Here is a 56,571-nt window from a genome sequence, read left to right as displayed (position 1 = left end):
GGGACGAACTCGATCGGCGGCAGTTCGCCGGATATCTGCGTCGATTGAGTAACGAACTCGAACTTTGAGCCGAGTTGTGTTGCGCCCGAACACCGAGCCGTACTCGGCTGCGCCTGATACTGTCGCCAGCGAACACACTGCGCAGGGGGCAGCGCTACCGAAAGAGCACGATGAGAGTTTCCAGAATCTCCGCGACGGCACTGCTGGCCCTGATGGCCACCGTCATCAGTACCAGCGCCACGCACGCGGATCCCGCCACCACCACCCCCGACACCGCACTCGACGTGCATGGGTCCTTCGCCGAAATCGCCTACCAGGTAGCGGCATCCGAGGATCGGCGCGCCGCGGTGACGACGATCCAGGACGGTCACTTCGACCTGATCCACGACGGGCGGGTCGTCACCCTGACCGCTCCCGACGGAAATATCGTCGCCGCCCTGCCGATGGCGCTGCGGGTCGGCGACAAACGGGTGGCACTGAATCCGGTCATCGAGGAGGCGGGCCATCGGCTCACCCTCGCCCCGGACAATATGTCGCAGGCGCCACTGCGCGATGTGGCCAGTCAGGAACGGTTCTTCGCCGAGGTCGAGAAGGCCATGCCGATTGTGCTGGCGGGCGCGGGAATCGGTGCCGGAATCGGCTTCGTGCTCGGCTTCCCGCTCGGGCTCTTCGTCATCGACTTCATCACGGTGCCGATCACCACGGTGCTCGGTGCCGCGATCGGCGCGGCAGCCGGACTCGCGATGGCCGGCGGTCAGCCCGCGATCGACGCGGCGCTCGAATACGTCTCCGGCGCGCCCTGATCCGGGTTGCCCAGCGCGTCTTCGATCGCGGCAGGTAGCCGCCCTGGTCGCCTACCTCGCCGCACCGCTGGCCGCCGCCAGCCACGGGGCCGACTTACCCGATCACCCAGCGGATGAGGGGCGGTGCGCAGGGCTCTCCATCTCGTCGGCCGAATCGAGGGTCTGAGTTCCGATGACGCGCAACAGATCCAGCTTTTCGGCGGCATCCGTGCCGGGGCGCGGTAGGTACACCAGCAGGCGCTGGGCGGCGCTCGGCGTGAGCAATGTTTCGCAGATCGTGTCGATCAGGCCGACCTGAGGGTGCTGGATCCGTTTGGTATCCGAAAGACGTACCGCCACTTCGTGTTCGTCCCATAATTGATCGAAATCCGCACTCACCGAGCGCAACTTGCCGATGAACTCGGCGACGTCCGCATCGCCCGCCCGGCGCGCGGCCGTCGCCCGCAGATCCGCGACGTGCTTGCGGCCCAGGCGATCCCAGTCCTCCACAGGGAAGACCGCGCGCGACTCGATGTCGGTGAACCATCGGTAAGCGTAGAAGCGTTCCCAGCCGCGACGGCTGGCGAGGTCGCCGAGCAGCAACGTGTGCATGCGGTTCTGCACCAGCACCTCGCCGAGGTCGGTGATCACCGTGGCGGCGGTGTCGTCCAGCTTGGCCAGCACATGCATCAGCCCGGGAGCAACGTGTCTGTCGCCGAGTTCGCGTCCCGGCGCCGCGTGGTCGCACAGGTGGTAGAGGTGGTCGCGCTCGTCGCTGCTGAAGCGCAGTGCGCGGGCCAGCGACGCGAGCACCTGGGTGGACGGCCGCGGTCCGCGCGACTGCTCCAGCCGGGTGTAGTAATCCGTAGAGATGCCCGCTAACAGCGCCACCTCGTCCCGGCGCAGGCCGGGCGTGCGCCGCCGGACACCCGGCGGCAAACCTACCTCCGCGGGCGTCAGCGTCTCGCGACGGCGGCGCAGGAAGTCGGCGAGCTCGGTTCTGTCCATACGTCTACTTTCCCCCGGAACGGGCCACTCAGCCAGGGATCGCCGATCCCCCGATAAGCGATCTCTGCCGCGATCCCCGCCTGAGGTTCAGGCTGGTCTCATGACGACATCGAAGATCCCCACAGTTCAGCTCGGCCAGACCGGGCCGACCGTCAGCCGTATCGGGCTCGGCGCGATGGGCATGTCCGGTATGTACGGTGCTGCGGACGACGCCGAATCCACCGCCACCATCCACGCCGCGCTCGATTCCGGCGCGAACCTCATCGACACCGGCGATTTCTATGGTGCCGGACACAACGAGCTACTGATCGGCAAAGCGATCGCCGAGCGGTCGCGCGAAGATGTACTGCTCAGCGTGAAGTTCGGTGCGCTGCGCGGCCCCGGCGGCGCCTGGGGCGGCGTGGACAACCGGCCCGAGGCTCTGCGCAACTTCCTCGTCTACAGCATGCAGCGGCTCGGCGTCGAGTACGTCGACATCTACCGGCCGGCCAGACTCGACCCGAATGTCCCGATCGAGGACACCGTCGGCGCGATCGGCGAGCTGATCGAGGCGGGGTATGTCCGGCACATCGGGCTGTCCGAGGTGGGTCCCGACACCATCCGCCGGGCGGCGGCGGTGCATCCGATCGCCGATCTGCAGATCGAGTACTCGCTGATCTCGCGTGGCATCGAGGCCGAAATCCTGCCGCTGTGCCGCGAGCTCGGCATCGGTGTCACCGCCTACGGCGTGTTGTCCCGCGGGCTGCTCAGCAGCTCGGTGCAGGCCGGAATCACGTTCGCCGCCAACGATTTCCGGGCGCACAGCCCGCGCTTCCAGGGCGAGAACCTCAGCCAGAATCTGAAGCTGGTCGACGCGCTCGCGGAAATCGCTGCGGGCAAGGATGTTTCGGTCGCTCAGCTCGCCATCGCCTGGGTGCTGACCCGTGGCGCGGACATCGTGCCGATCGTCGGCGCGCGGCGGCGCGAGCGGTGGGCCGAAGCCGCAGGCGCACTGGAGGTCTCGCTGACCGAGGACGAGTTGGCCACCATCGAGGCGGCGGTGCCCGCCGATCAGATCGCCGGCGAGCGGTACGCCACCGCGCAGATGGCGATGCTCGACAGCGAGCGCTGAGTGGGCGGGTACGCTCGAGCATCGAGCGCACCCACCTCGATCACTACCTGCGCGGCCGGATGACCGCAGTGAATGCCGCTGCCGCAACAGACTTTCCGGTGTTGTCGGTGATGTTCACCGGCACTTCCAGTTCGATCGGCGTGCGCGCCGCGATATCCGAGCGCACCTGCTGCAGGATGTCGCCGGATATCTCGGACGTCGCAAGATACGGCCCCGCATCACCTTTGGCGCGCGCCCGATATTCGATCCGCCCGTCCCTGGCGACGATGAAGGTCTCCCCCATCAGGTCCACGATGCCCGAGACGGAGGCGCCCATCGCCGCGGTCTCGGCCAGGCCGAACAGCACCGCCGCGTGCAGGTCGCCGTTGTGATTCAGGTGTTCGGGCCGTGGCGCCATCCGGACTACGTTTCGCCCGGCATCGAACTCCACCCCTTCGATCCCGGTGTACTGGATGAACCCCAGCTTCTGGAACCCTGCCATCACCAACTCGCCCATGGCCGCGCTGTCCATCGCATCTCCCACTACAGAACTGAAACGTGTTCTAATTTCATACCGTGTGGGGTGCGTGTTGTCCATGCGGAGCGGTGCTGCCGAGATGCTCGGTGGCGGAAAGCTGAGGTGTCGATCCCCATCTCACTCCCGTGAGACCAGCCGTTTTCGAAACGGTGACGGACGCCGGTCCGCGTAACTTTCCCTGACGCAGAGCACGAGACCTTGATGCGTGACGCAGATCGGAATCGAGAGGAAAAAGGGCCGCTCCGTGCGATTCCCGGATGCGGCCCGTGTGGTTCAGCGATATCGCCGCACTCACAAAACGGGGCGTGCACCCTCGGATCGGTAACCGGATTCCTCAGCCGTCGCGAATTCACACTGTGTCAGCGATGATTCGAGGTGGCCGATCATGTCCGTTACCTTTCGTCGTTCTCGATGAATCGACGGTAACACCGCCGCGCGATCATCGAAACCGATTATTTCCGGCACGCGGTCATGGCCGATGATATGCCTTCGGCAGCTGGTAGCCGCGTTCGGCGAGGATGGTGCGCAGCAGGTCTGGGCGGTTGGTGATGAGGCCGTCCACGCCGAGGTCGATCATCGCGGTCATGGTGGGCCGGTCGTCGACCGTCCACGGAATCACTCGTATTCCGCGCCGATGGGCGGCTTGGACCAGACCTGCCGTGGTGAAAGGTTGATAACCAGGGTCTTCGACGCTGCCGTCCTGCGGGTCGCCATGTACCGGCGATACCGCGTCGGCACCGAAAGATGCTGCGGCGCTGACGAATTTCTCCTGGAGTGAGCCTTGGAAGTCATCGATGTCGATGCCGCCCAACCATGGCGACGCGCCGGGCTGGCCTTCCTGCAGGAATTGCTGTCCGTTGGTCAATGCGACGAGCGGCAATTCCGGTGCGACCTCGCGCATGCGCATGAGGGAGCCCCAGTCGAAACTTTGGATGGTGACCTGATTTTCGAGGTGCGCGCGCCGCACTTCCGCCGCGATCACTTGCACGAATTGCTCGCGGGGCGCGGTTTGTTCCGGCGCTCCCGCTTCGACTTTGGACTCTACGTTCAGCATGACCTCGTCGGCGCGATAGGCGTGCACAAGGTCGAAAACCTCGGACAGCAACGGCATTCGGGCACCCGGTACCGTTCGCTGATCCGGAAAGGCGGCCAATCGCTTCGAGCCGCAGTCGATGGTGCGGACCTGAGCCAATGTCAGGTCTCGAATGAACCTGGTGCCCGGCACATAAGGAAACTTCGGATCGCCGGGGAAGGCCGGGGCGGTGTCGACGCACTTGTCCGGACTCGGATCCCGGTCATGAGTCACCACCGGAAACCCGTCCTCGGTGATCTGTACGTCCAATTCCAGTGTGCGCACACCGAGCTCCAGCGCATTCGTGAACGAGGCCAGCGTGTTCTCCACCACCAGCGCCGCCCCGCCACGATGCGCCTGCAGATCGAACTGCGCAGGCGGCCCACCCGCCGACGCCGCACCCATGTTCAAGACACCGCCCAGCAGGATCGCCGCGACGCCCACCGCACCCGTTCGACGCATGCCTCCATTGTGACGGCCACCGCCGACGTCGCGGTGACACCTGAATGAATCCCAGGAACCATCACGATCCTCGGGTGAACTCAAGGACGGTTCAGGTCACTGTGCTCCGTTTCGGGTTGCCCGGTTCGGTCTTCGCCTCGGTCGCGCAGGGTCATCCCAGGCCGCAAGCACGACGATGCCGATGAGCAGCAGCGCGCCGAGTGCCACCGCGAGTGTGTAGTTCACTGCCCGAGGTCAGGCCAGGCCACCGGGTTTGCCGAGTAGGTCGCTTAGCGCGGCGTCGATGAATTGCGTGTCTTCGGGGTTCTTGCCGTGGCCGGCGAAGTGGCCCCAGATGCCGGGGATCACGCGGAGTTCGGCGTCGGGGATATGCGAGACGGCCCAGGCCTCGTCCTCCGGCGGGAAGTACAGGTCCTTCTCGGCGGGCAGGACCAGGGTGGTCGCCTTGATCGAGGCGAGCGCGGCCTCGGTGTCGCCGTCGAAGCCGGGCGTGCGGCCGACGTCGGCGTGCTGCCAGGTCCACAGCATGGTGAGCAGGTTGTTCGGGTCGCGGCCGTCGAGGAAGAAGCCTTCCCAGAAGCCGATGAGGAAGTCCTCCAGGGAGGTGTAGCCGAGCTTCTCGTACTCTTTCTGCCAGTAGAAGGCTTGGGAGAAGCCCCAGCCCGCGTAAACCCTTGCCAGCGCGCGCAATCCGGTGGTCGGCCAGTTCTCGCCGTACCAGCCGCCCGCGAACGCCGAGTCGGCGGTCAGCGCCGCCTTGACGCCTTCCAGGAAAACCTTGTTGTGCAAGCTCGTTCGCGCGGAACCGCAGAACGGGGCGATCCGCTCGACCATCTCGGGATGACTCACCGCCCACTGATACGTCTGCCCAGCGCCCATGGACCAGCCGGTCACCAACGCGAGCCGCTCGATGCCGAATTTCTCGGTCACCAAACGATATTGGGCCGCCACCTGGTCGTAGACGGTGATGTCGGGGAAGCGCGCGCGATCGTAGGGCTGCAGGGTGTTGCTCGGCGAGCTGGACAGGCCGTTGCCGAGCATGTTCGGCACGATGATGAAATACTCGGCCGGATCGAGCGCCATCCCCGCGCCGATCAACCACTCGTTGTCCCAATGTCGCCCCGAGTACCACGTCGGATAGACGATGGCGTTGCTCTTCTCGGCATTGAGCACACCGTAGGTGGTGTACGCCAGGAAGGCTCCGCGCAGCGTGGCACCATGCTGTGTGGTGAAATCACCGAGATCGAAGATCTGGTGGTACTCGGTCATGAAGCGACTCGCTTTCGCAACGGGCGGACCAGGATTCGGCAGGCCGCAGCCGTGCTCCCGCACCACCCACCAACCAAACCCCTTCAATTGAAAATATTCTTACAGAAAATATTCCCCCAAAAATAAATTTCCCATCACTCTTTCCACCCCCGAACCAGGTGATGTCACCGCAGCGGTGCGGCACTCACCGATCACCATCGTCGGGCAGTCGCGGCTCGTCCTTACCTCGATCGCGCACGTCGTCCCATGCCACCAAGGCGACGATGCCGAGGACCAAAAGCGTTCCGAATGCCACTGCAAGCAGGTAAGCCACAATCCCTCCTCGAACCGTTGCCTGGAGAGCGGCGGGCATGGGCGACAGCTCATGCCCGCCACTCGATGCTCCGGTGCAGGACGTCGGCACCACCTCGGAGCTGACGGAACACCCACGGGCTCCGACTGTTTCGAGCAATTACGGCTACGACGCTACGAGCGATTACAGGACGCCGGAACTCCTGGTAGGACACTTCGCGGGACATTTCAGATGCCCTCAAACGTCCCTAAAATGTCCGCTACGGTGGACGTATGAGCCAGCGCCTTCGATCGGCGATGCTTCGAGCCCAGCTCGATACAGCTGAGTTAGCGACGGCTGTCGCGGTCGATGCGAAGACGGTGAATCGCTGGCTGGCCGGGCGAGTCCCACATCGACGCACTCGACTCGCGGTAGCGACCATACTGGGAGAGTCCGAGGCCAATCTATGGCCACAGGCTCGACCCGACCTCAGCACCGGAACACCCGCTACCGCAGAGGTGATCGGCGCTTACGCCCATCGTGCTGACATCCCACATGAAGTGTGGGTGTCGCTGTTGCACAGCGCGACCGAACAAATCGACGTAGTCGGCTACGCGTACCCGTTCATCCTCGAGCTGCTGCCCGACGCTGCCAACAACCTCGCCGACAAGTGTCGCCGCGGTGTGCGGATGCGCCTGGCCTTCGCCGACCCGGACTGCGTGCACGTCGCCGAACGCGACGTCCTGGAACAAATGGGCGGCACCTTGCCGGGCCGAATCCGGAACGCGCTCAACATGCTCGGTCCTTTGCCACAGACCGCCGGCTGCGCTGTCGGGCTGCACACCACACACCTGTACAACTCGGTCTTCCGATTCGACAAGCAGATGATCGTAACCCCGTACCTCGTCCGAGCCCGCGGCTACCAACACCCCGCGCTACACCTACGGCAGCTATCACCGCACGGGATCTTCGCTTCGTATGCCGACCAGTTCGAACAAATCTGGGAGTCCGTAACTCCATACCCAAGTCAGGAACAGGCATGAGCAACCGGCGGGATTACTACCGAGATTCCAACGCGCCGACGGCGAATAGCCTGGTGCCTGGCGGGTCCGCGCTCATCGTCGACGAGCATGGCGCGATTCTGATGCAGCGCCGGTCCGATTCGGGGAACTGGTCGTTGCCCGGTGGGACGATGGAGATCGGCGAGACGCTGGAGCAGTGCGTGATTCGGGAAACCAAGGAAGAAACTGGCCTCGACATCGAAATCACCGGGCTGCTCGGCATTTACACCGATCCTGAGCACGTCATCGAGTACTCCGACGGAGAGGTGCGGCAGGAGTTCAACATCACCTACTACGGGCAGGTGATCGGGGGCGAATTGACGATCAGCAACGAGTCCACTGCTGTTCGCTATCTCCACCCCAGCGAACTCGACAACCATCCGATCCACGAGACGGTCCGACTCCGCCTACGACACCACACCGAACGGCGGGCGCACCCGTACCTTGGCTGATCAGAGCGCGTCGACCACAACGACCTGGACGAACACCTGGATCAGCAGCGGACCGGTTTCGACCAAATTGTAGAAGACGGTTACGCCGCCGATATCCCATTCGTAGGCATCCGGAATCTCATCACCGCCCGCGCGAAAGGGCCTGGCGCCCTTAGCAAGGGGCATCGGATCATCCAGCAAGTCGAGCATGGCCAAGCGGACCCTGACCCTAAGCAGCTCGGGGAGCTCGTGTATCTGTTGCTCCGCACGGGGAGCGACCTCAATGACTACCTACGGCCGGTCAAAGATGTCTTCTCGCTGCAGATCCTCACGGGTCAAGGTGCGAAAAGACGCTGGGTCGGCGGCGTACTGCGCCATGCCCTCACGGAACTGAGCCGCGATCAGATTTCGGTTCTCCGCCTCCCGAAGGACACGAAGCTCTTCGCGCTCGGCCTTGAGCTGCTGGTACTCGCTCAAGCTCACGATCACCTCGACAGCACCGTCCGGGCCTGTGATCACACGGTGTGGGTCACCGGCGGGTAGTGGGCTCGCGGGAGGCATTGGCCCATGATATGTGATCCGCATGTGCGGCACCGGCGTGACACCGGAATGCCGACGGATGCTGCCACTCCTTGCCTTATCAGCGGTGTCGTTTCGGTGGCAGCAGGGGGTTTGGCTACGGTGGTGTGCTTGAAATCGGTCGGGTGTACGAGGGAGGGAGTGGCTATGACTGGTCCGATGCTTTCTAGTGCGACTGTGCAGGAGATTCAGCTGGAGTTGGTGCGGCGGCGGCGGTTCAACGACTTCGATGGTGGGGTTGTGGTCGCGAGTTTGGAGCGGCATCGGGAGCTGTGGGTGGCGGTGTGTATGGATCGGCTCGGGGTGGCTTTGGCCGAGCATCCTGATTGGCTTGCGCCTATGTCGTTGATCAAGCTGCGCGATCTGCCTGACAACACCTGGAATGTGGACACCCTGTTCGTGCTGACCGAAAGCCTGGACAAGGCGCGAGAACTGGCTCGGGTGGCGGACGAAGAGGGCTGGCTGGCAACCGAAGTGATCGTGCAGGAGAACGCGGAGGAGATGGGTGACGCGCTCGGGAGCTGGCCGTACACCGAAGGTGTGTTGACGGCCTGGTGGGATTGACGGTCGGCGGATAACGCAAACGGCCCCCGCTCCGAAGGGAGCGGGGGCCGGATGGTGTTGCGCGGTACCGGGTTAGCGGTAGTCGCTGAAACCGTAGTCGTCGAGCGGGACTGCGGCGCCGGTGGTTTGGCCGAAGCTGTCCGGGCTGTAGTAGGTGTCGTCGTAGGACGGCACCGCGTACGCGGCGGCACGGGCTTCTTCGGTCGGCTGCACCGTGATGTTCCGGTAGCGGTTGATACCGGTACCGGCCGGGATCAGCTTGCCGATGATCACGTTCTCCTTGAGACCGATGAGCTTGTCGGAGCGGCAGTTGATCGCCGCGTCCGTCAGGACTCGAGTGGTCTCCTGGAAGGACGCCGCCGACAGCCACGAATCCGTCGCGAGCGACGCCTTCGTGATACCCATCAGCACCGGGCGACCCGCCGCGGGCTCATTGCCCTCGGCGACGACGCGACGGTTGGAGGCCTCGAACTCGGAACGCTCGGTGAGCGAACCGGGCAGGAACTCCGTGGCACCCGAATCGATGATCGTCACGCGACGCAGCATCTGGCGCACGATGACCTCGATGTGCTTGTCGTGGATCGACACACCCTGCGAGCGGTAGACCTCCTGGACCTCGTGGACCAGGTGGATCTGCACCTGACGGGGACCCATGATGCGCAGCACCTCGTGCGGATCCGCCGCGCCTTCCAGCAGCTGCTGGCCGACCTCGACGTGGTCACCGTCGGAGAGCAGACGCTCGGTGCCGTCGTCGTGCTTGAAGACACGCAGACGCTGACGCTTCGAGAGCTTGTCGTAGACAACCTCTTCGCCACCGTCATCCGGGATGATGGTGATCTTGTAGAAGCGGTCGTCGTCTTCCATCCGCACCCGGCCACTGACCTCGGCGATCGGAGCCTTGCCCTTCGGCACGCGGGCCTCGAACAGCTCCTGGACACGCGGCAGACCGCCGGTGATGTCATCGCCCGCGACACCACCCTGATGGAAGGTACGCATGGTCAGCTGGGTACCGGGCTCACCGATGGACTGCGCGGCGACAATACCGACAGCCTCACCGATGTCGACCAGCTTGCCGGTGGCCATCGAACGGCCGTAGCAGGTGGCGCAGACACCGGTACCGGTGGTGCAGGTCAGCACGGAGCGCACCCGAACCTCGGTGATGCCCGCCCCGAGCAGCGCGTCGATCGCCGGGTCGCCGAGGTCGGCGCCCTTACCGATGACGAGGTTGCCCTTGGCGTCCACCGCGTCCGAAGCGAGCGTGCGAGCGTACGCGGAGGTCTCCACGTGCGCGTCGCGGATGAGCGAACCATCCGCCTGCTTGTCGGCGATGTGCACGATGATGCCGCGCTCGGTGGCGCAATCGTGCTCGCGCACGATCACGTCCTGCGAGACGTCCACCAGACGACGGGTCAGGTAACCCGAGTCGGCGGTACGCAGCGCGGTATCGGCCAGACCCTTACGAGCACCGTGGGTGTTGATGAAGTACTCGAGCACGGTCAGGCCCTCACGGAACGAGGACTTGATCGGGCGCGGGATGAACTCACCCTTCGGGTTCGTCACCAGACCCTTCATACCGGCGAGGGTACGAGTCTGGGTGAAGTTACCCGTGGCGCCCGACTCGACGATCGTGATGATCGGGTTGTCCGGCGGGTAGTGCGCACGCAGAGCCGTACCGACCTCTTCGGTCGCTTCCTGCCAGATCTTGACCAGGGCGTTGTTGCGCTCCTGGTGATCGAGCGCACCACGCTGGTACTTCTTCTCGATCTGATCGGCAAGCGCCTCGTAGCGCTCCATGATCTCGGTCTTCTCCGGCGGCACGAGCACGTCGGACATGGAGACCGTCACGCCGGAACGGGTGGCCCAGTAGAAGCCCGCGTCCTTCAGCTTGTCGACGGTCTGCGCGACCACGATCATCGGGTAGCGCTCGGCCAGATCGTTGATGATCGTCGCCTGACGCTTCTTCGGCATCTGCTCGTTGATGAACGCGTAGTCCGCCGGGAGCAGCTCGTTGAACAGCACGCGACCAAGGGTGGTCTCGGCGATCCACGCGTCGCCACGGTTCCAGCCCTCCGGGAACAGCTTCGCCTCGATCTCCTTCGGCGGACGCTGGTGGATGAGCCGGACCTTGATCAGCGAACGCACGGTGAGCTCACCACGGTCCACCGCCATCTGCGCCTCGGCGGGCGAGGAGTAGACGCCGAACTCGGCCTTGTCCTTGCCCGCGGCCTTGTACTCACCCTTCGCGCCCTCTTGCAGGCGGGTCAGGTAGTACAGGCCGGTCACCATGTCGAGTCGCGGCATGGCGAGCGGTCGACCGGACGCCGGCGACAGGATGTTGTTCGAGGACAGCATCAGGATGCGGGCCTCGGCCTGCGCCTCCGCGGACAGCGGAAGGTGCACGGCCATCTGGTCACCGTCGAAGTCGGCGTTGAACGCTTCACAGACGAGCGGGTGCAGCTGGATCGCCTTACCCTCGACGAGCTGCGGCTCGAACGCCTGGATGCCCAGACGGTGCAGGGTGGGCGCGCGGTTCAGCAGCACCGGGTGCTCGGCGATGACCTCTTCGAGGACATCCCACACCTGGGGACGCTGACGCTCGACCATCCGCTTGGCGGACTTGATGTTCTGCGCGTGGTTCAGGTCGACCAGACGCTTCATCACGAACGGCTTGAACAGCTCCAGCGCCATCAGCTTGGGCAGACCACACTGGTGCAGCTTGAGCTGCGGGCCGACCACGATGACCGAACGGCCCGAGTAGTCGACGCGCTTGCCGAGCAGGTTCTGACGGAAACGACCCTGCTTGCCCTTGAGCAGATCGCTCAGCGACTTCAGCGGGCGGTTACCCGGTCCGGTGACCGGACGGCCACGACGGCCGTTGTCGAACAGTGCGTCGACGGACTCCTGCAGCATCCGCTTCTCGTTGTTGACGATGATCTCGGGCGCGCCGAGGTCGATCAGTCGCTTGAGGCGGTTGTTGCGGTTGATCACGCGGCGGTACAGGTCGTTCAGGTCGGAGGTGGCGAACCGGCCACCGTCGAGCTGAACCATCGGGCGCAGCTCCGGCGGGATCACCGGAACAGCGTCGAGCACCATGCCCATCGGCGAGTTGCCGTTGGTCTGGAAGGCCGCGACGACCTTGAGCCGCTTGAGCGCGCGCAGCTTCTTCTGGCCCTTACCGCTGCGGATGGTCTCCCGCAGGTTCTCGGCCTCGGCGTCGATGTCGAAGTTCTCCATCAGCTTCTGGATGGACTCCGCACCCATGGCACCGGTGAAGTACTCGCCGTAGCGGTCGATCAGCTCGCGGTAGAGGATCTCGTCCACGATGAGCTGCTTGGTGGCCAGCTTGGTGAAGGTGGTCCAGATCTCGTCGAGCCGGTCCAGCTCACGCTGGGACCGGTCGCGGAGCTGGCGCATCTCCCGCTCGCCGCCGTCCTTGACCTTGCGGCGCACGTCGGACTTGGCACCCTCGGCCTCGAGCTCGGCCAGGTCGGCCTCGAGCTTCTGGGCGCGGGCCTCCAGGTCGGCGTCACGCTGGTCGGCGACGGCCTTCTTCTCGACCTCCATCTCGGCCTCGAGGGTGCTGAGCTCGTTGTGGCGCAGTTCCTCGTCGACACCGACGATGACGTAGGCGGCGAAGTAGATGATCTTTTCCAGATCCTTCGGCGCCAGGTCGAGCAGGTACCCGAGGCGCGAAGGCACGCCCTTGAAGTACCAGATGTGGGTAACCGGTGCGGCCAGCTCGATGTGGCCCATCCGCTCACGACGCACCTTGGCGCGAGTCACCTCGACACCACAGCGCTCACAGATGATGCCCTTGAAGCGGACACGCTTGTACTTACCGCAGTAGCACTCCCAGTCCCGGGTGGGACCGAAGATCTTCTCGCAGAAGAGTCCGTCCTTTTCCGGCTTGAGGGTGCGGTAGTTGATGGTCTCCGGCTTCTTCACCTCGCCGAAAGACCACTGGCGGATGTCGTCGGCGGAGGCAAGGCCGATCCGGAGTTCATCGAAGAAGTTGACGTCTAGCACGTAACTTCCTTTCCCCTATTCGGGTCGAATTCGAGCAAAAAGTTCACTAGTTGGTGGAACGCGGGGCCGAATGTCGTTTGAATCAAACGACATTCGGCCGACCGCCTAGTTCGCCAGATCGTCGACGGTGGCCGCTTCGTTCCTGGACAGGTTGATGCCCAGGTTCGCCGCGGCGCGCTCCAGATCCTCGTCGTCGCCGTCGCGCATCTCGATCGCCGCGCCGTCCGAAGACAGCACCTCGACGTTGAGGCACAGCGACTGGAGTTCCTTGAGGAGCACCTTGAACGACTCCGGAATGCCCGGCTCCGGAATGTTCTCGCCCTTGACGATCGCCTCGTAGACCTTCACGCGGCCGACGACGTCATCGGACTTGATGGTGAGCAGCTCCTGCAGCGTGTAGGCGGCGCCGTAGGCCTGCATGGCCCAGCACTCCATTTCGCCGAAGCGCTGACCACCGAACTGTGCCTTACCACCGAGCGGCTGCTGGGTGATCATCGAGTACGGACCGGTCGAACGGGCGTGGATCTTGTCGTCGACCAAGTGGTGCAGCTTCAGGATGTACATATAGCCGACCGCCACCGGGTACGGGAACGGCTCGCCGGAGCGGCCGTCGAGCAAAGTGGCCTTGCCGTTGTCGTCGACCATGCGATCACCATCACGGTTCGGCAGGGTCGAGGCGAGCAGACCGGTCAGCTCCTCCTCGCGGGCGCCGTCGAACACCGGGGTGGCGATGTTGGAGTCGGACGGTGCCGCCAGCATCTCCTCCGGCAGCGCCTTGGCCCAGTCGGGACGGGTCCCGTCCGCGCCTACGCCGACATCCCAGCCCGCCTTGCCGATCCACCCGAGGTGGGTCTCCAAGATCTGGCCGATGTTCATACGACGCGGCACACCGTGGGTGTTCAGGATGATGTCGACCGGGGTGCCGTCCGGCATGAACGGCATGTCCTCGGTCGGCAGGATCTTGCCGATAACACCCTTGTTGCCGTGGCGACCGGCGAGCTTGTCGCCGTCCTGGATCTTGCGCTTCTGCGCCACGTACACGCGCACCAGCTCGTTGACACCGGGCGGCAGGTCGTCGTCGTCTTCGCGCGAGAACACGCGAATGCCGATGACCTTGCCGGACTCACCGTGCGGCACCTTTAGCGAGGTGTCGCGCACTTCGCGCGCCTTCTCACCGAAGATCGCGCGCAGCAAGCGCTCTTCCGGGGTCAGCTCGGTCTCGCCCTTCGGGGTGACCTTGCCGACCAGGATGTCGCCGTCACGAACCTCGGCACCGATGCGCACGATGCCGCGCTCGTCGAGGTCGGCGAGGACCTCGTCGGAGACGTTCGGGATGTCCCGGGTGATCTCCTCGGCACCGAGCTTGGTGTCGCGGGCGTCGATCTCGTGCTCTTCGATGTGGATCGAGGTGAGGACGTCCTCTTCCACGAGGCGCTGCGACAGGATGATCGCGTCCTCGTAGTTGTGGCCTTCCCACGGCATGATCGCGACGAGCAGGTTCTTGCCGAGCGCCATCTCACCGTTCTCGGTGCACGGGCCGTCGGCCAGCACCTGGCCGACCTCGACCCGCTGGCTCTCGTCCACGATCGGCCGCTGGTTCGCGCAGGTGCCCTGGTTGGAGCGGGCGAACTTGCGCATCCGGTAGCTCTTGCGAGTCCCGTCGTCGGCCATCACGGTGACGTAGTCGGCGGAAACCTCCTCGACCACACCCGCCTTCTCGTTCACCACGACATCGCCGGCGTCGACAGCCGCGCGCAGCTCCATGCCGGTGCCCACGACGGGGGCCTCGGAACGGATCAGCGGAACGGCCTGACGCTGCATGTTCGCACCCATCAGGGCGCGGTTGGCGTCGTCGTGCTCGAGGAACGGGATCATGGCCGTCGCGACCGACACCATCTGGCGCGGCGAGACATCCATGTAGTCGACCTCGTCGGCGGCGACGAGTTCGTTCTCCTCGTTACCGCGGCGGCAGAGCACCCGGTCTTCGAGGAAGCGACCGTCGGCGTCGACCGGCGAGTTGGCCTGGGCACGAACGTGCCTGTCCTCCTCGTCGGCGGTGAGGTACTTGACCTCGTCGGTCACCCGGCCGTCGACCACCTTGCGGTACGGCGTCTCGATGAAGCCGAACGGGTTGACCCGCGCGTACACCGACAGCGAACCGATCAGGCCGATGTTCGGGCCTTCCGGGGTCTCGATCGGGCACATCCGGCCGTAGTGCGAGGTGTGCACGTCGCGGACTTCCAGACCGGCCCGCTCACGGGACAGACCACCCGGGCCAAGTGCCGACAGGCGGCGCTTGTGGGTGAGACCCGACAGCGGGTTGTTCTGGTCCATGAACTGCGACAGCTGCGAAGTTCCGAAGAACTCCTTGATCGCCGCGACCACGGGACGGATGTTGATCAGGGTCTGCGGCGTGATCGCCTCGACGTCCTGAGTCGTCATCCGCTCGCGGACCACGCGCTCCATGCGCGACAGGCCGACCCGGATCTGGTTCTGGATGAGCTCGCCGACGGTACGCAGGCGACGGTTACCGAAGTGGTCGATGTCGTCGACGTCGACCGGCACCTCTTCGCCGCCGGGGGCGGTCATCACCCGGTCACCCGCGTGCAGGCGGACCAGGTACTCGATCGTGGAGACGATGTCTTCCTTGGTGAGCACCGATCCGGTGACCTGCTCGCCGAGGTGGATACCGAGCTTCTTGTTGATCTTGTAGCGACCGACGCGCGCCAGGTCGTAGCGCTTCTCCTTGAAGAACAGGTTCTCCAGCAGGGTCTGCGCGGACTCCTTGGTCGGCGGCTCGCCCGGACGCAGCTTGCGGTAGATGTCCAGCAGCGCCTCGTCCTGACCGGCGGTGTTGTCCTTCTCCAGCGTCGACATCATGATCTCGGAGAAGCCGAAACGGTCGACGATCTCCTCGTTCGTCCAACCGAGCGCCTTCAGCAGCACGGTGACCGGCTGGCGACGCTTGCGGTCGATGCGGACACCAACGGTGTCGCGCTTATCGATGTCGAACTCCAGCCACGCACCACGCGACGGAATGACGCGCACGCTGTGCAGGTCCTTCTCGGTGGTCTTGTCGACGGAGTGGTCGAAGTAGACACCCGGCGAACGAACCAGCTGCGAGACGACGACGCGCTCGGTGCCGTTGATGATGAACGTGCCCTTGTCGGTCATCATCGGGAAATCTCCCATGAAGACCGTCTGGCTCTTGATCTCACCGGTGTTGTTGTTGATGAACTCCGCGGTGACGAACAACGGCGCCGCGTAGGTCATGTCCTTGTCTTTGCACTCGTCGATGGAGGCCTTGACCTCTTCGAACCGAGGGTCAGAGAAAGACAGGGACATCGAGCCGGAGAAGTCCTCGATCGGCGAAAGCTCCTCGAGCACCTCCTCGAGTCCCCCGACTAGCCCGACATCGCCGCGAAGGGCGACCTTTTCACGCCATGACGGCGAACCGATCAACCATGCAAATGAGTCCGTCTGTAGATCGAGAAGTCCGGGCACCTCCAAGGGTTCACGGATCTTCGCGAAAGACACCCGCAATGGGGCTCCGGGGATTCCGGCAACTGCCTTGGTCTGGGTGGAGACTGCCAAGATGCGTCCTTCCAGCACCTCACGCGCGCCGCGTGGTGGTCCGCGACCGTCGCTTGTCTGCTACGAATTCCGCTGGTTACAACCCGAACGAAACCCGAACAGGCAACAACAGAAGTAACACCGGAAGGTGGAACTTACGTGTGCAAATCGAGGTATGGACAGGAGGCAGCCAGCGCAACGTCCAACCGTACACCAACCGTCACGGGGGTGTCAACCTACCACCCGTGCGCACATTCACGTGGCTGGCGCGCCGTGTCCGAATCGCTGGCTGCGTCGGGGACGACGGGGCGTAATGGAGCCACTGTGACAGCTGCCGCTGTTGTGAATAGCGTGACGGCTCCGGCGAAACTCGTCAAGTAGGCGGGCCCGACCAGGGCAGGGTGAGATCCCCTGGGCCACTAGAAGATCACTGGTCGACGATGTCGCTGGCGAGCCAGCGATCGCCCACCTTCTGCATGTGCAGCACGATCGGACCCGCGACACTCTGCTGCGCGGCGCCGTTCTTGGTGGCGCTGACGACCAGGTTGACCAGCAGCTCGGCCCGATCATCGGTGAGCAAGGTCACAGCGATCGGATCTGCCTTGGCATCGGCGCTGGTCTGAGCCTGTTTTACCGCCGAGATGGTGGTGTCGGCGTACTTGTCCAGATCAGCCAGCATCTTGCCGGTGAGCACCTGCTTGGCGGTGTCGCGGTAGCCGTCGATGTTCTTCACGTCGTAGGCGTATACGGTCTTCAGCGCGTGATCGGCGGCCGCCCGCACCTCCTCGGTGGCCTTGTTGTCGACGAACGCCTTGTTCGAATCGTCGACGCCGGGGCGCGACGCGGCGACCGCGGCGAATCCGCCGAGCAGCAGCGCGGCGATCAGCATGGCGGCGACCAGCGACCAGAACGAGCGTCCCGACTTCGAGCTGCCGGGACCGCGGAACGCCTGCTTCCGGCCGCCCACCATCTTCGTCTGCTCGGGACGCTTGTCGTCGCGCGCCGGACGCGTCGCCGCGGGCCTGGTAGTGCCCGTCACTCGCGGCTTGCGGGCCGGCGTAGTGCGCGGCGCGGCGGCACGGGCCTGCTGTTCACCGGCGGGGCGGCGCTTGGAGGTGACCCGGTTGATCGGCTTACGAGACGGCATGACTGGTTCTCCTACGATCCCGGCTTGGGCGCGGCGGGCGGCTGGTCGGCGGGCGGCGCCTGCGGGGACTGGGCCTGGCCACCGCTGAGCAGCACCGGCTGGCTGAGCGACGAGATCTGCTCGGCCTTCCAGACGTCGCCGGTCTTGGTCACGTCGATGTTCCAGGTGTAGCGGTAATCGGCGGGCGGCTTGTCCTTGGCCAGTTCGGTCACCTGCAGCACGACCAGGGCGGACGCCTTGTCCTTCTCACTGTTCAGCGTGGTGAGTGCCGAGCCGAGCACCTTGGACCTCATGCCGACGCCGGTCTGCTTGGCCAGCGTCTCGGCCTGGTCCTTGTTCTTGTCGGCCGAGTCGAGCAGCGTGCCGGTCATCGAGGAGCGGGCCAGGGCCAGCGAGCCGGGCACGTCGTCGAGGTTCATCGAGGTCATGTTGAGCGCGGCCTGGCGGGCGGCGTCGAGCGCGGTGTCGCGGGCATCGCCGCGCGGGCCATCACTGACGGCCGAGCGCACCCAGCCGGTGCCGAACCAGATGGCGGCGACGAGGGCGACGACCAATGCGGTCGCGGACCCGAGCAGTGCGACCGTGCGGACGACGCCGCGCCCCGAGTCGGGTGCCCCGGTCGGAGCGTCGGCAACCACCTTGGCTTCCACGCCGTCGGCGGGGTCGGGTGATTCCGGCGGCTCGGTCGAGTCGAGCTGCTTGGTCAAATCTGCGGTCACGCCAGTCACCCTAACGTCGTCATTCCTGGTCACCGCTTCGGCGTAACTCCCATCAGGGTTGCCATCTGCACGGCGATCGGATTCAGGTTCAGCCGCTCCGGGTCGGTCTTGGGGGTCGAATCCCAAGGCTGCACGACATTCGGATCGGCGAGGCCGGCCCGTTCACCGCCGCGCACCGCGGACGGATTACCTTGCGGCACACGGCACTTCGCGTCCTTGTTGAACGGGAACTCGTCCCGGTTGTCGTCGAAGTCCGGGTTCTGCGCCTTCATCTGCTCGAGGATCCGCTGCGTGCCCTCGTAGCCGACGGTACAGGCGGGCGGGTTGTTGGCCTCCAGCACGAGACCGAAGTGCGTGGTGCCGTCACCGGGGGCGGTGGACGAGCCACCGATCGACAGCTGCGGCAGGAACTGCAGCAGCGGACGGATCGCGTAGAACTTGGGCGAGATGGCCAGCAGCAGCTGGCGCAGGTTGCCGAGATCCTGGGTGAGCGCACCGCCGCTCTCGTGCAGCAGCGCGTCGATCTGCTGGCCCGCGTCGTTGCCGGTGCCGATCAGCCTGCGGATGTCCGGGTCGCTGGAGCGCAGCTGAGCGGTGAGCTTGTCCAGGCCGTCGCTGAACTCGCGGATGGCGCCGGACTGCTCGGCCTGGGTGCCGAGCACGACCTTGCTGTCCCGGATCAGCTGAATGGTCTGCGGCAGCGTCTCGTTGAACGTGGTGGTGAACTTGTTCAGCGAATCGACGAAGACCTGCAGGTCGTCGCCCTTGCCGTCGAACGCCTTGCCGAGCTCGCGCACGGTGGTGTTCAACGCGGCCAGGTCGACCGAGCGGGTGAAGGTGTCGACGCTGGCGACCAGCTGCTCCACCGGCACCGGCGTGGTCGCCGAGGTGATCAGCGAACCGTCGTGCAGATAGGGGCCGGTATCGGTGGTCGGCTGCAGGTCGACGAATTGCTCGCCGATCGCGGAACGGTTGGCCACCACCGCTTTCGCGGTCGCGGGGATCTTCGGCGAGCTCGAATCGACGACCAGGTGCAGCAGTACGCCGTCGCCGGTGAGTTCCAGCTCGCCGACCCGGCCGACCGGCACGCCACGGTAGGTCACCTCGGCGCCCTTGTAGATGCCGCCGGTCTGCGCCGCCTGCACCTTCACGTCGTATTGACCGAGGCCGACCATGTGATCGAGCCGAATGTACTTGGCACCGACGAAGACAACGCCGACGACCGCGATGACCACGAACGCGATCAGCTGCCAGCGGACCAACTTACTCATCGGGTACCACCCACTCCGAGTTGCTCCAGAATCGCGCCCACCGGATTCGGCGGCACGCCCGGCGCGGGCGGCTGCGCCATGTTCGGCGGCAACGGCAGGATCGACACCGTCGGCCAACCCGGTCGCGGACCGTTGCCGTTGTAGTACGGGTTGGTCGGATTCACCGGCACGCCGGGGCCGAGCGGCGGAACGTACACCGGATCAGGTTTGCCGACACCGAGATTGCTCAGCGTGACACCGATCTGCTGATCCACCGACAGCCAGGTGTTCACCGAGCCGCCGAAGGTGGACTCCAGCGTGGAGTCGGGGAACGGATAGGTCGGGATCAACGGCAACGAGGTGATCAGATCCGGTGCCGACTTGCCGAGTTCCTGCAGTGTGGGGCGCAGCGAGGTCAGATCGCGGATGAGGTCGTCTTTCGAGTGATCGAGCACGTCGAAACCGGCCTGCCCGACCCGATCCAGCTGGCTGAGCAGCCCGACCAGCTGCGGGCGCTGCTGCTCCAGGATCTTCACGCCCTGCGGCAGCTCGTCGAGGATCTTGCCGATCTGGTCGGTCTGCCTGCTCACCCGGCTGCTCAGCAGGTCGAGACCGTCCAGGGCCCTGGTGATGTCGTCGACCTGATCATCGAGTCCCTTGATCAGGACGTTGGCCTGATCGAGCAGCGAACGCACCCGATCCTCGCGGCCACCGATGGTCTTGTTGAGCTCGGTGACGATCGGTTGCAGCTGTGCGACGCCACCTCCGTTGAGCAGCAACGACATTGCGCCGAGCACCTGCTCGATCTCGGTGGCGTGCCTGGTGTGGTCGACCGGGATCGTCGAACCGTCGGCCAGCTTCTTCGGGTCCGGATCGGTGGCGGGCTTGGACAGCTCGATGAACTTCTCGCCCAGCAGATTCGACTGGCGCACCTCGGCGCGCGCGTTCGCCGGCAGGTCGACCGAGGAGTTCACCACGGCCCGCACGGTCGCGGTCCACTGGTCCTTGCCGATCTTGATCTCCTCGACCCGGCCCACCGGCAGGCCCTCGACCTTCACCGCGGACTGCGGCACCAGGTCGAGCACGTCGTCGAACTGGATATCGATGCGCATCGGGTGGTCGCCGACATCGGCGCCACCGGGCAGCGGGACGCTGTAGATGCCGTCGGACGCGCACGAGGTGACCAGGGCCGCGGCCAGCCCGACGGCCACGGCGACGCCGAGACCCCTTGTGACGGAACGGATTCGGCTACTCACCGCGCACCTCCCTGCGACGGCGGAATCCGGTCCGACGGAATGCCCGGCACGGTGCCGGGCACCGGAGCCCGCTGCTCGTTCTCCCCGCTGAGGATGCCGAACGGCAGGATCAGCGTCGGCGTCTTCACCCCGGCGGTGATCTGGTCGGAGATCTCCTTGCAGTGGTCCAGGATCGGGCGCATCTGCCTGCCGAGCGCCTCGAACTGCGGATCACCCGGACGCAGCTTGGACACGTCGATCAGCTTGCACATGACACCGAGCGGATCCTGCAGGTCGGTGAAGTTGGCGCGCATGTCGAGGGTGCCGGATTCGGCGTTGTGAATGTTGATCAGGTTGCTGAGCGCCAACGGCAGCACGGGCAGCGCCGCGGCCAGGTCGTCGCGCTGATCGGACAGCGTCTTGGTGAGCGTGACCAGGCCCTCGGCATTGCTCGCGATCAGGTCGCGGTTGTTGTCGATGAACCGGGCGACGTCGCCGAGCGCGACCGACAGCAGGTTCAGCGCGTCGCCGAGGTCGCTGCGCTCGCTGGCCAGGAAGCTGGACAGGTCGGCGAGCTGGGTATTGAACTGGCGCACCTGCGCGTCGTTCTTGGCCAGCATGGCGACGAAGCTCTGCAGGTTCTTCACGGTGTCGAAGATGTCGCCACGCGCGTCGGACAGGTACTTGGCGGCCTTGGACAGCTGGGTGAGGCTGTTGGCCAGCGCCTCGCCGTTGCCGTCCAGGTTCGCGGCACCGGTGCGCACCAGGTCGTTGACCGCGCCGTCTTTGTTGGCGCCGTTGGGGCCCAACGCATCCGAGAGCTCGGTGATGCTCTTGTACAGCTGGTCCACCTCGACCGGGGTCACCGTGCGGTCCCGCGGAATGGTCGCGGTGCGCGGCATTTTCGGGCCGCCGGTGTAGACCGGGGTCAGCTGGATGTAGCGGTCGGACACGATCGAGGGCGTGATCTGAGCGGCGCGGGCGTCCGCGGGCACGTCGAAGGAGCGATCGACGCTCATCACGATCTTGACCTGATCGCCCTGCGGCTCCACCGAATCCACCCTGCCGACCGGAACCCCGAGCACCCGCACGTCCGAGCCCTCGTAGATGCCGACCGAACGATCGAAGTAGGCGGTGATCTTGGTGGTGGTCAGTCGATCGAAGGTCCACCACAGCACCCCGGCGGCGACCAGCGCCACCACCGCGACGAGCGCGATGGTGATCTTGGTGCCGCGCCCGGAATTCCGTAGCCCCTGCAGCCGGCCCGCCATGTCAGTTACCTCCCATGTTGCGGATCGGCGGACGAGCACCGGGGATATCCGGCAGCGCGGGCGGGATCAGGTTGACGATCACCGCATCGAACCAGCGACCGGTGCCGAGCACGCTGGCGTAGATCCCGTAGAACGGCGCCGCCAGCTCCAAGGTCTTGGAGATGTTCTGCTGGTTGGCATTCAGCAGATCGATCGAGCCGCGCAGATTCTTCAACGCGGGGCCGATCTGCGCCTCGTTGTCGTGCACCAGCGCGGTGAGCTCCGCGGACACCGTCTTGGCGCCGGACAGCAGCTGCGCGATCGACTGCTGACGGATGTTGAGCTCGGCGAGCAGCTGTCCGCCGTTGGCGAGCAACCGCTCGAACTCCGCGTTGCGGTCGGCGAGCACCTGGGTGGTCTGCCTGGTCGCGGCGAACAGCTTCTTCAGCTCCTCGTCGCGCTTGGCCAGCGTCTCCGACAGGCGGGCGACGCCGTCGATGGAGCCGCGCAGCTCCGGCGGCGTGGTCGCGAACGCGTCGGAGAGCACCCGCATGCTGGTGGCCAGCTGCGCGGTGTCGATCTGGTCGATGTTCTTGGCCGCGTCGGTGAAGGCGTCCACCACGTCGTACGGAGCGACGGTGCGCGACAACGGGATCCGGGTCGACGGGTCGGCCGCGCGGGAGCCCTTCGGGTCCAGCGCCAGGTACTTCTGGCCGAGCACGGTCTTGATCTGGATCGAGGCGGTGGTCTCGCTGCCGACCCAGGCGTCCTGGGTGCGGAAGTCGACGAGCACCTTGGGGCCGTCGAGGCGCACGTCGGAGACCGAACCGACCTTCACGCCCGCGATGCGGACCTCGTTGCCCTTCTTCAGGCCCGCGGCCTCGGAGAATTCGGCGGTGTACTTGGTGCCCGCCCCGATGATCGGCAGCCGGTCCAGGAAGAACGCCGACACCGTCACCAGCAGCACCATGACCAGGCCGAGCACGCCCATGAAGGCGGGGCTGCGGCGCCCGAGCAGAATCCGGTCGTCCATCAGCGGGCCTTCCCGGAGCAGCGCGGCGCGGCATTGGTATACAGCGGCTGATTGATCGTCGGCAGCCCGGCGGGCAAGTTCAGGTTCGGTGCGTCCGCCGTGCCAGGCCCGACCACGATGTCGATACCGCACAGATAGAACTGGAACCACGAGCCGTAACTGCCTACCCGGCCGAGCTTTTCCATCTTGATCGGCAGGTTGCGCAGCACGTCGTTCACGTCGTCGTGCCGGTCGTTGATGGTGCCCGCCAGCTGACTCAGCCCGGCGATCGAACCCTGCAGCGTCGGACGCACCGGGACCAGCAGGTCGGCGGTGGCCGAGGCCAGGTTGCCGAGCGAGGTCACCGAGCGGCCGATGGTGTCTCGCTCCGCGGACAGCCCGCTGACCAGCGCCTCGGTATTGACGATGAGCTGATCGAACTGGTCGTCGCGCTGGTTGACCGTGTCGAGCACCGCGGTCAGGTTGCGGACCAGCTCACCGATCACCGCATCCTTGTCCGCGATCTTGTTGGTCAGGCTCGCGGTGGTGGCCACCAGGTCGTGGATGGTGCCCTGCTCACCCTGGAACACCTGGATGATCTCGAAGGAGAGCTTGTTCACGTCGTCGGCGGTCAGCGTGCGGAACAGCGGACGGAAGCCGTTGAACAGGGTGGTCAGGTTGAGCGCGGGATTGGTGCGCTCCAGCGGGATGGTGCCGCCCTCGTTGAGCTTCCGGCCCTGCTCGCCGGTGCCCTGCTCGAGCGCGATGTAGCGCTGGCCGACCAGGTTGCGGTAGCGGATGCTCGCGGTGGTCGAGGCGGGCAGCCAATTCCGGTCGGTGAGTTCGAAACTCACCTCGGCGAGGCGCTTGTCGACGATCGCGATATTGGTGACCTTGCCGATCCGGACACCGGCGACCCGCACCTCGTCCCCCGAATTCAACGAGGTGACGTCGGTGAAGCGGGCCTTGAACTTGGTGCCGCTGCCGCTGTAGTTGGCGATGGACAGGCCGAGCACCGTGGTCGCGAAAATCGTCACCACGACAAAGATGATCAACTTGGTGAGCGGGCCGCCGAGGCCGCGTAATTTCTGCTTCATCGCACGCTCACCTCGCTACCACGGAACGCGGGCGCACCGGCCCTGGTCACCCAGCCCGGCACCTGATCGGGCGAAACACCCTGAGCGGCACCGTAGATCGCGCCGAGCGACTGCTGCTCCATCGGCGAGCCCGCGATCGTCGCGACGTTGCTCGCCGGGTAGACGCCGAACTGCGGCGGCGACATCTTGCCGGTCTCCAGATCGCCGGGGTTGCGGCTCGGCACCGCGTAGGAGCCGTCGTTGTTCGCGCCGCCGGTGTACTGACCGGGGTCGACACCGAGCGGCTTCTCCGGAATGCACCACGGGCCACGGTCATCCAGCCACCGCGGCTCGTCCTGGTTCGGCAGGTACTTGCCGCGCGGGTTGGTCAACTCGATGGTCACCCGGGTGCCGGGATTCTTGGTGCCCTTGCCGAGGATCTCATCGATGCGCGGCTTGAGCTGGGCGAAGTTCGCCATCACACACGGGAAGGTCGGCGAGTAGGTGGCCAGCTGCTCGAGCAGCGGGCGCGAATCGGCGGACAGGTCGATGATGTTGTCCCGGTTGGCAACCAGGAAATCTGCGGTGTTCGACGAGGCAGGCGTCAGCACGGCGTACAGCGAATCGATGTCGAACCGCCGTTGCACGATGGTCGCGTTGGTGGTTCGCAGGTTGTCCAGCGCGCTCACCAACTGCGGCGCGGCGTCGGCGTAGGTGGCGGCCACCTGGGCGAAGCTGCGCAGGTCCTGCTGCAGGTCCGGCATGACGCCGTTGACCTGACGGAAGATGTTGTCCAGCTTGTCCACGCTCTCGCCGAGCGCCAGACCCTGACCGGACAGCGCCTGGGACAGCGCGCCGAGGGTGGACGCGAGATCCTGCGGCGGAATCGCCTGCAGCAACGGCATCAGGTCGTCGAGCAGCTTGCTGAGCTCGATCGCGTTGCCGCTCTGATCCTGCCGCAGCGTCACGCCGTTGGTCAGGTGCGTCGCGCTGCGGTCCGCGGGGATCATCAGGTCCACGTACCGCTCGCCGAACAGCGTCTTCGGCAGCAGCCGAGCCGTCGCGTTGGACGGGATCTGATCAGCCTGGTCCGGATGGATGGCGAGATGCAGTGTCACCTTGCCGTTCTCGGAGTTGCTCGACCGCACGTCGCCGACGGTGATGCCACGCACCTTCACGTCCGCGTTCTTGGTGAGCGCGTTGCCGACGCTGTCGGTGACCAGGTCGACATCGACCGTCTTCACGAACTGCTTGTTGTAGATCGCGATGGTCGTCGCGAGAAACAGCGCGACCACCACGAAGAACGCGATGCCCAAGATCCGAATGCGCAGCTTCTCGGTCGACCGCCAGGCCTGTACCCCGCGGCTCATCCGGCCACCCGCACCGTCGTGGTGGTCCCCCAAATGGCAAGGCTGAGGAAGAAATCGAGCACGTTGACCAGCACGATCGCGGCACGCACCGCGCGGCCCACGGCGACGCCGACACCGGCCGGTCCGCCGGTGGCGTGGAAGCCGTAGTAGCAGTGCACCATGATGATCACGAACGCGAACACCAGCACCTTGACGAACGAATAGAGCACGTCTTCAGGTGGTAGGAACAGGCTGAAGTAGTGGTCGTAGGACCCACTGGATTGCCCGTTGAACCAGATGCTGATCATCCGCGACGCCAGGAACGTGCCGAGCAGGCCGACGATGTACAGCGGAATCACCGCGAGGAATCCGGCGATGACCCGGGTGGTCACCAGGAACGGCACGCCGGGCACCGCCATCACCTCGAGCGCGTCGATCTCCTCGGAGATCCGCATGGCGCCGAGCTGTGCGGTGAAACCACAGCCCACCGTCGCCGACAGCGCCAAAGCGGCCACCAGCGGCGCGATTTCGCGGGTATTGATGTAGGCGGTCAGGAAGCCGGTGAGCACGGAGCTGCCGAGCGCGTCCAGCGCTTTGAAGCCCTGCAGGCCGACGACCACGCCGACCGACCCGGACATGAACACGATGACGCCGATGGTGCCGCCGATCACCGCGAGCGCGCCGCTGCCGAAGGTCACCTCGGCGAGCAGCCGCATGACCTCCTTGCGGTAATGCACTGCGGTGCGCGGGATCCAGGCGATGGCGCGGGTGTAGAACGACATCTGCTCGCCGGCCCGATCGATCACCTTCAGCGGTGAGCGAACGATACTTCCCGCCCGGCGAAGCGATTTGGCGAGAGCGGGGTTGCGGTACTGAGTGGCCACCGGTCAGGCGCCCTTGGCCGGGACGACCTGCAGGTACACCAGGGTGAGGATGAGGTTCACGAAGAACAGCACCAAGAACGTGATCACCACGGACTGGTTCACCGCTTCACCAACTCCCTTCGGGCCACCTTTGGGGTGCAACCCCTTATACGAGGCGATCACACCGGCTATCAGACCGAACACCAGCGCCTTGAACTCGCCGATCCACAGGTCCGGCAGCTGCGCCAGGGCGGAGAACGACGCGAGGTACGCGCCGGGCGTACCGCCCTGCAACAGCACGTTGAAGAAATAACCGCCCGCGATGCCGACCACCGAGACCAGGCCGTTGAGCAGCAGCGCGACCACCGTCATGCCGAGCACGCGTGGCACGACCAGCTTGTGTACCGGATCGACGCCGAGCACTTCCAGCGCGTCGATCTCCTCACGGATGGTGCGCGAGCCGAGGTCGGCGGCGACCGCCGAACCGGCCGCACCCGCGATGATCAGCGCCGTGACGATCGGCGCCGCCTGCTGCACGGTGGCGAGCACACTTGTTGCGCCGGTGAAGGATTCGGCACCGAGCTGTTTGATCAACGAGCCGGTCTGCAGCGCGACGACCGCGCCGAAGGGGATGGCGACCAGTGCGCTGGGCAGGATCGAGACACTCGCGATGAACCACGACTGCTCGATGAACTCCCGCCACTCGAACGGCCGGCGAAACGTCTTGCGCAGCACGTCTACGAACAGCGCAAAGATGTTGCCGGCCTGGCCAAACCCCGACTCCAGTGGAGTCCGCAATCGCGCCAGGGAGGAATTCACGATCGCAGATGTTACCCGTTAGTTGTGTTGTGTGAAGTAGTGGTCTCGTACGCGCCGCCCTGGTAACCACCCTGGTCGCTGTTGTTGTACGCGAGGACCTGCGTCTCATCGTTCTGATCAAGTGATTCACGAATCGCGGTCTGGGCCGCGTGCGGCAGCGTGTGCATGATCTCGCGGACGCGTTCCTTGCGGCGGCGCACGGCCTGGCGCACCGGCATGCCGGGGGTCGCCTGCATCTGCGGGATGATGCCCTCGATCTCTTCGGCGCCACCGTGGTGATGACCGCCGTCGAACATCGCCTGCTCGCGCGCCATCTGGGCCTCGTCCTTCTCCTCGGACATGCCGATCGGGCCCTGCATGCGTCCGTTGAGGAACTGCTTGACCACCGGCTCGTCGGAGGTCAGCAGCACCTCGCGCGGGCCGAACATGACCAGCTGGCGGCGGAACATCATGCCGATGTTGTCCGGCACGGTGCGGGCCAGGTTGATGTTGTGCGTGACGATCAGGATGGTGGCGTCGATCTGCGCGTTGATGTCGATCAGCAGCTGGCTGATGTAGGCGGTGCGCACCGGGTCGAGGCCGGAGTCCGGCTCGTCGACGAGGATGATCTGCGGGTCGAGCACGAGGGCACGGGCCAGCCCGGCCCGCTTGCGCATACCGCCGGAGATCTCACCGGGCAGCTTGCCTTCGGCCCCGAGCAGACCGGTCAGCTCCAGCTTCTCCATGACGATCTTGCGAATGTCGGATTCCGACTTCTTCGTGTGCTCACGAAGCGGGAACGCGACATTGTCGAAGAGGTTCATCGAGCCGAACAGCGCGCCGTCCTGGAACAGCACGCCGAAGAGCTTGCGGATCTCGTAGAGCTCCTTGTTGGAGCAGGTGGTGATATCGGTGTCGCCGATGTAGATCGAGCCGCGCTCCGGGCGCAGCAGGCCGATCAGCGACTTCAGAAAGACTGACTTGCCGGTACCCGACGGGCCGAGCAATGCGCTGACCTCGCCGGTCGGCAAGGTCAGGGAGACATCCTGCCAAATTCGCTGGGATCCGAAGGACTTGGTAATGCCTTCGGTTCTGACCTCGACGCCCACGCCAACCTCCACAATTTCTCAGCGAGCTGCCCACCAGCTAACCGCGTGCTCGGTCTCGCGGTGTGTCACGTCACAGTGGGTCGGGCCACTGTATCCCAAGAGCGAGACGGGGCACACCCCAACCTGACTGAAGAGTAACCCCGTTTCATTTGCTATTTCCGGATTGTTGGCGCAGGTCGCCACAAATAGCAAACGGGCGGCCCCCACAGTGGGGACCGCCCGTCGGCGATTCGGTCGGAAATTACTTGACCGACACCTTGGCGCCGGCGTCTTCCAGCTTCGCCTTGGCGGCCTCGGCGGCATCCTTGGCAACCTTCTCCAGGATGGCCTTCGGCGCGCCCTCGACGAGGTCCTTGGCTTCCTTCAGGCCCAGGCCGGAGACGATCTCGCGGACCACCTTGATGACCTGGATCTTCTTGTCGCCCGCACCCTCGAGGATGACGTCGAACTCGTCCTGCTCCTCGACGGCGTCCGCAACGGCGCCCGGGCCGGCCGGACCGGCGACGGCGACCGGAGCAGCAGCGGTGACCTCGAACTTCTCTTCGAACTTCTTGACGAAGTCCGACAGCTCGAGCAGGGTCATGTTGCCGAAGGTCTCCAGCAGTTCGTCAACGTTGGCCATGATGTTGTTCCTTTCGGTAGTTGTTGTCTATGTGGGCGAGCCGCGCGCGATTCACCCGCATGGGGTTATTCAGCGTCGGCGGCAGCGGCGGGTTCGCCACCGGCTTCGGCCTGCTTCTTCTCCACGAGCGCGGCGGCAAGGCGAGCCACCTGCGACGCGGGAGCGTTGAACAGACCGGCGGCCTTCGCCATGTTGCCCTTCATCGCACCGGCCAGCTTGGCCAGCAGGACCTCGCGGGACTCCAGGTCGGCGATCTTCTCGACCTCGGACACGGACAGCGGTGCGCCGTCCATGTAGCCGCCCTTGATGATGAGCGCCTTGTTGTCCTTCGCGAAGGCCTTGAGGGCCTTCGCCGCGGTGACAGGCTCGCCGCTGATGAAGGTGATCGCGGTCGGTCCGACGAACAGCTCGTCGAGGCCTTCCACGCCCGCCTCGGCAGCAGCGCGCTTGACCAGGGTGTTCTTGGCGACGGAGTACGTGGCCTCGGCGCCGAGCGCACGTCGCAGTTCGGTGAGCTTGCCGACCGACAGACCACGGTATTCCGTGACAACGGTGGCAGTCGAGCTCTTGAACTGCTCGGTGATCTCCTCGACCGCGGTAACCTTCTCGGGTTTTGCCATACTTCGCCTCCTCTCTGATGGTCGGTATGAAGCGAACTACCGATCATGGGGACGGCGACAAAACAAACGCCCCGGACGCAAGGCGTTCCGGGGCGCACAAATAACTCACGGCCTCGGTTCTCCCTGCGTGGGCCGCCGGCAATGTCGCCGGACCTTCGACCGAACCCATGCGGGCTCGACGACCAACGGTCTTCGGTAGAACGGATTGGTTAGGAATCGAACTGGTCGATAACTGATGTCCAATGTACCTGGACCCACCCCCATCTGCCAAAACGGGGTGAAGCTCAGGCGAATTGGGACCATTCGGCACCCGTTTCGATGTGTCACTCATCACAGTCGCCCCATTGATGTGGTGGAGATCGCGGCTGGAAGGTGTTACCAACGGTGACAGTTACTGTTTGACTGCTGAACTATGGCAACCTCCATAGTCGATCCACCGGTGCTGCTGGAACGACGTAACCAGCGCTTTCTCGCCTTGGCCGTGATCTGCCTCGCCGAGCTGCTAGTCGTCCTGGACAACACCATCGTGAACGTGGCACTGCCCTCGATCGGGGTGCAGCTGCGCACCGGTGTCAGCGGCCTGCAATGGGTCGTCGACGCGTACACCCTCACCTTCGCGGGCCTGTTGCTCGCCTTCGGCAATCTCGGCGACCGCCTCGGCCGCCGCCGGGTCATGATGGTCGGCCTGGTCGGCGTCGGCGCCATGTCGGTCGCGGGCGCGCTGTCCGGCTCGATGGGTGGCGTGATCGCCGCACGCGCCGCGATGGGCGTCTTCGCCGCGGCCGTCTTCCCCGCGACGCTCGCGCTGATCATCAACATCTTCCACGACAAACGCGAACGGGCCCTTGCCATTGCGGCGTGGACCGCGATGGCCGGGTTCGCCATCGCGATCGGCCCGATCTCCGGCGGCTGGCTGCTGGAACACTTCACCTGGCACTCGGTCTTCTGGATCAACGTGCCGCTCGCGCTCGTCGCGCTCGCCGCCACCCTGCTCTGGGTGCCCGAATCGCGCTCCTCGCAGGTCGGCAAGCTCGATCTGCCCGGCATCGGGCTGTCCATCGCGGGCATCACGCTGGTGGTCTGGTCCATCATCGAGGCGCCGCGCTTCGGCTGGCTCTCCTCGACGACCCTGGGCACCGGCGGGCTCGGCCTCGCGCTGGTTATCGCGTTCGTCGTCTGGGAATTGCGCACTGCCGCACCGATTCTCGATATGACACTGTTCCGCAATCGGCGATTCTCGATGCCCGCCTTGTCGATTGCGATCTGCTACTTCTCGATGTTCGGATTTCTATTCCTCATCACGCAGTATTTCCAAGGCGTGCGCGAATACACGCCGCTCGAATTCGGTATCGCCTCACTGCCTTTCGCGTTCTCGGTGGCGATCGGCGCACCGATCGCCACCCTGCTCGCGCAGCGATTCGGGCCGACTCCGGTCATTGTGGTCGGCCTGCTGAGTACCGGACTCGGGCTGTACCTGGGTGGCCAGGTGACGGTGGACAGTCCGTACGTCACCGACGTGCTGCCCGCCATGGTGTTCATGGCGCTCGGCGTCGGCATCGTGCAGGGACCGGCCACCGAATCGATCATGGGCTCGCTGCCGCTCAACGAGGCGGGCGCCGGGTCGGCGGTCAACGACACCACCCGCGAGATCGGCGGCACCCTCGGCGTCGCGGTGCTCGGCTCGATCGTGGCCTCGTACTACACGACCAGGATCGCCCCGCGCATCGACGCGCTGCCCGCCGGCTTGATGAACGACAACGAGAAGGGGCTGGTGAAGTCCAGTCCGCTCAGCGTGCTGGAGATCCGCAAGCGCCCGCTTCCCCAATTCTTCGAGAGCCAGCGCGAAAACCTCATCGTCGCCATGAAAACGGCCGCGCTGCAGGGCTCGCATACCGCATCGCTGGTCGCGGCGGCCGCGGTGGTGGTGTGCGCGATCGTGGTGGCGATGTTCCTGCCATGGGGTGTGCCGGAGGGTGAGTCGGTGTTGCTCGGCTGGCGCAAAGCCGGGGAACCCCAAGAGGATTCAGCCGGCTGACCGTCCGCAACCGATGGCGGGCCGGGATCCGATCGGGTCCCGGCCCGTGTCGTGCTCAGACGGCTCTGGCGACCAGGTTGTTCAGTGCTTCGATTGCGCCGCTACGGAATTCGGCGGTAGCGACCAGGCCGTCCGGTCCGATGTCGTCCCGGCCGACCGGCAGCCGGGCGCAGGTGTCGGGGTCCACGTCGGCGCCCACGTAACCGAGGACGAGCGCCAAGGTCGCGGCCGCGCCGTCACCGCGGCCGAGCGCGGCGACATTGATCCAGGCGGTCGGCTTCTCGTAGAGGTCGGCATTGCCGACGGTCCAGTCCAGCAGGTTCTTCAGGCTGCCCGGCAGCGTGCCCGCGTACTCCGGGGTGCAGAACAGCACCGCCTCGGCCCGCGAAAGCTGTTCGCGCAGTGCTAGAACCGACGGATGTCCGGTGCCGTCGTCGTCCGGGTTGAAGGCGGGCAGGTCGGCGAGTCCGTCGAACCACCGCGCGTCGATGCCGTCGGCGGCGAGCGCCTGGACCGTGCGCAAGGCGGCGGAATTGGTCGAAGCACTGCGCGTGCTCCCGGAGATCAGCAGGACAACCGTCATCTCAGGGCCAACGACGCCGCACCCAGAATTAGTCCGATCCCGCGAACGCGCAAGGGCGGGAACGCGATTCGCGTTCCCGCCCTTGCGGACGTGCTAGGTGCTACTTAAGACGCTGGTCCTTTCGAGCGACCTGCAAGCAGTCGCTACGCATCCTCGTCGAGGAGGTTGCGGGTGCGGTTCGGGTCCACCGGGATGCCCGGTCCGGTGTTCGTCGAAACCGTCACCTTCTTGACGTAGCGGCCCTTGGCGGTCGACGGCTTCACACGCAGGATCTCCTCCAGCGCGGCGCCGTAGTTCTCCACCAGCGCGGCATCGGCGAAGGAGGCCTTGCCGATGACGAAGTGCAGGTTGGCCTGCTTGTCGACGCGGAAGTTGATCTTTCCGCCCTTGATCTCGTTGACGGCCTTGGTCACGTCGTTGGTGACCGTGCCCGTCTTCGGGTTCGGCATCAGGCCACGCGGTCCGAGGACACGCGCGATCCGGCCGACCTTGGCCATCTGGTCCGGGGTGGCGATCGCGGCGTCGAATTCGAGCCAGCCGCCCTGGATCCGCTCGATCAGGTCCTCGGCGCCGACGGCGTCCGCACCGGCGGCCTCGGCCTCAGCGGCCTTCTCGCCGGCTGCGAACACGATGACGCGGGCGGTCTTACCGGTGCCGTGCGGCAGGTTGACCGTGCCGCGAACCATCTGGTCCGCCTTGCGGGGATCGACGCCGAGACGGACGGCGACCTCGACGGTCGCGTCGGTCTTGGTGGTCGCGGTCTCCTTGGCCAGCCGCGCGGCGGCGAGCGGGGAGTACAGCGCGTCGCGATCGACCTTCTCGGCCGCGGCGAGATACGCCTTGCTTCGTTTTGCCATGATTCTCTGTCCTTAGTTTCTGGTTTCAGCCGTGGTTATCGGGCCTGGCCGGCCCTCCCACCGTGAGCGGATGCTGGTCGTTTCGAGCGACCTGCAAGCAATCGCTACGGACTAGCCTTCGACGGTGATACCCATCGAGCGAGCGGTACCCGCGATGATCTTCGCAGCCTGGTCGATGTCCTTGGCGTTCAGATCTTCGGCCTTGGTCTTGGCGATCTCCCGGACCTGGTCCATGGTGATCTTCGCGACCTTGGTCTTGTGCGGCTCAGCCGAACCCTTCTGCACACCGGCGGCCTTGAGCAGCAGCCGGGCGGCGGGCGGGGTCTTCAGCTTGAAGTCGAACGAGCGGTCTTCGTAGACCGAGATCTCGACCGGGATGACGTTGCCACGCTGCGACTCGGTCGCGGCGTTGTACGCCTTGCAGAACTCCATGATGTTCACGCCGTGCTGACCGAGCGCGGGACCCACCGGAGGGGCGGGGTTCGCCTGGCCGGCCTGGATCTGAAGCTTGATGATCCCGGCGAGCTTCTTCTTCTTGGGGGGCATCTTTCTTTCCTAGGTGTCTGTTTTCCTTGCTCTTTGCAAGTCCTGTCGAATCAACCCGTGGTCCGGGCCGATTCATTCCGTCGAGGACGGAACGTCTTAGATCTTCGCGACCTGGGTGAAGCCGAGCTCCACCGGGGTCTCGCGGCCGAAGATCGACACGAGCACCTTGAGCTTCTGCTGCTCGGCGTTGACCTCGGAGATGCTGGCGGGCAGCGTCGCGAAGGGGCCGTCCATCACGGTGACCGACTCGCCGACCTCGAAGTCGACCTCGATGGTCGGCTTCGACACCGACTCGGACGAAGACTCACCCGAGCCCGCAGCACCGGCGGCGGCAGGCGCCTTCTTCTGCTGGGCGGCGGGGACGAGGAACTTCACCACGTCGTCGATGGACAGCGGCGACGGACGCGAGGTGGCGCCGACGAAGCCGGTGACGCCGGGGGTGTTGCGCACCGCGCCCCACGACTCGTCGTTGAGTTCCATCCGGACCAGGATGTAGCCGGGCAGCACCTTACGGTTGACGTTCTTGCGCTGGCCGTTCTTGATCTCGGTGACCTCTTCGGTCGGCACCTCGACCTGGAAGATGTACTCTTCCAGGTCCAGGTTCTGCACGCGGGTCTCGAGGTTGGCCTTCACCTTGTTCTCGTAACCGGCGTAGGAGTGGATCACGTACCAGTCACCGGGGGCACGACGCAGCGCGGACTTCATCTCCGCGACCGGGTCGGCGGGCTCTTCGTCGATCGGAGCGGCGTCGGCGGCGGCCTCGTCTTCGGTCTCCGGCTCGGCGACCTCGGCGGCAGCGGCATCCTCGGAGTCCACGTCCTCGGAGTCTTCGGCGGTCGCGGCATCTTCGGTCGTGGGATCCACCACCGCGTCCTCGACCGGGAACTCTTCGTTTGTGTCGTTCTCCGGGGTGCTCACTGGGGCACTCGCTTCCTGTGTCGTCACGTACATCCTCTGCGTGCCGGGGCCGGGCGCAAGGCGGAATTAGTCCGCCCGGTCCGCCCCGGGGATCGGCCGCCGGCTGACCCTTTCGAGCGACCTGCGAGCAGTCGCAAGCGCCGGCGTTCTACTAGCCGAACAGCCAGTTGACACCCTTGATGAACGCGATATCCAACCCGCTGATGAACGCGACCATGAAAATCACGAACACCAGAACAACGCTCGTATAGGTGACCATCTGCTTCCGGTTGGGCCAGATCACCTTGCGCAGTTCCGCGACTACTTCACGCAGGAACTTGATCAAACGCTTGAACGGATTACGCGTTCCGCGTTCGGCCCGATCGGTCTTGGTTGCCTTGCGCAACGTAGGTCGATCCAGAGTGGCGATCGAACCCGTGTCGGACGACGCGCTGCGAGTCCGCCGAGCAGAACGCTTGCCACTCGGACGAGCTACCCCGGCGGTGTCATCGCCGTCGTCGGTCGCATGTGCGCCCAGGCGATCTTCCCGCTCGCTCACGTCGATCCTTTCGTCGCTGGCATGCCGGTTCTTTCGAGCGACCTGCAAGCAGTCGCTACGGAAGGCAGGGGCGACAGGACTTGAACCTGCAACCTGCGGTTTTGGAGACCGCTGCTCTGCCAGTTGAGCTACGCCCCTTCGGTTGGATCCCTGTTGGCCGTCCAACCACTGTTCGGTATTCAGTTGTTCAGTTCTGGTGTCACACAACACGCGCGCCACTCCGGCAGTTGCCGGCCCCTCGGCGAATCCTTGCGGTTTCGCTTGGAACCAGCCCTACAGAGCAGCGCGCAGCGGCTGGTGACCCCAGAAATCTGAGTGTACGTTACCGCCCGCGTCGTTAGCCAATCAGGGTCAAGCGACCAGGTCAGGCCAGTTGGACAGTTGCCGTCGCGCGCCCGAAGATCTTGCGCCCCGCCGACTTCGCCACGATGGCGACGACCGCGGTCCGCGTCTCCGGATCCACGGACTTCACCTTACCGGTGTATTCGATCTCGGCGGCCTCATCGGTCCCCACATAGACAGGACTGGTGAAGCGGACGTTGTACTCCTTGACCGCGCCGGGATCGCCGACCCAGGAGGTGACGAAACCGCCGCCGAGGCCCATGGTGAGCATGCCGTGCGCGACCACGTCTTCCAGGTCGACCAGCTTGACGACCTCGTCGCTCCAGTGGATCGGGTTGGCATCGCCGGAGACACCGGCGTAGTTCACCAGGTCGCCGCGGGTCAGCCGGACGATGCGACTCGGCAGCTCGTCGCCCGCCGCGATGTCGTCGAAGTTGATGGCGCGCTTGCTCGGCGCGACCTCGGGCACCTTGGCGGCGACCACCGGGGCCGGGACGTTGGCGCGCGGGCGGTGGTCCGGCGCGTCCTCGCCGATGCCGTGCATCAGCACGTTGCGGACCACGTCGTTGAGGTTCGGGTCGATATCGCCGCCGCTGCGGCCGATCAGCGTGGTGTAGGTGGTGAGCACCAGCTCGTCGTTCTGCGCGGTGACGATGTTCTTGGTGACGATGATGTCGCCGCCGAAGGCCTGCCGGAACGAGTGCAGGTAGACGTCGCAGACCAGCTGGTCGCCGACCTTGATCGGCCGGTGGAATTCCAGGATCTGATCGGTCTGCAGGATCTGGCTCAGGTCGTAGCCGGTGACAATCTGCTCGAAGAGCTTGCGCTGGGCCAGAATGCCGACCAGGGAGATGAAGGTCAGCGGCGCGAGCAGGCCGTCGTAGCCGTACTCCTGCGCCAGGTCCTCGTCCCAGTGCACCGGGTGGTAGTCCTGCACAGCGCGCGCGTATTCGCGCACCTTCTCGCGGCCGACCTCGTAGTAGTCGTCGACGCGATAGTGGTGACCAACCATCGATGCCGCGTGTGCTGCGGGGTCGAAGTTCTCGACCGCCTGAACCGCTTCGTCTGTACCGGTGTTGATTGTCACGGGTGGACTGTACCTATCTGACCCCGATATCCGGAGTCGCGGAGCGTCTACGGCTGCGCCTCGCTGACGCTCGGCTTCGCCGTAACCGCTGGGGCGGCTGTACCTATGGTTCGCTCGCTGCGCTCCCTCACATACCGCACTCGACCGATGAAATGCGTCAGGGCCGGACAAACGTCCGGCCCTCGCACTGTCACGATCCGAGATTGTCGAGAACGATCAGGTTCTCGACGCCGATCCACGCGGCAGCATCACGCGTGGCGGACTAGCGGGATTCTTTATGTCCCCGGTGCGTGCCGCAGTTCGGGCAGAACTTCTTGAGTTCCAGCCGATCCGGGTCGTTGCGCCGGTTCTTCTTGGTGATGTAGTTGCGGTGCTTGCACTGCTCGCAGGCCAAGGTGATCTTTGGCCGGACATCGGTGGACTTCGCGGCCACGATATTCCTTCTTTCGGGTCAACCAGTTGGTCTGATCGGTTTGGTAGCGATGGCCGGACTTGAACCGGCGACACAACGATTATGAGTCGTTTGCTCTACCGACTGAGCTACACCGCCACGGGGTCGCATTGCTGTAGTGCCGCGCCCGGCCCCACCAGAGTGGGAACTATATGCGATGCCGAGTCGGTCACCACCGGCAATCCGGCGAGCCCCCTAACGGAATCGAACCGTTGACCTTTTCCTTACCATGGAAACGCTCTGCCGACTGAGCTAAGGGGGCATGACTACTTCCGCACCAGGCTCCGAACACCCGACCCCGGCGCGGCGAAGTCTTGAACGAGGTTACACACTCTAGGGTCAGAGCTCCAAACCGGGTGGTCAGAAGCATTTTTCAAGGGACCTTCCGACACCAGCGGGGTGAGCGCCGGTGACGGCGGGCCGCAAACGAAAAACCCCCGAAGATCGAAAGTTCGATCCTCGGGGGCTTCGGGTGGCAGATGTAGGATTCGAACCTACGTAGGCTTTCGCCGACGGATTTACAGTCCGCTCCCATTGGCCGCTCGGGCAATCTGCCGTGCACTGAGTGCGGAGAGCAGAATACAACGGACCAGCACCCTGAATGCAAACCGGCTGGCCATCGGCCATGCGGCGGGACTACGGTCGCGCTCCGGGGTACAACTAACGGTGACCGATCAACCGGTCGAGCGAGCAGTTGGACCGCCAGGACAGGAGCGAAGTGTGGCCGATTCGTCATTCGATGTCGTCAGCAAGGTCGAACGTCAGGAGGTCGACAACGCGCTGCATCAGGCGGAGAAGGAGCTGACCACCCGCTACGACTTCCGCAACACCGGCGCGGCCATCGAGTGGTCCGGCGAAGACAAGATCGTGCTGACGGCCGAGGCCGAGGAGCGGGTCAAGGCGGCGCTGGATGTGTTCAAGGAGAAGCTGATTCGCCGCGACATCTCGCTCAAGGCGTTCGACGCCGGCGAGCCGGTCGCCTCCGGCAAGACCTACAAGATCACCGGAACGCTGGTGCAGGGCATCGACACCGAGCACGCGAAGAAGATCACCAAGAAGATCCGCGACGAGGGCCCCAAGGGTGTCAAGGCGCAGATCCAGGGTGAAGAACTGCGGGTGAGCAGCAAGAAGCGCGACGATCTGCAGGCCGTGATCTCGCTGTTGAAGGGCGAGGATTTCGGCATCGCCCTGCAGTTCGTCAACTACCGATAGCGAGCTCGCGGGTACCGGCGATGTCGACCGAAGAGCAGCGGGGCGGGATCGGCGTCGACGCGGGGATCCGCACGCTGCTGCTGCTCATGCCACGGGTTGTCGGGCGCGCCAAGCGATTACGGGTCCCGGACGCACTCCGGGAGTTCGCGCTCGCGCCCCGGCACCTGTCGCTGCTGGCGATCCTGGTTTTCGAGGGTTCGAAGACGGTGAACGACCTCGCCGCGCGGCTGGAAGTCGCGCCGACGACGGTCAGCTTGATGGTGAGCGAACTGAGTCGCGACGGACTGCTCGAGCGCACCGCCGACGACCGCGACCGTCGCCGCACGATCGTGGGAATCGCTGCGGCACATACGGATTCGATCAACGAATGGCTCGGCGGCAGCGCCCGCGCCTGGCGCAGGGTGCTCGAACCGCTGACGCCGCAACAGCGGCAGATGTTCGTCGACACCTTCCGCGCGTTCGAGGAAGAACTCGCCGCCGAAAACCCTCAGTAGTTTTTCGGGCCGCCGGCCATTTCCTCCAGGCGAGCGATGCGCTCGGCCATCGGCGGGTGCGTGGAGAACCAGCGGGCGGCGCGCTCACCGGCGCGAAACGGGTTGGCGATCATCAGGTGTGACTGCGCGGTCAATTGCGGCTCAGGCGGCAAGGGGGCGGCCTGCACGCCGCGCTCCAGCTTGCGCAGGGCCGAGGCGAGGGCGAGCGGGTCGCCGGTGAGTTCGGCGCCGGACTGGTCCGCCTGGAATTCACGGGAGCGGGAGACGGCCAGCTTGATCAGGCTCGCGGCGATCGGGCCGAGCAGCGAGACGAGCAGCACGCCGAGCATGTTCGGGCCCTCGCCGTTGCGGTTGCCGCCGAACGCGGACGCGAAGAAGGCCAGGTTGGCCAGGCCGGAGATGACCGCGGCGAGCGCGCCGGCGACCGAGGAGATCAGGATGTCGCGGTTGTAGACGTGCGATAGCTCGTGGCCGAGCACCGCGCGTAGCTCGCGCTCATCGAGGATCTGCAGGATGCCGCTGGTACAGCAGACCGCGGCGTGCCGTGGACTGCGACCGGTGGCGAAGGCATTGGGCGCGTTGGTCGGACTGATGTAGAGCCGCGGCATCGGCTGGCGCGCGGTGGTCGCCAGTTCGCGCACGATCCGGTAGATCACCGGCGCTTCCAGCTCGCTGACCGGCTGCGCGTGCATGGCCTTCAACGCGAGCTTGTCGCTGTTGAAGTACGCATACGCGTTCATGCCGACCGCGAGCACGACGGCGATGATCAGGATCGTCGGGCTGCGGAACAGCGCACCGGCGAACACGATCAACGCCGAAAGCCCGATCATCAACCCGAACGTCTTCAGTCCGTTCGCATACCCGTGCCCGTGCATACGTCTCCTTTGCCCACTCCCCGATCGTTGAGTGTTGACAACAGGTCAACGATAGGAGCACGAACCAAAGTTCCTGCTCGAGTCAGCCGACACGCTCGATCGTGTAGCGAACCAGGTGTTCGAGGGCGTCGTTGGCCGGTCCGGCGGGCAAGGCGGAGAGTTCGGCGTGCGCGATATCGGCGTAGCCCTGCAGCTTCTCCTTGGCCAGCACCATGCCGCGCGAGCGGGACAGCAGGTCGAGCGCCTCGTCGACCTCCGCGTCGGTCTGCAGCGGGTTGGCCAGCAGCTTGCGCAGGCGGTCGCCCTCGGCGCCCTCGTCGCGCAGCGCGTACAGCACCGGCAGCGTGTGCACGCCCTCGCGCAGGTCGGTGCCGGGCGTCTTGCCGGACTGCTCGGCGGCCGAGGAGATGTCGATGATGTCGTCGGAGATCTGGAAGGCGGTGCCGACCGCGTCGCCGAGCCGGGCCAGCCGCTCGACGTGCTCGAGGCTCGCGCCGGAGAAGGTGCCGCCGAATCGGCCGGCGGCCGCGATGAGCGAGCCGGTCTTCTCCCAGACGACGCGCAGGTAGTGCTCGACCGGGTCCTGGGATTCGCGGGCGCCCATGGTCTCGCGCATCTGGCCGGTGACCAGTTCGGCGAATGTTTCGGCGATGATCCGCACGGCATCCGGGCCGAGGGTCGAGGTGAGCCGCGATGCGTGCGCGAACAGGTAGTCGCCCGCGAGGATCGCGATGTTGTTGCCCCAGCGGGAATTCACGCTCGGGGCGCCGCGGCGCATGGTGGCCTCGTCCATCACGTCGTCGTGGTACAGCGTCGCCAGGTGCACGAGTTCCACGACGGTGCCCGCGGTGATCAGCGCGGGATCGGTCGGGCGCGGGCCGAGCTGGCCGGTGAGGATGGTGAACAGCGGACGGAACCGCTTGCCGCCGGCCCTGGCCAGGTGCAGCGCCGCCTCCTGCAGGAATTCCTCACCGTCGGACAGCTCGGTGACCAGGAGCTTCTCGACCTCTTCCAGGCCGTTGCGCACGGTTGCCGCGAGCTCGACGTCGACGAGGTCGACCCCGGCCACCACCGTGCTCTCGTCCTTCACAGCCGATGTGCTCATTTCTTCTCCCACCGATCCGTCCGACCCCACGATAGAGAACCTAGCGTGTCCCCAGCCGATGGCCCATGAACACCATCACTATGCGGTGTATCAGACACTTTTGCACGCCGCCGTCCGCGCGCCTCGCCACGCCGCGTCGCCGGTGACGCGCCCGCCGTCGACACGACCAAGATTGCCCTGCAAGTATTGAGACCATGGGTTCACCGGAAGTCACCCCCGCGAGCGGGGCCGCGCTGCCCGCCAGGGCCGAGGTGCTCGTGATCGGCGCGGGCCCGGCCGGTTCGGCGTCGGCGGCCTGGGCCGCGCGGGCCGGTCGCGACGTGGTGCTGCTCGACTCCGCCGTCTTCCCCAGGGACAAGACCTGCGGCGATGGGCTGACCCCGCGCGCGACGGCCGAAATGGAACACCTCGGCCTCGGCGACTGGCTGCGTGCGCACACCGTCAACCACGGCCTGCGGATGACCGGTTTCGGCCGGGAGGCGCTGCTGCCATGGCCCGCCGGTTCCTTCCCGACCTACGGAAGTGCCGTTCCCCGAACCGAACTCGACGACAAGCTGCGCGAGACCGCGATGAAGTCCGGCGCGCGGATGATCGACGGCACGAAGGTGGTCGATGTCACCCGCGACGGTGATCGCGTCACGGGTGTGATCGTGCGGACAGCGGCGGGTACGCACACCATCGCGTGCGCGACGCTCGTCGTCGCCGACGGCGTGCGCTCACCGATCGGACGGCTGCTCGGCCGCACCTGGCATCGGCAATACGCGTACGGCACGGCGGCCCGCGCCTACATCAAGTCCGGCCGCAGCGACGACCAGTGGATCACCTCGCATCTGGAACTGCGCGACGCCGACGATGCGCTGGTCCCCGGCTACGGGTGGGTGTTCCCGCTCGGCAACGGTGAGGTCAATATCGGGGTCGGTTCGCTGGCCACCGAGAAACGTCCCTCGCATATCGCGTTGAAGCCGCTGCTGGAGCACTACACCAAGCAGCGCTTCGACGAGTGGGAGTTCGAGGGTTCGTTGCGCGCGGTGGCCTCGGCGCTGTTGCCGATGGGCGGCGCGGTGTCGAATGTGGCGGGGCGCAACTGGGTGCTGGTCGGTGATGCCGCGGGTTGTGTGAATCCGTTGAACGGCGAGGGCATCGATTACGGCCTGGAGGGCGGGCACATGCTGGCCGGGCTGCTCGATGAGCCGGACCTCACCCACGTCTGGCCGGAGCTGTTGCGCGCGAAGTACGGCCGCACCTTCTCGGTGGCCCGCCGGATCGCGGGTCTGGCCACCCATCCGCGGATGGTGCCGGTCGGCGGGCCGCCGGTGATGCGGTCGAAGTACCTGCAGCGCACGGCGGTTCGGGTGATGGGCAATCTGGTCACCGACGAGGACCTGGACCTGACCGCGCGGGCGTGGCGGGCGGCCGGGCGGATGTCGATGCGCAGCGACGACCTGCCGCCCTTTTCCTGACGCCAGGACCTGCGGTTTCCCGGACGCACCCGGCGGTAGGCTGACGCTTGCCTTGCCCACGCGACGACGGGTCTCAACTATGGGCGGACAACAAGGTGGATTGCCCGCGCTGTATTTGCTGCCGCATCTGCGGCGGGCGCGTGATCTCGCGGATCGACAATATGCCGACCCGCTGCGCCTCGATGAATTAGCCGCTGCCGCAGGGGTTTCCAAGTATCACTTCCTGCGGGCGTTCGCCGCGGTGTACGGGCTGACGCCGGCCGCGTATCTGGCGGAGCGGCGGATCGAGCGCGCGCAGGACCTGCTGCGCTCGTCCAATGTCACGGTCACCGAGGTGTGCATGCTGGTCGGGTACAGCAGCCTCGGTTCGTTCAGCAGCAAATTCCGTCAGCTGGTCGGCGTCACGCCCTCGGAGTATCAGGCGAAATTCGCCGACGGGGCGCCACGCATTCCCGGGTGCTATGTGTTCATGCACGGACTCAGCGACCGCAAACGAGACGGCTGAGATCGCGCAATTTCGGAGAAGCCACCCGGCACCGCCCGCCCATAGCCTGGTCGCATGACAACGATCACGAACGTCTCCCTGGTCACCGTGTACGTCACCGACCAGGACGCAGCCAAGCAGTGGTACCTCGACAAGCTGGGTTTCGTCGAGGTCACCGATGTCACCATGGGCGACAACGGGTTCCGCTGGGTCACCGTCGCACACCCGGCGCATCCGGAGCTCGAGGTGACGTTGATGGTCCCCGGCCCGCCGCTGGACGACAACCTGGCCGACGCCATCCGTCGCGCGCTCGCGAACGGCACGCACGGTGCGCTGGGGCTGCGCACCGAGAATTGCCAGAAGACCTTCGAGGAACTCACCGCGAAGGGGGTGGAGTTCGTCCAGCCGCCCGCGGACCGGCCGTACGGCACCGAGGCGATCATCCGGGACAACTCCGGGAACTGGCTGGTGCTGGTGGAGCAGAAGGACTACTCCCCCGCGGACTCCGAGTAGTGGAGCGGCCCGCCGTCCCGGCGCGGACCGGGACGGCGGGCAGGGCCTGGATCAGGCAGTCGCCTGTGCGGCGACCCACTCCTCGATGAACGTGCGCTCGCTGTTGAGCACGCGATGATGCAGCTGCTCGGCGAGCGGTTCGATGGCGCCGCCGACCACCGGCACCTTCACCTGCACGGTGCCGACCACCTCGATCTCGGAGCCCTCTGCGGTCGAACGCATTTCGTAGGTGCCCGACATCTCGGTGGCGATGCCGGTGGTCGCGCCCTCGAACGAGCCCTTGGCGACCTCGCCTGCCAGCGCCGCCCAGTTGTCCGTGCGCTCGAGCGTGAGCTGGCTCTTCAGCACCTTGCTCACCACGCTCGGAATCTTGTCCTCGGAAGCCTTTTCGGTCATGTGGATGCGGATGGTGTCCGCGCCATCGGGATGGGAAAGATCCAATGTTGCGGTCTCGGCGTCGGCGAAACGCGCCTGCCAGACCTTGTCGTCGGTAAGTGCCCGGTGAAGATCTTCGACCGGGACGGCATAAGGCACGGTGAAGCTGAATTTTCGGGACATGCGCGACACCGTATCCGAGTCGGTCGGTAGCCTGTTGCAGTGTTGGAAACCACCCAGTCTGATCGGCGGTCGATCCGCCTGCGGCGGGCCAGGATCGGCGTGCTCACGGCGGCGGCGGTGGTCAGCGTGCTCGTCGTGCTGCTGGTGTGCGCGGCCTGGCGCAACGATTACCTGATCAGCTCGGACAAGGGTGTGGCCAGCGCCGAGGTGCTCTCCGCCGGGCGGCTGCGCTCGGCGGTGATGTACGTGACCCCGGACGGGGAGACACACAATCCGAAGGTCGGCGTGCTGTATCCGACCAATCTCACCGCGGGTGAGCGCATCCGGGTCGAGTACAACCGCGCCGATCCCGATCTGGTGCGGGTGGAGGGACGCGATGTGCGCGTTGCCATTCCACCCGCTCTGTCGGTGATCGTGGTGGTATGGCTGATCGCGCTGCCGACGCTGTGGCTGCTGGCCCGGCTCGGCAGGCGACGCCCGAAATCGAGCTGACCTACTGCGCCCACGGCGGCGACAGCCTGCTGCCGTCGGGCATGACGGCCTCGAAACCCGCGGCGATCGCGATGAACGCCTCGGCCGGTTCGTCGCCGGGGTTACCGACCGCGATGGGACTGCCCGCGGGCACCACCACGACATCCCCCGCCTCGAGCAGCTGACCGCTGACGTCGAGTTTTCCGGCGACGACCATGAAGATCTCGTCGCGATCGAGCACGTGCGACCCGTCCGGCCGATGCCGCGGCGCGACGGTGAGCCGCCAGGTACAGACCTCGGCCGAACCGCGGCTCGGCGAAGCCATCGCGGTGAACTGCGCGCCGGGCACCTCGAAACGCGGTGCGTCGGCGGCTTTGATGACGAGCATGTAACTCCTAGATAGACAAGTAAGCTTGTTCAAGTTTGCTTGTCTATCATGACGGTATGACGGCACCATCGCAAGACCTGGATTTCGGCATCCTGCTCGGCCTCGGTTATCAGCAGTTCGTGCGCGAGCTCCGCGAAACCGTGTCGGCACAGGGTTTCGCGGACACCGGGCGTTCCGACGGGTACGTGCTGCGCTCGCTCGCGCGCAAGCCGATGAACATCAGCGAACTGGCCGAACGCCTGGAGATCACCAAGCAGGGCGCGGCGCAGATCGTCGACGACATGCAGCGCCGGGGCTACCTGGAACGGCGCGACGACCCGAACGATCGTCGGGCCAAACTGCTGTACCCGACCACGCGCGGCAACGAGCTGCTCGCTACCGCAAAGAAGTTCCATCGCCGCTACGAGCAGCGCCTGATCCGCGAACACGGCGCCGAGGCCGTTGCCGTGCTGCGCACCGTGCTCGGCGCGATCGCCACCGAGGACGGCATGGCCGATCCCCGGTTCCATGCTTTCGGCATGTGAATCGCCGATCGGCCCGAGGAGTTCGCTCGATCTTTAGGTTTCCTTAACGCCCGTGTGGCGGCACGGCGCGCTGTGGCGGTCACCCTGAGAGGGTGCGTGTAGCGATCGTTGCGGAGTCGTTTCTGCCGAATATGAACGGCGTGGTCAACTCGGTGCTGCGGGTGGTCGACCACTTGGACCGGCACGGCCACGACGCGTTGATCATCGCCCCGGACACCACGCGCGGGTTGCCGCCCGCCGCGCGCTGGCACGAGCGGTTCCGGGTGCATCGAGTGCCCGCGGTGATGGTGCCGAAGATCAGTTCGCTGCCGGTGGGGCTGCCGCAGCCCGGCATCGTCTCGGCCATCGAGGAATTCGACGCGGACGTGGTGCATCTGGCCTCGCCATTCCTGCTCGGCGCCGGCGGGCTCGGCGCGGCGATGCGGTTGGATCTGCCGACGGTGGCGGTGTATCAGACCGATGTCGCCGGATTCGCCAAGAGCTACGGGCTGGCGCTGGCCAGCCGGGCGGCGTGGGCCTGGACGCGGCGCATCCACGAGGGTGCGACCAGGACGCTGGCGCCGTCCCGGGCGGCCGCGGACGACCTGGCGCAGCACGGCATTCCGCGCGTACATCGCTGGGGCCGTGGCGTGGACATCGACCGGTTCAACCCGGCCGCGCGGCGCACGGAACTGCGCGACTCCTGGCTCGACGGCGACAAGCTGGTGGTCGGCTTCGTCGGACGACTCGCGCCGGAGAAGCACGTCGAGCGGCTCGCGGTGCTCGGCAACGACCCGGACATCCAGTTGGTGATCGTCGGGGACGGGCCGGAGCGGGACCGGCTCGCACGGATGATGCCGACCGCGGTGTTCACCGGCGAGCTCGGCGGCGACACCCTGGCCCAGGCGTACGCGAGCCTGGACGTGATGGTGCACGCGGGCGAGCACGAAACCTTCTGCCAGGGCGTCCAAGAGGCGCTGGCCTGCGGCATCCCGGTGATCGGCCCGGACGCGGGCGGCCCGCGCGACCTGATCGCGCACTGTCGCAACGGTTATCTGCTCCCGGTCGACCGTTTCACCGAACTGCTGCCGAGTGCCGTTGCGGCACTGCACGATCCGGTGCTGCGGGCCCGATTCGCCGGTGCCGCACGCAAATCGGTGCTGCACCGCACCTGGCCCGCGATCTGCACCGAACTGATGGGGCACTACGCGGACGTCACCGGCACCCGAATGCGGCTTCCGCATACGGCATAACGGACGCGGGTCACGCGGCTTCGATGTGATCGAACAATCTCCGTACCTGGCTCGGCCCGCCCTGCCGTGGACGTTAGGGTCAGACGTGGCTAAAACAGAATCGACCAGGGCCTCGCTGGACAAGCAGCCGCATGAGGTTGCGTCGATGTTCGACGGTGTCGCGAAACGGTACGACCTGACCAACACGGTGATCTCCGGTGGCCAGGATCGCTACTGGCGCTGGTCGGTGCGCAAGGCGCTGGCGCCACGGCCGGGCGAGCGGGTGCTCGACCTCGCGGCGGGCACCGGGGTGTCCACGCTCGATCTGGCGAAGTCCGGCGCCTGGTGCCTGGCCGCCGACTTCTCCCAGGGCATGCTGGCCGCGGGTCAGCACCGCAAGGTGCCGATGGTGGCGGCCGATGCGATGGCGCTGCCGTTCGCCGACGAATCGTTCGACGCGGTGACCATTTCCTACGGGCTGCGCAATGTCGCCGATCCGGATATCGCGCTGCGCGAGATGCTGCGGGTCACCAAGCCGGGCGGCCGGCTGGTCATCGCCGAGTTCTCCACGCCGATCGTGCCGGGGTTCCGGACCGTGTACATGGAATACCTGATGAAGGCGCTGCCGAAGGTGGCCCGCGCGGTCAGCAGCAATCCCGACGCGTATGTCTATCTCGCGGAATCGATTCGGGCCTGGCCGAACCAGCGGCAACTGGCGCTGCGGATCGCCGACGCCGGGTGGTCCTCGGTGAAGTGGCGTAATCTGACGGGCGGGATCGTCGCGTTGCACCGGGCGTACAAGCTCGGCTGAGCAGCGATCTCCGTCACACCTCACCGGCTGCTTTTCCGCTGGTGAGGGTCATTGTCATCTGGCGATAACGCGGGGTAAACCCGCCGAAATCGGCGATGACCATGATCGGGGGCATGGTGGACGCTGGCACACAACCCGCGGACGGCACCGCACGGACGGCCTGCTCGTACTGCGGCGTCGGTTGCGGCATCACGGTGCAAACGCGAGCGGGCGCCGACGGGGCGCCGGTCATCGCCAAGGTCAGCGGCGACAAGCTGCATCCGGCGAACGCGGGCAGGCTGTGTACCAAGGGCGCCACGCATCTGGAACTGATGCGCACACCCGGCCGGATGGAGACCGCGTACCGACGGCCCGAACGCGGTCGGGAACCGGTGCCGGTGCCGGTCGACGACGCGGTGCGCGAGGCGGCCGATCGACTGCGCGCGATCCTGGACGAGTACGGACCCGACGCGATCGCGGTGTATGTCTCCGGGCAGATGTCGCTCGAGGCGCAATACCTGGCCACCAAGCTGGCCAAGGGCTATCTGCGGACCGTGCACATCGAGGCCAATTCCCGGCTGTGCATGGCGAGTGCGGGCACCGGATACAAGCAGTCGCTGGGCGCGGACGGTCCGCCCGGCTCCTACGACGACTTCGAGCACGCCGATCTGTTCTTCGTGATCGGCGCGAATATGGCCGACTGTCATCCGATTCTGTACTTGCGCATGGCCGATCGGCTCAAGGCTGGTGCGAAATTGATCGTCGTCGATCCGCGGCGCACCGACACCGCGGCCCGCGCCGACCTGTTCCTGCAGATCGCGCCGGGCACCGACCTGGCGCTGTTGAACGGTCTGCTGCACCTGCTCGTCGAAAACGGCGACATCGACCGGGATTTCATCGCCGAGCACACCGAGGGCTGGGACGGGATGGCCGAGTTCCTCGGTGACTATCCACCCGCGCGGGTCGCCGAGATCACCGGGCTGGCCGAGGCCGATATCCGTACTGCCGCACGGTGGATCGGCGCGGCGGGCGAATGGATGTCGCTGTGGACGATGGGACTCAATCAGTCCACCCACGGCACCTGGAACACCAACGCGATCTGCAATCTGCACCTGGCCACCGGCGCCATCAGCCGCGTCGGCAGCGGGCCGTTCTCGCTGACCGGGCAGCCGAACGCGATGGGCGGGCGGGAAATGGGCTACATGGGCCCGGGCCTGCCCGGCCAGCGCAGCGTGCTCTCCCCCGCCGACCGCGCCTTCGTCGAAACCGCATGGGGACTCGCGCCCGGCACGGTACGCGACGAGGTGGGACCGGGCACCATCGAGATGTTTCGCGAACTGGCCGCGGGCAAGATCAAGGCGGCCTGGATCATCTGCACGAATCCCGTTGCCACCGTGGCCAACCGCAAGACGGTGCTGGACGGGCTGGAGGCCGCCGAGTTGGTGATCGCCCAGGACGCCTACACCGAGACCGCCACCAATGCCTACGCCGACCTGCTGCTGCCCGCGACGCTGTGGGCCGAAGCCGATGCGGTGATGGTGAATTCGGAGCGCAACGTCACCTTGCTGCAGCGTTCCGTCGATCCGATCGGTGCCGCGCGCCCGGATTGGCTGCTGATCGCCCAGGTGGCCACGGCGATGGGTTTCGCCGGGTTCGAGTTCGGCTCCAGCGCCGAGGTTTTCGCCGAGATCAAGCGGTTCGCCAATCCGGTCTCCGGATATGACCTGCGCGGCATGGATTTCGAGCGGCTCAAGGAAGGCCCGATGCAGTGGCCTTGTCCCGACAGCGCGCGCTCGCGCAATCCGATTCGCTACGTCAACGATGGCGTCAGCCAAAACCTGCACATCGACGCGGACGGCAGGCAGCCCCGGCTGGCGTTCGCCACGCCGAGCCGGCGGGCCGTGTTCTGGCCGCGACCGCATCTTCCGCCGGAAGAAATGCCCGACGACGACTTCCCGTTCCTGCTCAATACCGGTCGGCTGCAGCATCAATGGCACACCATGACCAAGACCGGCAAGATCGGCAAGCTGAACAAGATCACCGGTCAGCCGTTCGTCGAGGTGCATCCGGCCGACGCTGAACGGCTCGGCGTGCGGGCCGGAGATCAGCTCGAAATCGCTTCGCGGCGTGGGCGGGCCGTGCTGGGCGTCCAGATCAGCGACCGGGTCAGGCCCGGCGATTGCTTCGCGCCGTTCCACTGGAACGACGAGCACGGCGAGTACCTGACGATCAACGCGGTCACCAATGACGCTGTCGATCCGGCGTCGCTGCAACCGGAGTTCAAGGCCTGCGCGGTCTCGCTGCGCCGGGTAGCCGTGCCCGAGGCCGATACTCCGGAGGGGCCCGCGGTGCCGACGCCCGCGCAGACCATGGCGCACCCGTTGGCCGCGGCGTTCGGACTGGATGCGGCCGCGACGCCGATGCTCACCGAGGCCGAGCGGATCTATCTCAGTGGATATCTGGCGGCGCTGCAGGCGATTCCGGTGACCGGGCTGCCCGTGCTGCCCGCCGCCGCGCCGATGTCCGCGCAGAGCAGGCTGTGGATCGATGGAGTGCTGGCGGGCATGTACTCCCGCGCCGCCGCCGCTCCCGATGCGCCGCCCGCGCACTCGGTGACCGTGCTGTGGGCGTCGCAGACCGGGTCAGCGGAGGAGCTCGCGGCGACGGTCGCCGCCCGGCTGGCCGAATGTGGTTTCGCGCCAAGGTTGCTCGATATGGACTCGTGCGCGGTCGACGGACTCGCCGGTGACGTGCTGGTGATCAGCAGCACGTTCGGCGACGGCGGGCCGCCGGACAACGGCGCCGACTTCTGGAACCGGCTCGACGGCACCGCGATCCAGCTCACCGGCGTGCGCTACGCGGTGTTCGCGCTCGGCGACTCCTCCTATGACGACTTCTGCGGGCACGGCCGCAGATTGGACGAGAAGTTCGCCGAATACGGTGCGACGCGGCTGCTTCCGCGTATCGACAGTGAACCCGACTTTCAGGAGCCCGCCGAACGCTGGCTCGACTCGGTCGTGGCCGTGCTCGGCGAGTCGATGGAAGGCGATGTACCGGAACACGATCCGGGCCCACCCCCGCAAGACCGGACGGCCCGCACCCGCAGCAGCACCCTGACAGCAGTGCTCACCCGCGCCGCTGCCCCCGCGCCGGGCCGCGCCCGCCGGGAGATCGCGCCGTTCACCCGGCAGGCACCGGTCCTCGCGCCGCTGGTGCGCAACGAATCGCTCACCCTCGGCAACTCGGCGAAAGAGGTGCGGCAGTTCGGCTTCGACCTGCGCGGGCTGGACGCCGACTACGAGGTGGGCGATTCGCTCGGCGTCTGGCCCACCAACGACACGGTGCTGGTGCACGAATGGCTCGCCCGCACCGGACTGGACGGACGCCGGATCATCGAGCTCGACGATCGGGAACTGTCGCTGGGCGAGGCCCTGCGCACGCACTACGACATCAGCAAGGTGAGCAACGACCTGCTCACCTTCCTCGCGGAGCGCAATCCGAACGTCCGGCTGGCGAAGCTGCTGCGCCGGGACAATCGCAACGAGCTCGACAACTACCTGTGGGACCGCCAGGCCGTGGACGTGCTGCGCGACTTCCCGGTGCGGGCCGATCTGGTCGACTGGCTCGGCACGCTGAAAAAGTTGCAGCCACGCCAGTATTCGATCTCGTCGAGCCCGCTGGTCAGCCCCGGCGAGGTGCAACTGACCGTCAGCATCGTGCGCTACGGGGATCCCGCCGCCACCGGATCCGCTGCCCGCCGCGGCGGCGTCTGCTCGACCTTCCTCGCCGACCGGGCGGGCACCGGTCCCAGCGCGGTGCCGATCTTCCTGCAGCGGGCACCGCACTTCCGCCCGCCCGCCGACCCGGCGGCACCGATGATCATGGTCGGCCCCGGCACCGGCATCGCGCCGTTCCGCGGCTTCCTGCACGAGCGCCGGGAACTCGGCTGCACCGGCCGCAACTGGTTGTTCTTCGGCGAACAGCACGCCGCCCGAAACTTCTACTACCGCACCGAACTCGAAGACATGTTCCGCTCCGGCTTCCTCACCCGCCTGGACCTGGCCTTCTCCCGCGACCAACGCGAGCGGATCTACGTGCAGCACCGGATGATCGAGCATGGCGCCGAACTCTGGTCCTGGCTCGCCGACGGCGCGCACCTCTACATCTGCGGCGACGCAACGAGAATGGCGAAGGACGTGGACGACGCACTGCTGCGCATCGCCCGCGTCCACGGCAACCTCGACGAGGCGGGCGCCGTCGCCTTCCGGAAACAACTGATCACCCAGAAACGCTACGTCCGCGACGTCTACTGACCCCGCGCCGCATGATGAGCCTGCGGCGCACAGGTTTCCGATGCGCCTGACTCAAGCGGTCTACACCGCAGGCGGGTTGAGGCGGGTGAAATCGCCGAGGCGGTAGTACGGGTAGTAGGGATAGGGCGGAGTGGTGGCGCTCACCTTGTCCAGGCGAGCGACCTGGTCGATGCTGAGTTCCCAGCCGATGGCGCCGAGGTTCTGCCGAAGCTGCTCCTCGTTGCGCGCGCCGACGATGACGGTCGACACGGTGGGGCGGCGCAGCAGCCAGTTGAGCGCGATCTGCGGCACGGTCTTGCCGGTTTCGGCGGCGAGTTCGTCCAGTACGTCGACCACGTCGTACAACTTTTCGTCGTCGACCGGCGGGCCCGCTTCCGCGGTTCGATGCAGGCGGCTACCTTCCGGAAGCGGTTGGCCGCGACGGATTTTACCGGTGAGCCGACCCCAGCCGAGCGGGCTCCAGACGACGGCGCCGACGCCCTGATCCTGGCCGAGCGGCATGAGCTCCCACTCGTAGTCGCGACCGACCAGCGAGTAGTACACCTGGTGCGCGACGTAGCGCGTCAGGCCGTGCTTGTCCGCCGCGGCAAGGGATTTCATCAACTGCCAACCGGCGAAGTTGGAGGCGCCGAGGTAGCGGATCTTGCCCGCGCGGACCAGATCATCCAGTGCGGCAACAACTTCCTCGACCGGCGTGCCCGCGTCGAAGGCGTGCAGCTGGAACAGGTCGATGTAGTCGGTACCCAGCCTGCGCAGCGAGGCCTCCACCGCGCCGATCAGCCTGGCCCGCCCGGAACCGGCCTGCGTCGGGCTCGGGCCGGTGGACAGCGACGCCTTGGTGGAGATGAGCAGCTGATCGCGCCTGCCCTTGATCGCCGCGCCGAGCACCTCCTCGGAGGCGCCGTCGGAGTAGACGTCGGCGGTGTCGAACATGGTGACGCCCGCCGCCAGGCTGATGTCGACCAGCCGCCGCGCCTGCTCGGCGTCGGTGTCGCCCCAGGCGCTGAAAAGCTCGCCGCGTCCGCCGAACGTGCCCGCGCCGAAGCTCAGGGCCGGAACGTGCAGACCTGATGCGCCGAGCCGCCGATACTCCATGTTGACTCCTAAGGGGTCTATAGTTCCGTTAACAAACCGGACGCTACACCCTTTCGGCCCTAAATGAAACTGGAGACCCGTTATGACTGACGAGGAGGCCGCTCCCGGCTCGGTTCGCCCTGGTGGCCGCACGGCCCGGGTCCGCGAGTCCGTGCTGCAGGTGGCCGGCGATCTGCTGGCCGAACGCGGCTTCGCCCACCTGGACCTCGCCGAGGTGGCCGCCGCCGCCGAGGTCGGCAAGACCACCGTCTACCGGCGCTGGCGCACGCCGACCGGCCTGGTCACCGACCTCCTGGTCGACATGGCCGAACAGTCCGTACCGCACGCCGATACCGGCTCACTGCTCGGTGACCTCACCGCCAACGCCCGCCTGGTCGCCGAGACGCTGACAGATCCGCGCCAGGGCAAGCTCTTTCAGGCCGTCATCGCCGCGGCCACCTGTGACGAGTCCGCCGCCACCGCCCTGCGCCGCTTCTACGACGTCCGGCTCACCGAATGGGCCCCCTGCGTCGACCACGCCATCCAACGCGGCGAGGCGCCCGCAGGCACCGATGCGCGCGCCGTGCTGTCGGCGGTGTCCGCCCCGCTGTACTACCGCCTGTTGACCAGCGGCGATCCGATCGACGACCACGCCGCGACCACCGCCGCCCGCGCCGCCGTAAACGCCGTCACCGCAGGCACATTCATCACGCCGGTCTCGCCTACGCGGTCCAGTCGGCACGGCGACCGGTGAGCGCGAGCACCCGGTCGAGCGCGGACGCCTCGGCGGGGACCGGGACCACCGGACCGAAGAGCCCGGGAGTGCCCTCGGGTGGAACGCCGTTGAGCATGTCGAGAAGCGTGGCGAGATCATCGGCGGTGGCGGTGAATGGTTGCCCGGTGGCCTTGGCCAGATCCCAGCCGTGGATGACGATTTCGTCCAGCGCGATCCTGGCCATCACCGGCGCCTGCTCGCTGACGCCGCCCGCCTCGGTCACGCCGTCCCAGGCGTCCGGCTCACGCCACGCACCGACGAGCGCCTTCAGTTGCGCGGGGATGCGCGTGCGCCAATCGCCGGGTAGCGCGCGTTCGGCCCCCACCGTCGGCGCGACCGAACCGCCGACCGCCTCCTTCGTCGCGGCCTGCCGGAACGCCTCGGTCAGATCGACGACGTGCGCGAGCAGGTCGCGCACGCTGGTGTCCACGCACGGTGAGCCCGCGGCGAGCTGATCATCGGTGATGCGGACGACCACGGCCTCGAGTGCCGCGGCGGCCGGTTCGAAATCGAATTCCTGGTTCATCGGTTCTCCTGAGCGGGCTGGACGTCTCCTGTGTGTGCAGACGACGCGGCGCAACGGGATTCATCGGTGCGAATTCCGGCGGCCCGATCGAGCGCTCGCGGCGCGCGCGTCGTCGACCGAATTCGCCGGCCTGCCACCGCCGCCCGACGCCGCCCGGAGCGCCGCACCGCGACCAAGTCGTGACAGCGAAAAGCGCTGGAAAAGAGGACAATTGGTAGATGAAGGGTGATCGAGTGGAGATCGTCGTCGACTTCGGCGACGGGTCTCGCAATTACGAAGTGGTAGCCACCCGCGCGGGGCGACGAGTCGACGTGCGCATCGCGCGCGGAGTGGTGGAAGTGACCGAAGTAACCCGAACCGGAACTCCTGTGCGGACCGCGCGGTTCATGGCCGCCCGCACGCTGGCCCTGGTCGAATATCCCGCCAACGGAACCGGGGCGCTCGACGGCGAGTGATCGGACGCCACGGGGTTGCTCGCGGGCCGGACGTGGCGCATGCTCGACAGTGCTGGAACTGTTGTCCGCCTCGATTGCGGCACGCCACGACGGGTACGCCCGCGGTCGAGGCCATCGCAGCGAGGAGCACCATGACCGATCGCAGCACGTCCGCCGACATCTACCCGATTCCGGAAGCCGATCTCGCCGAGCAGTCGATCCCCGCGAATCCGAACGACGCCGACTACCTGAACGACGGCCCCGATCCGGACGGCGGCGCCGACCAGGAGATTGCCGAGACCATCGCCCGGGACGCTTGGGGCGCCGATCCGGCCGACGTGATCGAACAGTCGATCCCCGTCCCGTTCGACGACGAACCCGATCCCGCCTGAACCGAAGAGGCTTGCGGCACAACGACTCCGCTACGGAGATATCTTGGCGCGCACCGTCGCGTGCAGCTCGCGCAAGCTGGATCGCTCGGTAGCGACTTCCAATACCCGAGTGCCGTGCGCGTTTCCGGCCAGTTCAACCGCCAACCGCTCGGGATCGACCTGCCGGTGCGGGATGCGGTAAGCCGCACACAGCGCGGCCAGGTCCATCCCGTGCGGTGTGCCGAAGACGCGCTCGAAGACACCCGCGTACTGCGGATCGCCCTGTTCGAGCAGTTCGAAGATGCCGCCGCCGTCGTCGTTGGCCACCACGATGGTCAGATCGGCGGGCCGCGGCTCGCCGGGACCGATCAGCAGGCCGGACGCGTCGTGCAGGAACGTCAGGTCGCCGATCAACGCGATGGTGCGGCCCTCGTGCCGCAACGCCGCGCCGACTGCGGTGGACACCGTGCCATCGATGCCCGCGACACCGCGGTTCGACAGCACCCGGATGCCGGGACGCGGATGCGACACCAACGCGGCGTCCCGCACGGGATTGGACGCGCCGAGCACCAGCTGATCGCCGTCACGCAGCGCGTTCATCACCACCGCGGCCACATGCAGCCCGGTCGGCTTCGGATGGTGGTCGAGTTCCTCGCGCACCACCTGATTCGCCTTCGCGTCGAGCTCGCGGCAGTATGCCAGCCACTCCGGCCGGGGCGCGCCGGTGGTGACCGCCCTGGTGCCGGTGCCGAGCACGTTGCCGGAGACATCGGGCCAACGCGGGCCCGTGGTGAGCGCGTAGACCCGAACAGCCGGGTCGGCAAGGACTTTGGACACCTGACGATGCAGGGTCGGCCGCCCGGTGATGATGGCCTGGCGCGGCTTCAGCAGCGGCAGCGCGAGCGGATGCAGCGCCGGGCCGTGCATCTGGGCGGTGGGTTCCGCGACGGTGGGCAGGTCGGCCAGTTCCGGCCGCAGCCCGGCGCCGTGCCCGGAGATGACCACGGTGTCGGGGGTGAGATCGAGATCGAGTGGCACGTCCAAGGTGGCGTACTGGGTCTTGGTCCAGGCCTGGTCGTTCGCGCGCCCGCCCGGCGCCAGCTCGCCCGGCGCCAGGTCGGGCACGAGCGGCTCACGCAGCGGGATGTCGAAGTGCACCGGGCCCGCATTGCCGGAGCGGGTGCCGCGGGCCGCCGCGAGCACCCGGCAGACGGCCGAGCGCCACTGGCTGTTCTGATGCCCGTACTCCGCGCAGTCGTCGGTCGATGCCTCCACCTCGGCCAGGCCGAGGCTGATGGTGGCGCGGACCTGGCTGCCGAACAGCCCGAGCTGCTCCACCGTCTGGTTCGCGCCGGAACCGAGCATCTCGTACGGCCGGTTGGCGCTGAGCACAACCAGCGGAATACGCGCGTAATTGGCCTCCAGCACGGCGGGGCCGAGATTGGCCACCGCGGTACCCGACGTCATCACCACGGGCACCGGGAGGCGGCTGGAGACCGACAAGCCGATGGCCAGGAAGCCTGCGGTCCGCTCGTCGATGCGCATGTGCAGCCGCAACCGGCCGGCCGCGTCGGCGGCCTGCAGCGCGAAGGCCAGCGGGGCGTTGCGCGATCCGGGGCACAGGACAACATCCCGCACACCTCCACGCGCGAGTTCGTCCACCACGACCTGCGCTTGTGCTGTAGACGGGTTCACGTCTCCAGCCTCTCAGACAGTGGGCGTTCCGTCTCCGTCGCCCTGCTCACAGTGTCTGATTTGCAGCGCCTGCGGCGCTGCGTGTTCGCGGCCCCCGGGTTTGGCGTGTGGCCGCGGGCCCGGAAAGCAACATCGCGGCCATGGCAGCGGCCCAGCCGCCCCGCG

56 protein-coding genes and 4 tRNA genes (1 of these 60 cut by a window edge) are annotated in these 56,571 nt (G+C 66.3%); 20 read left to right on the top strand and 40 right to left on the bottom strand.

All coding sequences use genetic code 11. From position 1 onward, the window contains the following. Both ACFWF1_RS18900 and ACFWF1_RS18895 read left to right on the top strand, forming a co-directional pair. A protein-coding gene (locus ACFWF1_RS18900) for a MarR family winged helix-turn-helix transcriptional regulator (protein WP_379291807.1) crosses the window boundary here: on the top strand, positions 1-68 show its end. Its footprint begins 403 nt before the window's first position; 68 of the gene's 471 nt are visible here — the last part of the coding sequence; its start codon lies beyond the left edge, outside the window; the stop codon is at positions 66-68. A gap of 102 nt (positions 69-170) precedes the next feature. Continuing rightward, positions 171-803 (top strand): hypothetical protein, encoded by a 633-nt coding sequence (locus ACFWF1_RS18895; protein WP_379291805.1) that lies wholly within the window; start codon positions 171-173, stop codon positions 801-803. A 102-nt stretch (positions 804-905) separates the two neighbouring features. Here ACFWF1_RS18895 and ACFWF1_RS18890 read toward each other — a convergent pair whose 3' ends face one another. After that, positions 906-1,790: a helix-turn-helix transcriptional regulator gene (locus ACFWF1_RS18890; RefSeq protein WP_379291803.1), complete on the bottom strand. Its 885-nt coding sequence runs from the start codon at positions 1,788-1,790 to the stop codon at positions 906-908. A gap of 100 nt (positions 1,791-1,890) precedes the next feature. Here ACFWF1_RS18890 and ACFWF1_RS18885 point away from each other — a divergent pair, with 100 nt between their 5' ends. After that, entirely contained in the window at positions 1,891-2,901 is a 1,011-nt protein-coding gene (locus ACFWF1_RS18885) for an aldo/keto reductase (RefSeq protein WP_379291801.1), read from the top strand. Between the two features lie 43 nt (positions 2,902-2,944). Here the strand turns inward: ACFWF1_RS18885 and ACFWF1_RS18880 are convergent, their stop codons facing one another. The 4 genes from ACFWF1_RS18880 to ACFWF1_RS18865 form a co-directional block, all read right to left on the bottom strand. Then, complete coding sequence (locus ACFWF1_RS18880) at positions 2,945-3,412, bottom strand: PaaI family thioesterase (protein WP_379291800.1); 468 nt, start codon at positions 3,410-3,412, stop codon at positions 2,945-2,947. Between the two features lie 475 nt (positions 3,413-3,887). Then, positions 3,888-4,952 (bottom strand): glycerophosphodiester phosphodiesterase family protein, encoded by a 1,065-nt coding sequence (locus ACFWF1_RS18875; RefSeq protein WP_379291798.1) that lies wholly within the window; start codon positions 4,950-4,952, stop codon positions 3,888-3,890. A gap of 234 nt (positions 4,953-5,186) precedes the next feature. Then, the gene (locus ACFWF1_RS18870) at positions 5,187-6,221 is read right to left on the bottom strand and encodes an alpha/beta fold hydrolase (RefSeq protein WP_379291796.1); all 1,035 of its coding nucleotides are present in this window, start codon (positions 6,219-6,221) and stop codon (positions 5,187-5,189) included. Positions 6,222-6,405: 184 nt separating this feature from the next. Beyond that, entirely contained in the window at positions 6,406-6,534 is a 129-nt protein-coding gene (locus ACFWF1_RS18865; RefSeq protein ID WP_379291794.1) for a hypothetical protein, read from the bottom strand. Between the two features lie 524 nt (positions 6,535-7,058). Here ACFWF1_RS18865 and ACFWF1_RS18860 point away from each other — a divergent pair. Then, positions 7,059-7,535: a hypothetical protein gene (locus ACFWF1_RS18860; RefSeq protein ID WP_379291793.1), complete on the top strand. Its 477-nt coding sequence runs from the start codon at positions 7,059-7,061 to the stop codon at positions 7,533-7,535. Further along, positions 7,532-8,005, top strand: a complete 474-nt coding sequence (locus ACFWF1_RS18855) for an NUDIX domain-containing protein (protein ID WP_379291792.1) — start codon at positions 7,532-7,534, stop codon at positions 8,003-8,005. Before ACFWF1_RS18860 ends, ACFWF1_RS18855 begins: the two co-directional genes overlap by 4 nt. On the opposite strand, the gene ACFWF1_RS18850 is transcribed toward ACFWF1_RS18855, so the two are convergent. Then, positions 8,006-8,200, bottom strand: a complete 195-nt coding sequence (locus ACFWF1_RS18850) for a hypothetical protein (RefSeq protein WP_379291790.1) — start codon at positions 8,198-8,200, stop codon at positions 8,006-8,008. 75 nt (positions 8,201-8,275) lie between these two features. Next, positions 8,276-8,503, bottom strand: coding sequence for a hypothetical protein (locus ACFWF1_RS18845; protein ID WP_379291788.1), 228 nt, complete (start codon positions 8,501-8,503; stop codon positions 8,276-8,278). 207 nt (positions 8,504-8,710) lie between these two features. Between ACFWF1_RS18845 and ACFWF1_RS18840 the strand changes: the two genes are divergently transcribed. Then, positions 8,711-9,127, top strand: coding sequence for a hypothetical protein (locus tag ACFWF1_RS18840; protein ID WP_379291787.1), 417 nt, complete (start codon positions 8,711-8,713; stop codon positions 9,125-9,127). A gap of 72 nt (positions 9,128-9,199) precedes the next feature. Here ACFWF1_RS18840 and ACFWF1_RS18835 read toward each other — a convergent pair whose 3' ends face one another. The 15 genes from ACFWF1_RS18835 to rplJ all read right to left on the bottom strand — a co-directional run bounded on the left by ACFWF1_RS18835 (position 9,200) and on the right by rplJ (position 29,776). Then, positions 9,200-13,153, bottom strand: coding sequence for a DNA-directed RNA polymerase subunit beta' (locus ACFWF1_RS18835; protein ID WP_379291786.1), 3,954 nt, complete (start codon positions 13,151-13,153; stop codon positions 9,200-9,202). A 105-nt stretch (positions 13,154-13,258) separates the two neighbouring features. Continuing rightward, positions 13,259-16,765 (bottom strand): DNA-directed RNA polymerase subunit beta, encoded by a 3,507-nt coding sequence (locus ACFWF1_RS18830; RefSeq protein ID WP_379291784.1) that lies wholly within the window; start codon positions 16,763-16,765, stop codon positions 13,259-13,261. Positions 16,766-17,153: 388 nt separating this feature from the next. Next, the gene (locus ACFWF1_RS18825) at positions 17,154-17,873 is read right to left on the bottom strand and encodes a hypothetical protein (RefSeq protein WP_379291782.1); all 720 of its coding nucleotides are present in this window, start codon (positions 17,871-17,873) and stop codon (positions 17,154-17,156) included. An 11-nt stretch (positions 17,874-17,884) separates the two neighbouring features. After that, positions 17,885-18,592, bottom strand: coding sequence for a hypothetical protein (locus ACFWF1_RS18820; RefSeq protein WP_379291780.1), 708 nt, complete (start codon positions 18,590-18,592; stop codon positions 17,885-17,887). A 29-nt stretch (positions 18,593-18,621) separates the two neighbouring features. Further along, positions 18,622-19,863: an MCE family protein gene (locus ACFWF1_RS18815; RefSeq protein WP_379291778.1), complete on the bottom strand. Its 1,242-nt coding sequence runs from the start codon at positions 19,861-19,863 to the stop codon at positions 18,622-18,624. Next, a complete protein-coding gene (locus ACFWF1_RS18810; RefSeq protein WP_379291776.1) occupies positions 19,860-21,098 on the bottom strand; it encodes an MCE family protein in 1,239 nt (412 codons plus the stop codon). The genes ACFWF1_RS18815 and ACFWF1_RS18810 overlap by 4 nt, the downstream gene beginning before the upstream one ends. After that, positions 21,095-22,348: an MCE family protein gene (locus tag ACFWF1_RS18805; RefSeq protein WP_379291774.1), complete on the bottom strand. Its 1,254-nt coding sequence runs from the start codon at positions 22,346-22,348 to the stop codon at positions 21,095-21,097. The genes ACFWF1_RS18810 and ACFWF1_RS18805 overlap by 4 nt, the downstream gene beginning before the upstream one ends. 1 nt (position 22,349) lies before the next feature. Continuing rightward, on the bottom strand, positions 22,350-23,360 hold the full coding sequence (locus ACFWF1_RS18800) for an MCE family protein (protein WP_379291772.1): 1,011 nt from the start codon (positions 23,358-23,360) through the stop codon (positions 22,350-22,352). Continuing rightward, positions 23,360-24,436 carry an MCE family protein gene (locus ACFWF1_RS18795; protein WP_379291771.1) on the bottom strand — a complete coding sequence of 359 codons (1,077 nt, stop codon included), beginning with the start codon at positions 24,434-24,436 and terminating at the stop codon, positions 23,360-23,362. The genes ACFWF1_RS18800 and ACFWF1_RS18795 overlap by 1 nt, the downstream gene beginning before the upstream one ends. Then, positions 24,433-25,785, bottom strand: a complete 1,353-nt coding sequence (locus ACFWF1_RS18790; protein ID WP_379291769.1) for an MCE family protein — start codon at positions 25,783-25,785, stop codon at positions 24,433-24,435. Before ACFWF1_RS18790 ends, ACFWF1_RS18795 begins: the two co-directional genes overlap by 4 nt. Then, entirely contained in the window at positions 25,782-26,546 is a 765-nt protein-coding gene (locus tag ACFWF1_RS18785) for an ABC transporter permease (RefSeq protein WP_223884852.1), read from the bottom strand. The genes ACFWF1_RS18790 and ACFWF1_RS18785 overlap by 4 nt, the downstream gene beginning before the upstream one ends. Before the next feature lie 105 nt (positions 26,547-26,651). After that, positions 26,652-27,446, bottom strand: coding sequence for an MlaE family ABC transporter permease (locus ACFWF1_RS18780; RefSeq protein ID WP_379291768.1), 795 nt, complete (start codon positions 27,444-27,446; stop codon positions 26,652-26,654). Between the two features lie 11 nt (positions 27,447-27,457). Further along, a complete protein-coding gene (locus ACFWF1_RS18775; protein ID WP_379291766.1) occupies positions 27,458-28,534 on the bottom strand; it encodes an ABC transporter ATP-binding protein in 1,077 nt (358 codons plus the stop codon). Positions 28,535-28,775: 241 nt separating this feature from the next. Then, complete coding sequence (gene rplL, locus ACFWF1_RS18770; protein WP_364723436.1) at positions 28,776-29,156, bottom strand: 50S ribosomal protein L7/L12; 381 nt, start codon at positions 29,154-29,156, stop codon at positions 28,776-28,778. A gap of 65 nt (positions 29,157-29,221) precedes the next feature. Further along, entirely contained in the window at positions 29,222-29,776 is a 555-nt protein-coding gene (gene rplJ, locus ACFWF1_RS18765) for a 50S ribosomal protein L10 (RefSeq protein WP_379291764.1), read from the bottom strand. 412 nt (positions 29,777-30,188) lie between these two features. Between rplJ and ACFWF1_RS18760 the strand changes: the two genes are divergently transcribed. Further along, positions 30,189-31,811 carry an MFS transporter gene (locus ACFWF1_RS18760; protein WP_379291762.1) on the top strand — a complete coding sequence of 541 codons (1,623 nt, stop codon included), beginning with the start codon at positions 30,189-30,191 and terminating at the stop codon, positions 31,809-31,811. A 55-nt stretch (positions 31,812-31,866) separates the two neighbouring features. On the opposite strand, the gene ACFWF1_RS18755 is transcribed toward ACFWF1_RS18760, so the two are convergent. From ACFWF1_RS18755 to ACFWF1_RS18705, 11 genes are all read right to left on the bottom strand, one after another. Next, complete coding sequence (locus tag ACFWF1_RS18755) at positions 31,867-32,394, bottom strand: NADPH-dependent FMN reductase (RefSeq protein ID WP_379291761.1); 528 nt, start codon at positions 32,392-32,394, stop codon at positions 31,867-31,869. A 143-nt stretch (positions 32,395-32,537) separates the two neighbouring features. Then, positions 32,538-33,251 carry a 50S ribosomal protein L1 gene (gene rplA, locus ACFWF1_RS18750; RefSeq protein ID WP_357385565.1) on the bottom strand — a complete coding sequence of 238 codons (714 nt, stop codon included), beginning with the start codon at positions 33,249-33,251 and terminating at the stop codon, positions 32,538-32,540. 111 nt (positions 33,252-33,362) lie between these two features. After that, entirely contained in the window at positions 33,363-33,797 is a 435-nt protein-coding gene (rplK, locus tag ACFWF1_RS18745) for a 50S ribosomal protein L11 (RefSeq protein WP_150399757.1), read from the bottom strand. 96 nt (positions 33,798-33,893) lie between these two features. Then, entirely contained in the window at positions 33,894-34,715 is an 822-nt protein-coding gene (gene nusG, locus ACFWF1_RS18740; protein WP_379291860.1) for a transcription termination/antitermination protein NusG, read from the bottom strand. Between the two features lie 151 nt (positions 34,716-34,866). Beyond that, entirely contained in the window at positions 34,867-35,253 is a 387-nt protein-coding gene (secE, locus tag ACFWF1_RS18735; protein ID WP_379291759.1) for a preprotein translocase subunit SecE, read from the bottom strand. 65 nt (positions 35,254-35,318) lie between these two features. Then, positions 35,319-35,391: transfer RNA gene (locus tag ACFWF1_RS18730), tRNA-Trp, on the bottom strand. A 226-nt stretch (positions 35,392-35,617) separates the two neighbouring features. Further along, positions 35,618-36,676 carry a fused (3R)-hydroxyacyl-ACP dehydratase subunits HadA/HadB gene (locus ACFWF1_RS18725; RefSeq protein WP_379322198.1) on the bottom strand — a complete coding sequence of 353 codons (1,059 nt, stop codon included), beginning with the start codon at positions 36,674-36,676 and terminating at the stop codon, positions 35,618-35,620. A gap of 268 nt (positions 36,677-36,944) precedes the next feature. After that, positions 36,945-37,115, bottom strand: coding sequence for a 50S ribosomal protein L33 (rpmG, locus tag ACFWF1_RS18720; RefSeq protein WP_014988500.1), 171 nt, complete (start codon positions 37,113-37,115; stop codon positions 36,945-36,947). Positions 37,116-37,156: 41 nt separating this feature from the next. Further along, positions 37,157-37,232: transfer RNA gene (locus tag ACFWF1_RS18715), tRNA-Met, on the bottom strand. Positions 37,233-37,322: 90 nt separating this feature from the next. Further along, positions 37,323-37,395: transfer RNA gene (locus ACFWF1_RS18710), tRNA-Thr, on the bottom strand. Between the two features lie 211 nt (positions 37,396-37,606). Continuing rightward, a tRNA-Tyr gene (locus tag ACFWF1_RS18705) sits at positions 37,607-37,689 on the bottom strand. A gap of 164 nt (positions 37,690-37,853) precedes the next feature. Between ACFWF1_RS18705 and ACFWF1_RS18700 the strand changes: the two genes are divergently transcribed. Further along, positions 37,854-38,345, top strand: a complete 492-nt coding sequence (locus ACFWF1_RS18700) for a YajQ family cyclic di-GMP-binding protein (protein WP_357385561.1) — start codon at positions 37,854-37,856, stop codon at positions 38,343-38,345. Between the two features lie 20 nt (positions 38,346-38,365). Beyond that, positions 38,366-38,839 carry a MarR family winged helix-turn-helix transcriptional regulator gene (locus ACFWF1_RS18695; RefSeq protein ID WP_379291075.1) on the top strand — a complete coding sequence of 158 codons (474 nt, stop codon included), beginning with the start codon at positions 38,366-38,368 and terminating at the stop codon, positions 38,837-38,839. On the opposite strand, the gene htpX is transcribed toward ACFWF1_RS18695, so the two are convergent. Both htpX and ACFWF1_RS18685 read right to left on the bottom strand, forming a co-directional pair. After that, positions 38,833-39,714: a zinc metalloprotease HtpX gene (htpX, locus tag ACFWF1_RS18690; RefSeq protein ID WP_379291076.1), complete on the bottom strand. Its 882-nt coding sequence runs from the start codon at positions 39,712-39,714 to the stop codon at positions 38,833-38,835. The two genes, ACFWF1_RS18695 and htpX, sit on opposite strands and share 7 nt — an antisense overlap. Before the next feature lie 82 nt (positions 39,715-39,796). Beyond that, positions 39,797-40,819 carry a polyprenyl synthetase family protein gene (locus ACFWF1_RS18685; RefSeq protein WP_379291078.1) on the bottom strand — a complete coding sequence of 341 codons (1,023 nt, stop codon included), beginning with the start codon at positions 40,817-40,819 and terminating at the stop codon, positions 39,797-39,799. Positions 40,820-41,013: 194 nt separating this feature from the next. On the opposite strand from ACFWF1_RS18685, the gene ACFWF1_RS18680 reads away from it, so the two are divergent. The 3 genes from ACFWF1_RS18680 to ACFWF1_RS18670 all read left to right on the top strand — a co-directional run bounded on the left by ACFWF1_RS18680 (position 41,014) and on the right by ACFWF1_RS18670 (position 43,276). Beyond that, positions 41,014-42,279 carry a geranylgeranyl reductase family protein gene (locus ACFWF1_RS18680; RefSeq protein WP_379291080.1) on the top strand — a complete coding sequence of 422 codons (1,266 nt, stop codon included), beginning with the start codon at positions 41,014-41,016 and terminating at the stop codon, positions 42,277-42,279. Between the two features lie 79 nt (positions 42,280-42,358). Next, a complete protein-coding gene (locus ACFWF1_RS18675; protein ID WP_379291082.1) occupies positions 42,359-42,784 on the top strand; it encodes a helix-turn-helix transcriptional regulator in 426 nt (141 codons plus the stop codon). Between the two features lie 54 nt (positions 42,785-42,838). Beyond that, positions 42,839-43,276: a VOC family protein gene (locus ACFWF1_RS18670; protein WP_379291084.1), complete on the top strand. Its 438-nt coding sequence runs from the start codon at positions 42,839-42,841 to the stop codon at positions 43,274-43,276. A gap of 51 nt (positions 43,277-43,327) precedes the next feature. Here the strand turns inward: ACFWF1_RS18670 and ACFWF1_RS18665 are convergent, their stop codons facing one another. Continuing rightward, a complete protein-coding gene (locus ACFWF1_RS18665; protein ID WP_379291086.1) occupies positions 43,328-43,834 on the bottom strand; it encodes a DUF2505 domain-containing protein in 507 nt (168 codons plus the stop codon). 39 nt (positions 43,835-43,873) lie between these two features. Here ACFWF1_RS18665 and ACFWF1_RS18660 point away from each other — a divergent pair, with 39 nt between their 5' ends. Beyond that, positions 43,874-44,326, top strand: coding sequence for a DUF3592 domain-containing protein (locus ACFWF1_RS18660; RefSeq protein WP_379291088.1), 453 nt, complete (start codon positions 43,874-43,876; stop codon positions 44,324-44,326). A 1-nt stretch (position 44,327) separates the two neighbouring features. On the opposite strand, the gene ACFWF1_RS18655 is transcribed toward ACFWF1_RS18660, so the two are convergent. Further along, entirely contained in the window at positions 44,328-44,693 is a 366-nt protein-coding gene (locus tag ACFWF1_RS18655) for a cupin domain-containing protein (protein WP_379291090.1), read from the bottom strand. Between the two features lie 56 nt (positions 44,694-44,749). Between ACFWF1_RS18655 and ACFWF1_RS18650 the strand changes: the two genes are divergently transcribed. From ACFWF1_RS18650 to ACFWF1_RS18635, 4 genes are all read left to right on the top strand, one after another. Further along, positions 44,750-45,217: a MarR family winged helix-turn-helix transcriptional regulator gene (locus tag ACFWF1_RS18650; RefSeq protein ID WP_379291091.1), complete on the top strand. Its 468-nt coding sequence runs from the start codon at positions 44,750-44,752 to the stop codon at positions 45,215-45,217. Between the two features lie 92 nt (positions 45,218-45,309). After that, entirely contained in the window at positions 45,310-46,449 is a 1,140-nt protein-coding gene (locus ACFWF1_RS18645; RefSeq protein ID WP_379291093.1) for a glycosyltransferase family 4 protein, read from the top strand. Between the two features lie 85 nt (positions 46,450-46,534). After that, a complete protein-coding gene (locus ACFWF1_RS18640; RefSeq protein ID WP_379291094.1) occupies positions 46,535-47,239 on the top strand; it encodes a demethylmenaquinone methyltransferase in 705 nt (234 codons plus the stop codon). 113 nt (positions 47,240-47,352) lie between these two features. Next, positions 47,353-51,531, top strand: a complete 4,179-nt coding sequence (locus ACFWF1_RS18635; RefSeq protein ID WP_379291096.1) for a molybdopterin-dependent oxidoreductase — start codon at positions 47,353-47,355, stop codon at positions 51,529-51,531. Between the two features lie 60 nt (positions 51,532-51,591). Here ACFWF1_RS18635 and ACFWF1_RS18630 read toward each other — a convergent pair whose 3' ends face one another. Then, on the bottom strand, positions 51,592-52,626 hold the full coding sequence (locus tag ACFWF1_RS18630) for an aldo/keto reductase (protein ID WP_379291098.1): 1,035 nt from the start codon (positions 52,624-52,626) through the stop codon (positions 51,592-51,594). Between the two features lie 82 nt (positions 52,627-52,708). On the opposite strand from ACFWF1_RS18630, the gene ACFWF1_RS18625 reads away from it, so the two are divergent. Next, positions 52,709-53,359, top strand: a complete 651-nt coding sequence (locus ACFWF1_RS18625) for a TetR-like C-terminal domain-containing protein (protein WP_379291100.1) — start codon at positions 52,709-52,711, stop codon at positions 53,357-53,359. Here ACFWF1_RS18625 and ACFWF1_RS18620 read toward each other — a convergent pair. Continuing rightward, the gene (locus ACFWF1_RS18620; protein ID WP_379291102.1) at positions 53,328-53,906 is read right to left on the bottom strand and encodes a TIGR03086 family metal-binding protein; all 579 of its coding nucleotides are present in this window, start codon (positions 53,904-53,906) and stop codon (positions 53,328-53,330) included. The two genes, ACFWF1_RS18625 and ACFWF1_RS18620, sit on opposite strands and share 32 nt — an antisense overlap. A 218-nt stretch (positions 53,907-54,124) precedes the next feature. Here ACFWF1_RS18620 and ACFWF1_RS18615 point away from each other — a divergent pair, with 218 nt between their 5' ends. Together ACFWF1_RS18615 and ACFWF1_RS18610 are read left to right on the top strand one after the other, a co-directional pair. Further along, entirely contained in the window at positions 54,125-54,361 is a 237-nt protein-coding gene (locus ACFWF1_RS18615) for a hypothetical protein (RefSeq protein WP_379291104.1), read from the top strand. A gap of 131 nt (positions 54,362-54,492) precedes the next feature. Then, entirely contained in the window at positions 54,493-54,732 is a 240-nt protein-coding gene (locus tag ACFWF1_RS18610; protein WP_379291106.1) for a hypothetical protein, read from the top strand. A gap of 30 nt (positions 54,733-54,762) precedes the next feature. On the opposite strand, the gene menD is transcribed toward ACFWF1_RS18610, so the two are convergent. Next, positions 54,763-56,406 carry a 2-succinyl-5-enolpyruvyl-6-hydroxy-3-cyclohexene-1-carboxylic-acid synthase gene (menD, locus tag ACFWF1_RS18605; protein ID WP_379291108.1) on the bottom strand — a complete coding sequence of 548 codons (1,644 nt, stop codon included), beginning with the start codon at positions 56,404-56,406 and terminating at the stop codon, positions 54,763-54,765. Positions 56,407-56,571 lie beyond the last annotated feature (165 nt).

Origin of the sequence: Nocardia sp. NPDC060255, from assembly GCF_042727395.1 — a bacterium.
Lineage (GTDB): Bacteria > Actinomycetota > Actinomycetes > Mycobacteriales > Mycobacteriaceae > Nocardia.
The sequence above is the reverse complement of the archived record's forward strand: the minus strand, read 5'-3'. Positions and strand labels throughout refer to the sequence as shown.

Coding starts and splice junctions, on each gene's coding strand:
- htpX (WP_379291076.1), bottom strand. CDS start 39,714: ATGCACGGGCACGGGTATGCGAACGGACTGAAGACGTTCGGGTTGATG.
- ACFWF1_RS18800 (WP_379291772.1), bottom strand. CDS start 23,360: ATGGACGACCGGATTCTGCTCGGGCGCCGCAGCCCCGCCTTCATGGGC.
- ACFWF1_RS18635 (WP_379291096.1), top strand. CDS start 47,353: ATGGTGGACGCTGGCACACAACCCGCGGACGGCACCGCACGGACGGCC.
- ACFWF1_RS18655 (WP_379291090.1), bottom strand. CDS start 44,693: ATGCTCGTCATCAAAGCCGCCGACGCACCGCGTTTCGAGGTGCCCGGC.
- ACFWF1_RS18795 (WP_379291771.1), bottom strand. CDS start 24,436: ATGAAGCAGAAATTACGCGGCCTCGGCGGCCCGCTCACCAAGTTGATC.
- ACFWF1_RS18630 (WP_379291098.1), bottom strand. CDS start 52,626: ATGGAGTATCGGCGGCTCGGCGCATCAGGTCTGCACGTTCCGGCCCTG.
- ACFWF1_RS18675 (WP_379291082.1), top strand. CDS start 42,359: ATGGGCGGACAACAAGGTGGATTGCCCGCGCTGTATTTGCTGCCGCAT.
- ACFWF1_RS18615 (WP_379291104.1), top strand. CDS start 54,125: ATGAAGGGTGATCGAGTGGAGATCGTCGTCGACTTCGGCGACGGGTCT.
- ACFWF1_RS18790 (WP_379291769.1), bottom strand. CDS start 25,785: ATGAGCCGCGGGGTACAGGCCTGGCGGTCGACCGAGAAGCTGCGCATT.
- ACFWF1_RS18815 (WP_379291778.1), bottom strand. CDS start 19,863: ATGAGTAAGTTGGTCCGCTGGCAGCTGATCGCGTTCGTGGTCATCGCG.
- ACFWF1_RS18855 (WP_379291792.1), top strand. CDS start 7,532: ATGAGCAACCGGCGGGATTACTACCGAGATTCCAACGCGCCGACGGCG.
- ACFWF1_RS18895 (WP_379291805.1), top strand. CDS start 171: ATGAGAGTTTCCAGAATCTCCGCGACGGCACTGCTGGCCCTGATGGCC.
- ACFWF1_RS18625 (WP_379291100.1), top strand. CDS start 52,709: ATGACTGACGAGGAGGCCGCTCCCGGCTCGGTTCGCCCTGGTGGCCGC.
- ACFWF1_RS18670 (WP_379291084.1), top strand. CDS start 42,839: ATGACAACGATCACGAACGTCTCCCTGGTCACCGTGTACGTCACCGAC.
- rplJ (WP_379291764.1), bottom strand. CDS start 29,776: ATGGCAAAACCCGAGAAGGTTACCGCGGTCGAGGAGATCACCGAGCAG.
- ACFWF1_RS18685 (WP_379291078.1), bottom strand. CDS start 40,819: ATGAGCACATCGGCTGTGAAGGACGAGAGCACGGTGGTGGCCGGGGTC.
- rplL (WP_364723436.1), bottom strand. CDS start 29,156: ATGGCCAACGTTGACGAACTGCTGGAGACCTTCGGCAACATGACCCTG.
- ACFWF1_RS18840 (WP_379291787.1), top strand. CDS start 8,711: ATGACTGGTCCGATGCTTTCTAGTGCGACTGTGCAGGAGATTCAGCTG.
- ACFWF1_RS18755 (WP_379291761.1), bottom strand. CDS start 32,394: ATGACGGTTGTCCTGCTGATCTCCGGGAGCACGCGCAGTGCTTCGACC.
- ACFWF1_RS18610 (WP_379291106.1), top strand. CDS start 54,493: ATGACCGATCGCAGCACGTCCGCCGACATCTACCCGATTCCGGAAGCC.
- ACFWF1_RS18650 (WP_379291091.1), top strand. CDS start 44,750: ATGACGGCACCATCGCAAGACCTGGATTTCGGCATCCTGCTCGGCCTC.
- ACFWF1_RS18825 (WP_379291782.1), bottom strand. CDS start 17,873: ATGCCGTCTCGTAAGCCGATCAACCGGGTCACCTCCAAGCGCCGCCCC.
- ACFWF1_RS18785 (WP_223884852.1), bottom strand. CDS start 26,546: ATGTCGTTCTACACCCGCGCCATCGCCTGGATCCCGCGCACCGCAGTG.
- ACFWF1_RS18680 (WP_379291080.1), top strand. CDS start 41,014: ATGGGTTCACCGGAAGTCACCCCCGCGAGCGGGGCCGCGCTGCCCGCC.
- ACFWF1_RS18875 (WP_379291798.1), bottom strand. CDS start 4,952: ATGCGTCGAACGGGTGCGGTGGGCGTCGCGGCGATCCTGCTGGGCGGT.
- rplK (WP_150399757.1), bottom strand. CDS start 33,797: ATGCCCCCCAAGAAGAAGAAGCTCGCCGGGATCATCAAGCTTCAGATC.
- rplA (WP_357385565.1), bottom strand. CDS start 33,251: ATGGCAAAACGAAGCAAGGCGTATCTCGCCGCGGCCGAGAAGGTCGAT.
- ACFWF1_RS18885 (WP_379291801.1), top strand. CDS start 1,891: ATGACGACATCGAAGATCCCCACAGTTCAGCTCGGCCAGACCGGGCCG.
- ACFWF1_RS18890 (WP_379291803.1), bottom strand. CDS start 1,790: ATGGACAGAACCGAGCTCGCCGACTTCCTGCGCCGCCGTCGCGAGACG.
- ACFWF1_RS18805 (WP_379291774.1), bottom strand. CDS start 22,348: ATGGCGGGCCGGCTGCAGGGGCTACGGAATTCCGGGCGCGGCACCAAG.
- ACFWF1_RS18695 (WP_379291075.1), top strand. CDS start 38,366: ATGTCGACCGAAGAGCAGCGGGGCGGGATCGGCGTCGACGCGGGGATC.
- ACFWF1_RS18620 (WP_379291102.1), bottom strand. CDS start 53,906: ATGAACCAGGAATTCGATTTCGAACCGGCCGCCGCGGCACTCGAGGCC.
- ACFWF1_RS18665 (WP_379291086.1), bottom strand. CDS start 43,834: ATGTCCCGAAAATTCAGCTTCACCGTGCCTTATGCCGTCCCGGTCGAA.
- ACFWF1_RS18760 (WP_379291762.1), top strand. CDS start 30,189: ATGGCAACCTCCATAGTCGATCCACCGGTGCTGCTGGAACGACGTAAC.
- ACFWF1_RS18870 (WP_379291796.1), bottom strand. CDS start 6,221: ATGACCGAGTACCACCAGATCTTCGATCTCGGTGATTTCACCACACAG.
- ACFWF1_RS18880 (WP_379291800.1), bottom strand. CDS start 3,412: ATGGACAGCGCGGCCATGGGCGAGTTGGTGATGGCAGGGTTCCAGAAG.